This is a genomic window from Methylosinus sp. KRF6, from assembly GCF_018887255.1.
Classification (GTDB): domain Bacteria; phylum Pseudomonadota; class Alphaproteobacteria; order Rhizobiales; family Beijerinckiaceae; genus Methylosinus; species Methylosinus sporium.
In genome coordinates this window covers 2,888,502-2,944,855 of sequence record NZ_JAHLJF010000001.1, presented here as the reverse complement: position 1 = coordinate 2,944,855, position 56,354 = coordinate 2,888,502, and the positions used below count along the sequence as shown (strand labels likewise).

General features: G+C 65.8%; 50 protein-coding genes and 1 pseudogene (2 of these 51 cut by a window edge). 28 read left to right on the top strand and 23 right to left on the bottom strand.

The features are described from left to right. Nucleotides 1-865, bottom strand: the 5' portion of a protein-coding gene (locus KP010_RS14070) for a PrkA family serine protein kinase (protein WP_108915256.1). It extends 1,079 nt beyond the left edge of the window; 865 of the gene's 1,944 nt are visible here — the first part of the coding sequence; its start codon is at nucleotides 863-865; the stop codon falls past the left edge of the window. Nucleotides 866-1,183: 318 nt separating this feature from the next. After that, nucleotides 1,184-1,627: a Fur family transcriptional regulator gene (locus KP010_RS14065; protein ID WP_142862171.1), complete on the bottom strand. Its 444-nt coding sequence runs from the start codon at nucleotides 1,625-1,627 to the stop codon at nucleotides 1,184-1,186. 165 nt (nucleotides 1,628-1,792) lie between these two features. Between KP010_RS14065 and KP010_RS14060 the strand changes: the two genes are divergently transcribed. Together KP010_RS14060 and KP010_RS14055 are read left to right on the top strand one after the other, a co-directional pair. Then, complete coding sequence (locus KP010_RS14060; protein ID WP_142862170.1) at nucleotides 1,793-3,040, top strand: argininosuccinate synthase; 1,248 nt, start codon at nucleotides 1,793-1,795, stop codon at nucleotides 3,038-3,040. A gap of 131 nt (nucleotides 3,041-3,171) precedes the next feature. Further along, nucleotides 3,172-4,533: a TAXI family TRAP transporter solute-binding subunit gene (locus tag KP010_RS14055; protein WP_246659771.1), complete on the top strand. Its 1,362-nt coding sequence runs from the start codon at nucleotides 3,172-3,174 to the stop codon at nucleotides 4,531-4,533. A 5-nt stretch (nucleotides 4,534-4,538) separates the two neighbouring features. Here the strand turns inward: KP010_RS14055 and KP010_RS14050 are convergent, their stop codons facing one another. Then, on the bottom strand, nucleotides 4,539-5,312 hold the full coding sequence (locus KP010_RS14050; protein ID WP_142862168.1) for a Fic family protein: 774 nt from the start codon (nucleotides 5,310-5,312) through the stop codon (nucleotides 4,539-4,541). 207 nt (nucleotides 5,313-5,519) lie between these two features. Between KP010_RS14050 and typA the strand changes: the two genes are divergently transcribed. Then, nucleotides 5,520-7,340 (top strand): translational GTPase TypA, encoded by a 1,821-nt coding sequence (gene typA, locus KP010_RS14045; RefSeq protein WP_108915261.1) that lies wholly within the window; start codon nucleotides 5,520-5,522, stop codon nucleotides 7,338-7,340. Between the two features lie 44 nt (nucleotides 7,341-7,384). On the opposite strand, the gene otsA is transcribed toward typA, so the two are convergent. From otsA to otsB, 3 genes are read right to left on the bottom strand one after another with little or no spacing between them, the layout of a single operon-like run. Beyond that, nucleotides 7,385-8,773 carry an alpha,alpha-trehalose-phosphate synthase (UDP-forming) gene (otsA, locus tag KP010_RS14040; protein ID WP_142862167.1) on the bottom strand — a complete coding sequence of 463 codons (1,389 nt, stop codon included), beginning with the start codon at nucleotides 8,771-8,773 and terminating at the stop codon, nucleotides 7,385-7,387. Next, a complete protein-coding gene (locus tag KP010_RS14035; RefSeq protein WP_142862166.1) occupies nucleotides 8,770-10,587 on the bottom strand; it encodes a glycoside hydrolase family 15 protein in 1,818 nt (605 codons plus the stop codon). The genes otsA and KP010_RS14035 overlap by 4 nt, the downstream gene beginning before the upstream one ends. After that, nucleotides 10,584-11,333, bottom strand: a complete 750-nt coding sequence (gene otsB / locus KP010_RS14030) for a trehalose-phosphatase (protein WP_142862165.1) — start codon at nucleotides 11,331-11,333, stop codon at nucleotides 10,584-10,586. Before otsB ends, KP010_RS14035 begins: the two co-directional genes overlap by 4 nt. Before the next feature lie 240 nt (nucleotides 11,334-11,573). On the opposite strand from otsB, the gene putA reads away from it, so the two are divergent. From putA to KP010_RS13990, 8 genes are all read left to right on the top strand, one after another. Beyond that, entirely contained in the window at nucleotides 11,574-14,642 is a 3,069-nt protein-coding gene (putA, locus tag KP010_RS14025; protein WP_216280975.1) for a bifunctional proline dehydrogenase/L-glutamate gamma-semialdehyde dehydrogenase PutA, read from the top strand. A 90-nt stretch (nucleotides 14,643-14,732) separates the two neighbouring features. After that, nucleotides 14,733-15,902, top strand: a complete 1,170-nt coding sequence (locus KP010_RS14020; RefSeq protein ID WP_142862163.1) for an isovaleryl-CoA dehydrogenase — start codon at nucleotides 14,733-14,735, stop codon at nucleotides 15,900-15,902. Between the two features lie 39 nt (nucleotides 15,903-15,941). Continuing rightward, entirely contained in the window at nucleotides 15,942-17,549 is a 1,608-nt protein-coding gene (locus KP010_RS14015; RefSeq protein ID WP_142862162.1) for a carboxyl transferase domain-containing protein, read from the top strand. Between the two features lie 8 nt (nucleotides 17,550-17,557). Continuing rightward, nucleotides 17,558-18,364, top strand: coding sequence for an enoyl-CoA hydratase-related protein (locus KP010_RS14010; RefSeq protein ID WP_142862161.1), 807 nt, complete (start codon nucleotides 17,558-17,560; stop codon nucleotides 18,362-18,364). Then, nucleotides 18,354-20,339 carry a biotin carboxylase N-terminal domain-containing protein gene (locus KP010_RS14005; RefSeq protein ID WP_216280974.1) on the top strand — a complete coding sequence of 662 codons (1,986 nt, stop codon included), beginning with the start codon at nucleotides 18,354-18,356 and terminating at the stop codon, nucleotides 20,337-20,339. The genes KP010_RS14010 and KP010_RS14005 overlap by 11 nt, the downstream gene beginning before the upstream one ends. Beyond that, entirely contained in the window at nucleotides 20,336-21,256 is a 921-nt protein-coding gene (locus KP010_RS14000) for a hydroxymethylglutaryl-CoA lyase (protein ID WP_142862159.1), read from the top strand. Before KP010_RS14005 ends, KP010_RS14000 begins: the two co-directional genes overlap by 4 nt. Beyond that, on the top strand, nucleotides 21,253-22,302 hold the full coding sequence (locus KP010_RS13995) for an enoyl-CoA hydratase/isomerase family protein (RefSeq protein ID WP_142862158.1): 1,050 nt from the start codon (nucleotides 21,253-21,255) through the stop codon (nucleotides 22,300-22,302). The genes KP010_RS14000 and KP010_RS13995 overlap by 4 nt, the downstream gene beginning before the upstream one ends. Continuing rightward, nucleotides 22,299-23,495 carry an acetyl-CoA C-acyltransferase gene (locus tag KP010_RS13990; RefSeq protein ID WP_142862157.1) on the top strand — a complete coding sequence of 399 codons (1,197 nt, stop codon included), beginning with the start codon at nucleotides 22,299-22,301 and terminating at the stop codon, nucleotides 23,493-23,495. Before KP010_RS13995 ends, KP010_RS13990 begins: the two co-directional genes overlap by 4 nt. Before the next feature lie 3 nt (nucleotides 23,496-23,498). Here the strand turns inward: KP010_RS13990 and KP010_RS13985 are convergent, their stop codons facing one another. Continuing rightward, nucleotides 23,499-24,620, bottom strand: coding sequence for a Glu/Leu/Phe/Val dehydrogenase (locus KP010_RS13985; RefSeq protein WP_142862156.1), 1,122 nt, complete (start codon nucleotides 24,618-24,620; stop codon nucleotides 23,499-23,501). Nucleotides 24,621-24,751: 131 nt separating this feature from the next. Here KP010_RS13985 and pdhA point away from each other — a divergent pair, with 131 nt between their 5' ends. The 7 genes from pdhA to KP010_RS13950 all read left to right on the top strand — a co-directional run bounded on the left by pdhA (nucleotide 24,752) and on the right by KP010_RS13950 (nucleotide 31,793). Further along, entirely contained in the window at nucleotides 24,752-25,837 is a 1,086-nt protein-coding gene (gene pdhA / locus KP010_RS13980) for a pyruvate dehydrogenase (acetyl-transferring) E1 component subunit alpha (protein ID WP_142862155.1), read from the top strand. Next, nucleotides 25,830-26,810 carry an alpha-ketoacid dehydrogenase subunit beta gene (locus tag KP010_RS13975; protein ID WP_142862154.1) on the top strand — a complete coding sequence of 327 codons (981 nt, stop codon included), beginning with the start codon at nucleotides 25,830-25,832 and terminating at the stop codon, nucleotides 26,808-26,810. Before pdhA ends, KP010_RS13975 begins: the two co-directional genes overlap by 8 nt. After that, nucleotides 26,807-27,931: a dihydrolipoamide acetyltransferase family protein gene (locus KP010_RS13970; protein ID WP_108915274.1), complete on the top strand. Its 1,125-nt coding sequence runs from the start codon at nucleotides 26,807-26,809 to the stop codon at nucleotides 27,929-27,931. The genes KP010_RS13975 and KP010_RS13970 overlap by 4 nt, the downstream gene beginning before the upstream one ends. Nucleotides 27,932-28,009: 78 nt before the next feature. Next, complete coding sequence (locus KP010_RS13965) at nucleotides 28,010-28,354, top strand: SPW repeat protein (RefSeq protein ID WP_142862153.1); 345 nt, start codon at nucleotides 28,010-28,012, stop codon at nucleotides 28,352-28,354. A 510-nt stretch (nucleotides 28,355-28,864) separates the two neighbouring features. Next, a complete protein-coding gene (locus KP010_RS13960; protein WP_216280973.1) occupies nucleotides 28,865-29,374 on the top strand; it encodes a hypothetical protein in 510 nt (169 codons plus the stop codon). 232 nt (nucleotides 29,375-29,606) lie between these two features. Further along, on the top strand, nucleotides 29,607-30,230 hold the full coding sequence (gene fixJ, locus KP010_RS13955) for a response regulator FixJ (protein WP_142862152.1): 624 nt from the start codon (nucleotides 29,607-29,609) through the stop codon (nucleotides 30,228-30,230). A gap of 6 nt (nucleotides 30,231-30,236) precedes the next feature. Beyond that, the gene (locus KP010_RS13950; RefSeq protein WP_142862151.1) at nucleotides 30,237-31,793 is read left to right on the top strand and encodes an ATP-dependent DNA helicase RecQ; all 1,557 of its coding nucleotides are present in this window, start codon (nucleotides 30,237-30,239) and stop codon (nucleotides 31,791-31,793) included. A 21-nt stretch (nucleotides 31,794-31,814) separates the two neighbouring features. Here the strand turns inward: KP010_RS13950 and KP010_RS13945 are convergent, their stop codons facing one another. Then, nucleotides 31,815-33,665 (bottom strand): cation:proton antiporter, encoded by a 1,851-nt coding sequence (locus KP010_RS13945; protein ID WP_216280972.1) that lies wholly within the window; start codon nucleotides 33,663-33,665, stop codon nucleotides 31,815-31,817. Nucleotides 33,666-33,870: 205 nt separating this feature from the next. On the opposite strand from KP010_RS13945, the gene KP010_RS13940 reads away from it, so the two are divergent. Next, a complete protein-coding gene (locus KP010_RS13940; protein WP_142863421.1) occupies nucleotides 33,871-34,569 on the top strand; it encodes a spore coat biosynthesis protein F in 699 nt (232 codons plus the stop codon). A 27-nt stretch (nucleotides 34,570-34,596) separates the two neighbouring features. On the opposite strand, the gene KP010_RS13935 is transcribed toward KP010_RS13940, so the two are convergent. Further along, nucleotides 34,597-34,905, bottom strand: coding sequence for a carboxymuconolactone decarboxylase family protein (locus KP010_RS13935; RefSeq protein WP_142863422.1), 309 nt, complete (start codon nucleotides 34,903-34,905; stop codon nucleotides 34,597-34,599). Between the two features lie 111 nt (nucleotides 34,906-35,016). On the opposite strand from KP010_RS13935, the gene KP010_RS13930 reads away from it, so the two are divergent. After that, the gene (locus tag KP010_RS13930; protein WP_142863423.1) at nucleotides 35,017-35,568 is read left to right on the top strand and encodes a TetR/AcrR family transcriptional regulator; all 552 of its coding nucleotides are present in this window, start codon (nucleotides 35,017-35,019) and stop codon (nucleotides 35,566-35,568) included. Here the strand turns inward: KP010_RS13930 and cobU are convergent. The 3 genes from cobU to KP010_RS13915 form a co-directional block, all read right to left on the bottom strand. After that, nucleotides 35,547-36,062 (bottom strand): bifunctional adenosylcobinamide kinase/adenosylcobinamide-phosphate guanylyltransferase, encoded by a 516-nt coding sequence (gene cobU, locus KP010_RS13925; RefSeq protein WP_142863424.1) that lies wholly within the window; start codon nucleotides 36,060-36,062, stop codon nucleotides 35,547-35,549. The genes KP010_RS13930 and cobU overlap by 22 nt on opposite strands. 50 nt (nucleotides 36,063-36,112) lie before the next feature. After that, on the bottom strand, nucleotides 36,113-36,535 hold the full coding sequence (locus KP010_RS13920; RefSeq protein ID WP_142863425.1) for a SufE family protein: 423 nt from the start codon (nucleotides 36,533-36,535) through the stop codon (nucleotides 36,113-36,115). A gap of 102 nt (nucleotides 36,536-36,637) precedes the next feature. After that, nucleotides 36,638-36,988 (bottom strand): hypothetical protein, encoded by a 351-nt coding sequence (locus KP010_RS13915; RefSeq protein ID WP_142863426.1) that lies wholly within the window; start codon nucleotides 36,986-36,988, stop codon nucleotides 36,638-36,640. 249 nt (nucleotides 36,989-37,237) lie between these two features. On the opposite strand from KP010_RS13915, the gene KP010_RS13910 reads away from it, so the two are divergent. From KP010_RS13910 to KP010_RS13895, 4 genes and pseudogenes are all read left to right on the top strand, one after another. Next, entirely contained in the window at nucleotides 37,238-39,064 is a 1,827-nt protein-coding gene (locus KP010_RS13910) for a PAS domain-containing sensor histidine kinase (protein WP_253203629.1), read from the top strand. Beyond that, on the top strand, nucleotides 39,057-39,725 hold the full coding sequence (locus KP010_RS13905; protein WP_142863427.1) for a peptidoglycan-binding protein: 669 nt from the start codon (nucleotides 39,057-39,059) through the stop codon (nucleotides 39,723-39,725). The genes KP010_RS13910 and KP010_RS13905 overlap by 8 nt, the downstream gene beginning before the upstream one ends. 74 nt (nucleotides 39,726-39,799) lie before the next feature. After that, complete coding sequence (locus KP010_RS13900; protein ID WP_142863428.1) at nucleotides 39,800-40,150, top strand: DUF1491 family protein; 351 nt, start codon at nucleotides 39,800-39,802, stop codon at nucleotides 40,148-40,150. A gap of 165 nt (nucleotides 40,151-40,315) precedes the next feature. Then, nucleotides 40,316-40,525, top strand: a pseudogene (locus KP010_RS13895) (transposase); the annotation flags it as partial. Between the two features lie 609 nt (nucleotides 40,526-41,134). Here the strand turns inward: KP010_RS13895 and queC are convergent. From queC to KP010_RS13875, 4 genes are all read right to left on the bottom strand, one after another. After that, on the bottom strand, nucleotides 41,135-41,860 hold the full coding sequence (queC, locus tag KP010_RS13890) for a 7-cyano-7-deazaguanine synthase QueC (protein ID WP_142863429.1): 726 nt from the start codon (nucleotides 41,858-41,860) through the stop codon (nucleotides 41,135-41,137). 21 nt (nucleotides 41,861-41,881) lie between these two features. Further along, nucleotides 41,882-42,550 carry a DUF4276 family protein gene (locus KP010_RS13885; RefSeq protein ID WP_142863430.1) on the bottom strand — a complete coding sequence of 223 codons (669 nt, stop codon included), beginning with the start codon at nucleotides 42,548-42,550 and terminating at the stop codon, nucleotides 41,882-41,884. Next, nucleotides 42,547-43,875, bottom strand: a complete 1,329-nt coding sequence (locus KP010_RS13880) for an AAA family ATPase (RefSeq protein WP_142863431.1) — start codon at nucleotides 43,873-43,875, stop codon at nucleotides 42,547-42,549. Before KP010_RS13880 ends, KP010_RS13885 begins: the two co-directional genes overlap by 4 nt. A 126-nt stretch (nucleotides 43,876-44,001) precedes the next feature. Continuing rightward, a complete protein-coding gene (locus KP010_RS13875) occupies nucleotides 44,002-45,558 on the bottom strand; it encodes a HAMP domain-containing sensor histidine kinase (protein ID WP_142863432.1) in 1,557 nt (518 codons plus the stop codon). A gap of 212 nt (nucleotides 45,559-45,770) precedes the next feature. On the opposite strand from KP010_RS13875, the gene KP010_RS13870 reads away from it, so the two are divergent. Beyond that, nucleotides 45,771-46,415 (top strand): uracil-DNA glycosylase family protein, encoded by a 645-nt coding sequence (locus tag KP010_RS13870; RefSeq protein WP_142863433.1) that lies wholly within the window; start codon nucleotides 45,771-45,773, stop codon nucleotides 46,413-46,415. On the opposite strand, the gene KP010_RS13865 is transcribed toward KP010_RS13870, so the two are convergent. Continuing rightward, nucleotides 46,410-46,952 carry an adenylate kinase gene (locus tag KP010_RS13865; RefSeq protein ID WP_142863434.1) on the bottom strand — a complete coding sequence of 181 codons (543 nt, stop codon included), beginning with the start codon at nucleotides 46,950-46,952 and terminating at the stop codon, nucleotides 46,410-46,412. The genes KP010_RS13870 and KP010_RS13865 overlap by 6 nt on opposite strands. Before the next feature lie 130 nt (nucleotides 46,953-47,082). Between KP010_RS13865 and KP010_RS13860 the strand changes: the two genes are divergently transcribed. Further along, nucleotides 47,083-47,739, top strand: coding sequence for a DsbA family protein (locus KP010_RS13860; RefSeq protein WP_108915308.1), 657 nt, complete (start codon nucleotides 47,083-47,085; stop codon nucleotides 47,737-47,739). Between the two features lie 25 nt (nucleotides 47,740-47,764). Here the strand turns inward: KP010_RS13860 and KP010_RS13855 are convergent, their stop codons facing one another. Both KP010_RS13855 and KP010_RS13850 read right to left on the bottom strand, forming a co-directional pair. Next, nucleotides 47,765-48,418 carry a response regulator transcription factor gene (locus KP010_RS13855; protein ID WP_108915309.1) on the bottom strand — a complete coding sequence of 218 codons (654 nt, stop codon included), beginning with the start codon at nucleotides 48,416-48,418 and terminating at the stop codon, nucleotides 47,765-47,767. After that, complete coding sequence (locus tag KP010_RS13850; protein WP_142863435.1) at nucleotides 48,415-49,818, bottom strand: sensor histidine kinase; 1,404 nt, start codon at nucleotides 49,816-49,818, stop codon at nucleotides 48,415-48,417. Before KP010_RS13850 ends, KP010_RS13855 begins: the two co-directional genes overlap by 4 nt. A 205-nt stretch (nucleotides 49,819-50,023) precedes the next feature. Between KP010_RS13850 and KP010_RS13845 the strand changes: the two genes are divergently transcribed. Next, a complete protein-coding gene (locus KP010_RS13845) occupies nucleotides 50,024-50,539 on the top strand; it encodes a hypothetical protein (protein WP_142863436.1) in 516 nt (171 codons plus the stop codon). A gap of 34 nt (nucleotides 50,540-50,573) precedes the next feature. On the opposite strand, the gene KP010_RS13840 is transcribed toward KP010_RS13845, so the two are convergent. The 3 genes from KP010_RS13840 to KP010_RS13830 form a co-directional block, all read right to left on the bottom strand. Beyond that, the gene (locus tag KP010_RS13840) at nucleotides 50,574-52,202 is read right to left on the bottom strand and encodes a CTP synthase (RefSeq protein ID WP_142863437.1); all 1,629 of its coding nucleotides are present in this window, start codon (nucleotides 52,200-52,202) and stop codon (nucleotides 50,574-50,576) included. Nucleotides 52,203-52,324: 122 nt separating this feature from the next. Beyond that, entirely contained in the window at nucleotides 52,325-52,861 is a 537-nt protein-coding gene (gene secG / locus KP010_RS13835; RefSeq protein WP_108915312.1) for a preprotein translocase subunit SecG, read from the bottom strand. A 115-nt stretch (nucleotides 52,862-52,976) separates the two neighbouring features. Continuing rightward, nucleotides 52,977-53,444, bottom strand: coding sequence for a hypothetical protein (locus KP010_RS13830; protein ID WP_142863438.1), 468 nt, complete (start codon nucleotides 53,442-53,444; stop codon nucleotides 52,977-52,979). A gap of 233 nt (nucleotides 53,445-53,677) precedes the next feature. Between KP010_RS13830 and leuB the strand changes: the two genes are divergently transcribed. Then, nucleotides 53,678-54,790, top strand: coding sequence for a 3-isopropylmalate dehydrogenase (gene leuB, locus KP010_RS13825; RefSeq protein ID WP_142863439.1), 1,113 nt, complete (start codon nucleotides 53,678-53,680; stop codon nucleotides 54,788-54,790). A 372-nt stretch (nucleotides 54,791-55,162) separates the two neighbouring features. On the opposite strand, the gene KP010_RS13820 is transcribed toward leuB, so the two are convergent. Further along, nucleotides 55,163-56,354, bottom strand: partial view of a multicopper oxidase family protein gene (locus KP010_RS13820; RefSeq protein WP_142863441.1) — the 3' portion only. Its footprint extends 185 nt past the window's final position; the window shows 1,192 of its 1,377 coding nt (coding positions 186-1,377); the start codon falls outside the window, past its right edge; its stop codon occupies nucleotides 55,163-55,165.

Sequence of the window (56,354 nt, the reverse complement as noted above, 5' to 3'; positions counted from 1 at the left end):
CGATGTAATTTCCCTCCTGCGTCGCCGTCAGCAGAGGATGCAGCATCTTGATCGGGGCCTTGAACATCTCGACGAATTCGAGCAGGCCCTGATTGGCGCGATTGAGGCCGCCGGAATAGCTGTAGGCGTCCGGGTCCGCCTGCGCGAGATTCTCGAGCTTGCGAATGTCCACCTTGCCGACGAGCGAGGAGATGTCCTGATTATTCTCGTCGCCCGGCTCGGTCTTGGCGATGGCGATCTGGCGCAGGCGCGAGGGCGTGATCTTCACCACGGTGAATTTGGTGATGTCGCCGCCGAATTCGTCGAGACGCTTGAGGCACCAGGGGCTCATCAGCCCGGTGAGCCGCCGGCGCGGAATGCCGTAGCGCTCCTCGAGCATGTCGCCCGCGATCGCCGGGTCGAAGAGGCCGAGCGGGCTCTCGAAGACGGGCGAGAGCTCGTCGCCGGCCTTGAGCACATAGATCGGATCGATCTCCATCAACGCCTTGAGGCGCTCGGCGAGCGAGGATTTGCCGCCGCCGACCGGGCCGAGCAGATAGAGGATCTGCTTGCGCTCCTCGAGCCCCTGCGCCGCATGGCGGAAGAAGCTGACGATCCGCTCGATCGTCTCCTCCATGCCGAAGAATTCGGCGAAGGCGGGATAGACGCGAATGGTGCGGTTCATGAAGATGCGGCCGAGCCTAGGGTCGCGCGAGGTGTCGATCAGCTCCGGCTCGCCGATCGCGTCGAGAATGCGCTCCGCCGCGCTCGCATAGGTCTTCGGATTTTCGCGGCATAGGTCGAGATAGTCGGAGAGCGTCATCTCGACCGCCCGTCTGCCTCTGTAGCTCCGCGCAAAATCCGCAAAAACGTCCGAGTTCGTCATGGGGCACCTGTCGCTGGAGCGCTATGGCTCACGATCATCGAGACGGCGCGAACACATCGGCCGCCCTCTCGTCTTCGCCGTCGACCGCCCCACCCCTGTCGACTGGTCCAGGACCGAGTTCGGGAGTTTCGTGGCAAGGTTCATGCCGGTCGCGGCGGGAAGCCTTATCCTCATATGAGCATCGATCGTCGCTCAGGGTAGACGTAACGGTGGATTCCCTCATCAATTGGGGCGCGACCAACGATATTGACGAAGATCGGCGCACGCGTCGACACTAATCCTTCGTCCGATGGTAAAGTTCTCGAGCAGAAGCGGCCTTCAGCCCTCCTTTCGCTCCGCGGCGGCGCAGCAGCGCCCGCACAGGCCCGCGATCTCGACGACGCGCGTGCGCGGCTGGAAGCCGGCCGCCGCCGTGAGCCCGGCGAGGCCGCTGGTCAGCTCGGGGGAGGTCGCCTCGCTCACCTCGCCGCATTCGTCGCAGATGAGGAAGATCACCGGCTCGCCGGCCTCATGCGCATGGCCGCAGACCACGAAAGCGTTGCGGGAGGCCAGCCGATGGGCGAGGCCCTGGTCCAGCAGATAGCCGAGCGCGCGATAGACGGAGATCGGCGCCGGGCGCTTGCCCTTCTCATCGGCGAGAAGATCGATCATCTCATAGGCGCCGACCGGGCGGTTCGCCTTGATGAGAATGTCCAGCGCGGCGCGGCGCGCCGGCGTGAGGCCCCGCGCCGTCGTTCCGGGCGCCGCTCGCTTGGTGGTCATGCGCCATTGTAGCGCGTCGCGGCCGCGCTGACGAGAGTGCGCCGGTGGTCACGCGCCGACTGTCGATAAGCTGTCGATAGCTCCGGCTTGCGCGCGCGCGGCGCGCCTCTATAGTCGCGGCGCGATGCGCGCCCGCGCGAGGCGGCGCCGAAAGAAGAATCTCGAATGACCCGCTCCAAGAAAGACATCAAACGCGTCGTTCTCGCCTATTCCGGCGGCCTCGACACCTCGATCATCCTCAAATGGCTGCAGACGACCTATGGCTGCGAGGTGGTGACATTCACCGCCGACCTCGGCCAGGGCGAGGAATTGGAGCCCGCCCGCGCCAAGGCCGAGCTGCTGGGTGTCAAGCCCGAGCATATTTTCATCGAGGATCTGCGCGAGGAGTTCGTCCGCGACTTCGTCTTCCCCATGTTCCGCGCCAACGCCCAATATGAGGGGCTCTATCTGCTCGGAACCTCGATCGCCCGCCCGCTCATCGCCAAGAAGCAGATCGAGATCGCCCGCAGGCTCGGCGCCGACGCCGTCTGCCACGGCGCCACCGGCAAGGGCAACGACCAGGTCCGCTTCGAGCTCGGCTATTATGCGCTGGAGCCGGACATCACCGTCATCGCCCCCTGGCGCGAATGGGATTTGACCTCCCGCACCGCGCTCATCGATTTCGCCGAGAAGAACCAGATTCCGATCGCCAAGGACAAGCGCGGCGACGCGCCCTTCTCGGTCGACGCCAATCTTCTGCACACCTCCTCGGAGGGCAAGGTGCTCGAGGATCCGGCGGAGGAAGTGCCGGATTATGTCTATTCCCGCACCATCGATCCCGAAAAGGCGCCGGACGTCCCGCAATATGTCACCATCGATTTCGAGAAGGGCGACGCCGTCGCCGTCGATGGCGCAGCGCTCTCGCCGGCCGCCCTGCTGACCAAGCTCAACGAGCTCGGCCGCGCCCATGGCATAGGCCGGCTCGATCTCGTCGAGAACCGCTTCGTCGGCATCAAATCGCGCGGCATGTACGAGACTCCCGGCGGCGCCATCCTGCTCATCGCCCATCGCGGCATAGAGAGCGTGACGCTGGACCGCGGCGCGGCGCATCTGAAAGACGAGATCATGCCGAAATACGCCGAGCTGATCTACAATGGCTTCTGGTTCGCCCCGGAGCGCGAGATGCTGCAGGCCTTGATCGACAAGAGCCAGGAGTTCGTCACTGGCCGCGTGCGGCTGAAGCTCTACAAGGGCTCTGTCCATGTCGTCGGCCGCGAGAGCCCCTATTCGCTGTACGATAAGGAGCTCGTCACCTTCGAGGAGGGCGCGGTGGCCTATGACCATCGCGACGCCGAGGGCTTCATCAAGCTCAACGCGCTGCGCCTGCGCACGCTGGCCAAGCGCGGCGCCCGCGGCGCGAAGGAAAAGCCCTGAGCGGTCGCCTGCGACGAAAGCTGGAGCATTTTGGCGCGGAAATGCTCTAGCCTCCACGACTTCGCCTTCGAGAACTCGAGAAACGGTCGCACTATATGAGGAAATTCGGCTTCGCAACCGAGGCTGATCCCATGCTGCGAACCATTCTCGCGGCGCTGATCGTCTGCCTCGCCCTCGTCGGCGGGGTGGCGACTGCGCTCCATCTCTACAACCGTCCGGCGGAGCTGCGCGTCGCCGTCGTTCAAGGGACGCAGGATTTCCGCCTGCTGACCGCGGCGGCGCAGACTTTCTCCCATCAGCACGAGCCGGTGCGGCTGAAGGTCATGCCGGTCGCCGATTCCGCCGCTGCGGCGACAGCGCTGGAGCAAGGCGCGGCCGAGCTGGCGGTGGCGCGCAGCGATGCGCTGCCGCCCTCGGCGCAGGCGATCGTCGTGCTCCATCGCAACGCCGCCGTGCTGGTCGCGCCGGGCGGCTCCAAGATCAAGCGCGTCGCCGATCTGCGCGGCAAGACGATCGGCGTCGTCCAGGAGATCGCCGGCGCGCGCGGCAATGTCCGGCTGCTCGAGACAATCCTGGCTCAATATGACATTTCCGAGCAGGGATTTGCGACAGTCACGCTACAGCCGGCGGAGGTCGAGGCGGCGCTCCGGGCGCAAAAGATCGACGCCGTCTTTCTGGTCGCTATTCCGCAGATCGGTCCGGCCAGCGACATCATCCGCAAGATCGCCGCGAGCGGAGCCAAGGGCAAGCCGCCGGTCTTTCTCGCGGTGGCGGAGGCGAAGGCGATCGCCAAGCGCTATCCGACGCTCGAGCCGACCGAGATCGTCCATGGCGCCTTCGGCGGCGATCCGCCCCGGCCGGACCAGGCGCTGGAGACCACCAGCGTCGCCGTGCTGCTGGTGGCGCGGCCGTCGCTCCAGGGAAGCGTCGCCGGCGAGGCGACGCGCGCCTTTCTCACCAGCCGCTCGGCCATCGCCGCTCTCGCGCCGCTCGCCAATAATATGGAGGCGCCCGCCACCGACAAGGATTCGGTCGTGCCGGCGCATCAGGGCGTGATCGATTTCATCGACGGCGAGGAACGCGGTTTCTTCGACAAATACAGCGACTTCTTCTATCTCGGCGCGATGCTGGCCTCGCTCGTCGGCTCGGCCGCGGCGGCGCTCGCCAGCCGCGTGCGGACAAAGACGCACGAGCATTCCGAACGGCTGATCGAGCGCCTGCTGGAAATTCTGCCCGCAGCCCGCGCGGCGCAGGATTTCGCCGAGCTCGACGATTATGAGCGCGAGCTGGACCAGGCGCTGGTCTGCTCCGTCGCCGATCTCCGCCTGCGCCATATGGACGGAACCTCGCTGCATGTGGTGTCGCTGGCGCTGGATCAGGCCCGTCTCGCCATACAGGATCGTCGCCGCGCACTGTGCGAGGCGAAGGGGGAGACCGCGAAGGGGGAGGTCGCCGCCTTTCCGGCGCTGCGGAAGATTCCGGCGGCGGAATAGGCGCGTCAGCCCTCGGGAGGATCGCCTTCCGGCGGAAGCGCCTCCTCCAGCACGCCGATATATTCGGCCAAAGTCGCGTCGAGCCGCTCGCACATGAACGTCCGATAGGGAATGGCGTCGTCGGCGAGCGAGGCGCGCTCGAGGCTGTCCAGATAGGTTTTGCGATCCTCCGGCCGCACCGAGACCGGAGGAAAGCCGCTGCGAATGAGCAGCAGATTCATCAGCAGTCGCGCCGTTCGGCCATTGCCGTCCGCGAAGGGATGAATCGCGGTCAGCCGGAAATGCGCCTCGAAGGCCGTGAGCGGCTCGGCGGCGGCCGCCGACAACAGCCATGCGCCGAACTGCTCCATCAATTGCGGAATCTTCGCCGGATTGGGAAAAGTCACGGCCGAGCCGGCGATACGGCGAGGATTGCGGCTGTAGATTCCGGCGATGCCCGGCTGGCTTCGCGCCACGATCCGCCGATGCAGCTCGCACACCGTATCCTCGCCGACGAGACCGCTCTCGGCCGCCAGCTCGCGCATCCAGAGCAGGGCGTCGTAATGGTCGACCGCCTCGAGATGCTCGCGAAGCGACTTGCCGCCGACGGTGACGCCATGCTCGACGACCTCGGCGGTCTCTCGCAGCGTCAGCGTGTTTCCCTCTATGGCGTTGGACGAGTAGGTGAGCTCGACGTCATAGTGCTTTTGGAGCTGAGCGACCGCATCGGCCCGCAACGGACGCAGCCGATCGAGCCGGGCCTTTTTTCTCGCAATGCTGTCAAAGAGATCGCCAGCCATGCGAATCTCATATCAGATAATTGAAATCACGTCATGTTTCACGAAAGCCCGAACCGGTCTGGCGCGGTTCCGTCCCCCTGCCGCCACGCTTCCCATTCGCGTCGCGCTCCTGTATGAGATGCCGCACTGCAAAAAGCCGCGGTCCGCCTCGCGCCCGAAAGGAGCGCCGGGCCGCGCTTCGCCCGCGAACCGATCGGCCATAATCCCATGAAGCTGCGCAACATCGCCATCATCGCCCACGTCGACCACGGCAAGACGACGCTCGTCGACCAGCTGCTCCGGCAATCGGGCGCCTTCCGCGAGAACCAGCGCGTCGCCGAGCGGGTGATGGACAGCAACGACCTCGAGAAAGAGCGCGGCATCACCATCATGGCCAAGGCGACCTCGATCGCCTGGAAGGACACGCGCATCAATATCGTCGACACCCCCGGCCACGCCGATTTCGGCGGCGAGGTGGAGCGCATCCTCTCCATGGTGGACGGCGCCATCGTGCTGGTGGACGCGGCCGAAGGGCCGATGCCGCAGACCAAATTCGTCGTCGGCAAGGCGCTGAAAATCGGCCTCAAACCGATCGTGGCCATCAACAAGGTCGACAAGCCCGACGCCCGCATCAGCGAGGTGGTGAATGAGGTGTTCGACCTCTTCGCCGCGCTGGACGCCACCGACGAGCAGCTCGATTTCCCGATCATCTACGGCTCCGCCAAGCAGGGCTGGATGGCTGAGGAGCCGACCGGCCCGCAGGACGGCATGGCTCCGCTGTTCGATCTCGTCATCGAGCATGTGCCCGAGCCCAAGATCGAAGAGGGCGGCTTCCGAATGCTCGGCACGCTGCTCGAGGCGAACCCCTATCTCGGGCGCATCATCACCGGCCGCGTCTTCGCCGGCAGCGTGAAGCCCAATCAGGCGGTGAAGGTGCTGGACCGCTCCGGCAAGGTCGTCGAGCAGGGCCGCGTCTCCAAGATTCTCGCCTTCCGCGGCATCGAGCGCCAGCCGATCGACGAGGCGGAGGCGGGCGATATCGTCGCCATCGCCGGCCTCGAGAAATATAACGTCGCCGACACGCTCTGCGCGCTCGAGGTCAATGAGCCGCTGCAGGCCCAGCCGATCGACCCGCCGACCCTCTCCATGACCTTCCTCGTCAATGATTCGCCGCTCGCCGGCACCGAGGGCGACAAGGTCACGAGCCGCATGATCCGCGCCCGCCTGTTCAAGGAGGCCGAGGGCAATGTGGCGCTCCGCGTCGAGGATTCGCCCGGCGGCGAGAGCTTCATCGTCTCCGGCCGCGGCGAATTGCAGCTCGCCATTCTGATCGAGACCATGCGCCGCGAGGGCTTCGAGCTCGGCGTCTCCCGCCCCAAGGTCGTGTTCCAGAAGGATGAGGCCGGCGAGATATTGGAGCCGATCGAGGAGGTCGTGATCGACGTCGACGAGGAGCATTCCGGCGTCGTCGTGCAGAAAATGTCCGAGCGCAAGGCCGAGATGATCGAGATGCGCCCCTCCGGCGGCAATCGCCTGCGTCTCGTCTTCCACGCGCCGACGCGCGGCCTCATCGGCTATCAGGGCGAGCTGCTCACCGACACGCGCGGCACGGCGATCATGAACCGCCTGTTCCACGAATATGCGGCCTATAAGGGCGAGATCGCCGGACGCCGCAATGGCGTGCTGATCTCCAATGAGCAGGGCGAGGCCGTGGCCTACGCCATGTGGAAGCTCGAGGATCGCGGCCCGATGATGATCGAGCCGGGATGGAAGGTCTATCGCGGCATGATCGTCGGCGAGCATACGCGCGACAACGACCTCGAGATCAACGTCCTCAAGGGCAAGCAGCTGACCAACATCCGCGCCGCCGGCAAGGACGAGGCCGTGCGCCTCACCCCGCCGATCAAGATGACGCTGGAGAAGGCGCTGGCCTATATCGAGGACGACGAGCTGGTGGAGATCACGCCCAAGTCGATCCGCCTGCGCAAGACCTATCTCGATCCCAATGAGCGCAAGCGCGCGCGCGGCAAGACCGCCGCTATAGCGTAAATCTCGACGCGCGCTTCCTTCTCCCGCCTGCGGGAGAAGGAAGCTCACGCCGCCAGCGGCAGCCGGCAGGCGCTGAGCGCGCGCAAAAATCCATCCATCCAATTATAGGAATCATGCTTGCGCACGCGCGCGAGCAGCGCCGCATGGCGCTCCTTGCGTTCGCCGAGCGGCATCACGATCGCCTTTTGCATCGCATTGGCGACCTCGTCCGCGTCGTAAGGATTGACGATCAGCGCCTCTTGCAGCTCCTCCGCCGCGCCGGCGAAGCGCGACAGCACCAGCACGCCCGGATTCTCCGCATCCTGCGCGACGACATATTCCTTGGCGACGAGATTCATGCCGTCGCGCAGAGGCGTCACCAGCCCCACTTGTGAGCCGCGATAGAGCGCCGCCAGCGTGTCGCGATCGACGCGACGATGCAGATAGCGCACCGGCGTCCAGTCGAAATCGCCGAACTGCCCGTTGATCTCGCCCGACAAGGCCTCCAGCTCGTGACGTATGTCGGCATAGGCCTGCACATCCTCGCGCGTCGGCGGCGCGATCTGCATCAGCGTCACCGCCTTGCAATTCTGCGGATAGATTTCGAGCAGGCGCTTGAAGGAACGCAGCCGATCCGGAAGGCCCTTGGTGTAGTCGAGCCGATCGACGCCGATGACATTTATGCGCGGCTCGCCGGCGCGATGCAGGCGCTCGATGCGCTTCGCCGCGCTCGGGCTCTCGGCCATAGCGGCAAAAGAATCGACATCTATGCCGACAGGAAAGACAGACGCCGTCACCGTCTTGCCGCCGACGCGCACGAGATCGGGCGTCAGCATCTCGCCCTGCATGAAGTCGCACATGAAGCGCAAGAAATTGGCTTGGTCCGTCTTGGTCTGAAAGCCCACGAGATCATATTCGACGAGCGCGCTCATCAGCCATTCGTGCTCCGGCATGGCGCAGAGCACATCCGGCGGCGGAAATGGAATATGCAGAAAGAAACCGATGCGATTGGCGACGCCGCGCTCGCGCAGAGCGGCGCCGAGCGGAATGAAATGATAATCGTGCACCCAGACGAGATCATTGCTCATCAGCATGGGCGCGAGCTTTTCCGCGAAGCGATCGTTGACCCGGCGATAGCCGTCGATCGCCTCTTGCGTGAAGCGCGCGAGATCGAGCCGGTAATGATGCACGGGCCATAGCGCCGCATTGGCGAAGCCGAGATAATAATCGCGATAGTCGCGCTCGGTGAGCGGCATTGTGGCGAGCGTCAGCTCGTCGAATTTGACGCGCGATACGTCGATCTCGGCGTCGTCCGGCACGATTTCGCCATTCCAGCCGAACCATACGCCGCCGCGCTTGCGCAGCGCGTCGAGAATGCATACGGCGAGCCCGCCGGCGGCATGGCTGCAGCCGGGCTCGGCGACGCGATTGGAGACGACGACGAGGCGTTTCATATGGCTTTCTCCCAAGAACGCGACAGCCTCATGGCGCAGTTGATGACGCCGACCATGGAATAGGTCTGCGGATAGTTTCCCCAGGCTTCGCCGGTTTTGACGTCTATGTCCTCGGACATCATGCCGAGCCGGTTGCGTTGCGCGAGCAGCGCCTCGAAATAGTCGCGCGCCTCCTCGCGGCGCCCCATGCGCGCGAGCGCGTCGATGCGCCAGAAGGAGCAGGTGGTGAAGGCGGTCGTCGGCTCGCCGAAATCATCGGCCGCCTCATAGCGCATCATATGCGCGCCGCGACCGAGCGCCGATTCGATCTGCTCGAGCGTCGAAACCATGCGCGGATCATTGGGATCGATGAAGCCGACCTCGGTCATCAGCAAAACGCCGGCGTCGAGATACTCGCCGTCGAGCGATTCGACGAAGGCCTGACGCTTTTGCGACCAGGCCCGCTCGAGAATCACCTGCTTGATGCGTTCGGCCTCCTGCCGCCAATCGCGGGCGCGCTCCGGCTCGCCGATGTAATCGGCGATGCGCGCGAGGCGATCGGCCGCCGCCCAGCACATGAGACTCGACGTCGTGTGAATGCGCGCGCGCGAACGCAGCTCCCACATGCCGGCGTCGGGCTTGTCGTAGCAGGCGAGCGCCTGCCGGCCCATATCCTCGAGCCGCAGGAAATCCATGCGCGTCGGCGGCGACATCAGGCGCCGATCGAGAAAGGCCTGCGCGACGCCGAGGATCACATTGCCATAAGAATCGTGCTGAAAATGCTGATACGCCTGATTGCCGACGCGCACTGGCCCCATGCCGCGATAGCCGGGCAGATTGGGAATGATGCGCTCGGTGAGCTCCGATTCGAGGCCGAGCCCATAGACCGGCTGAATATGCGAGCCGGCCGCCGAAGCGACGATATTCATCAGCCAATCGAAATAATTCTCCATCTTGCGCATCGCCGCCATGCGATTGAGCGCGCGCACGACGAAGTAGGCGTCGCGCACCCAGCAATAGCGATAATCCCAATTGCGCTGCGTGCCCGGCGCCTCGGGAATGCTCGTCGTCAGCGCGGCGACGATGGCGCCGGTTCCTTCATAGGTGCAGAGCTTCAGCGTGATCGCGGCGCGCAGCACCGCGCTCTGCCATTCGAACGGAATCGCCAGCCGATGCACCCAGCGGCGCCAATAGTCGCGCGTGCGCTCCTCGAAATTGCGCGCCGTATGCGCGATGCCCTCGTGCAATGTCTCGTCCGGGCCGAGCAGGAGATCGACAGGGCTGCTCAGATTGAACAGCGTCTCCTCGCGCACATAATCGAGCGGCGCATTGGTGGTGAGCCGCAGAACCGAATGCGGGCCGACATAACGAATGTGATGCGAACCGAAGGTGAGGCTGGGAAGAGCCGCGCCATAATCGTAGCGCGGCCGCAGCCGAATACGAATGCGGGGCGTGCCGGAGACCGGCGTGAGCCGGCGGATCAGCATGTTGGGATGATAGAGACGATCGCGCCAGAAGAAGCGCGGCGCAAAATCGGTGACGCGCACCGAGCCCTGCTTGCCATGCAGCACCGTCTCGAGCACCGCCGTGTTGCCGCAATAATCCTGCTCGCTGTGAACCCGATCCTCGAGATCTATCGCGAAGAAGCCGCCATCCTCCATGTCGGGTGGCGAGCCGAGCAGGCTGTGGAACACGGGATCGCCGTCGAAGCGCGGCAGGCAGCACCACACGACGCTCGCGTCGCGATCGATCAGCGCGGCGAAGGAGCAATTGCCGACGACGCCGAGCTCTAGATCGCTGACCTTGCGCTCCTGCTGCTGCTGCGCATCGCTCATCGCGCCCGCTCCGCTTCCGCCACGCGCGCGAGCTCGGCGAGCCAGCGATGCAATTCGTGCAGATCCGCCGCTCTATAATGCGCCAGAGTGGCGCTTCTCCCCACTTTGATGGAGACGCCGCCGCGCGCATTGACGACGCCGAAGCCGACCTCGTCCGTCACGTCGTCGCCGGCGAAGATCGGCACGCGTCCGCGAAACGGCTCTTCCTTCAGAAATGCCTCGATCACGTCGCCTTTGTCGCCGCCCTGCGCGCGAATCTCGAAAACTTTCTTTCCGGGCAGGACCTCGAGCTCGGGATGATCGCGCACGGCGCGCTCCGCAATGGCGCGGCATCTCGCCTCCAGTTCCGGGCGAAGGCGATAGTGGAGAGCGACCGCGCCGGTCTTGCGCTCGACGATGACGCCGGCGTCGCCGACGACATCCGCTTCTATCGCGCGAATGACGCGCTCGAGATCGACGCATACGTCGCCGCTCCGATGCAGGCGCCCCGCTGCGTCTCGGCGTTGCAATCCATGCACGCCGGCCACCGGGAGCCGAAGCGGGCTGAGCAGAGCGTCGATGACGGCGATGTCGCGGCCTGAGACCACAGCGAGAGCGTCGCCGGCGGCGCGCCGCAATGCGCCGAGAAGCGCGATGGTCGACGCTTCGACTCGCACGGCCTCCGGTCGCTCGGCGATTTCGGCGACCGTGCCGTCGAGATCGAGAAACAGCGCGAAACGGCCGATATCATCGACTTTGGGCAACATCGATCGAGCGTCTCCCTCCGGCCGCATCTTGCCGCGGCGACCCGTCATGCACATTTCGGATGTGAGGGAACAGCGACGTTCGCGCCGATTCGCGCTCTCGCGTTCGTTCCCGCCCTCGCTTGTGAAACAACTATGGACGACTTCGACGTTTTCAATGACGCTGCCACAGCGATGTAACGGCGACGCTCGCGCCTCCTTTTCGCGAGCCGGGCCGCTGGACATGTGTCGGGACGGAGCCAGATGCCGCGACTGAAGCCGTTTTGTGCGCCTTGGTTTCCCGCCGATGAGGAGATCGCGGCGGCGCTCCTGTCCGCGCCTTTCGATGTCGAGCGCAGCGCGCGCGCCGAGCCGCTGGCGCAGCGCCTGCTCGCGGCCGTGCGCGCGCCCGAGGGAATCGGCCATATCGAGCGGCTGATGCAAGAATATTCGCTGTCGACCCGCGAGGGCGTGGCGCTGATGGCGCTCGCCGAATCGCTGCTGCGCGTGCCCGACGATTCGACTCTCGATCGTCTCATCGCCGACAAGCTCGCCGCCGGCGCATTCGATCGTCACGCGCCCGTCTCCGACGCGCTGCTCGTGCAGGCGACCGCCTTCGCGCTCGGCGTCTCGACGAAGATTTTCGCTGCGGATGAGACGCCGCGCAGCCTCGTCGCGCAAGCGGCCCGGCGGCTCGGCGCGCCGGCGCTGCGCAGCGCCGCCCGACAGGCCATGCGACTGATGGGCGATCATTTCGTTCTCGGCGAGACGATCGAGGAGGCGCTCGCCAACGCATCCGCCGACTCGCGCTGGCGCTACTCGTTCGACATGCTCGGGGAAGGCGCGCGCAGCGCCGCGGACGCCGAGCGCTATTTCCAGTCCTATGCTTCGGCGATCACAGCCATAGGCGCGAAGGCCGGCGCGCGCCCTCTTCCCGACCGGCCCGGCGTCTCGGTCAAGCTCTCTGCTCTGCATCCGCGCTTCGAGCCATTGTCGCAGGAGCGCGTGCTGCGCGAGCTCACGCCCCGTCTGCTCGAGCTCGCGCGCCTCGCCAAGATTCACGATCTCGCCTTCACGATCGACGCAGAGGAGGCCGAACGTCTCGAGCTGTCGCTCGACGTGATAGACGCCGTCGTCGCCGACCCCTCGCTCGCCGGCTGGGATGGCTTCGGCCTCGCCATCCAGGCCTATCAAAAGCGCGCCGCCGCCGTGATCGATCATATCGAAGCGCTGGCGGAGGCGCATGACAGGCGCTTCATGATCCGCCTCGTCAAAGGCGCCTATTGGGACACGGAGATCAAACGCGCGCAAGAACGCGGGCTCGCAGACTATCCGGTGTTCACGCGCAAGGCGATGACCGATCTGAACTACGCCGCCTGCGCCGACCGCCTGCTCGCAGCGCCGCGCATTTTTCCACAATTCGCGACGCATAATGCGCTGACCATCGCGACGATCGTCGAGAGCGCCCGCGATCCGTCGACCTATGAATTCCAGCGCCTGCATGGAATGGGCGCGGAGCTCTACGCGGCGCTGCTCGACGAAGAGAAGCGCGCACGCTGCCGCGTTTACGCGCCGGTCGGCCCGCATCGCGATCTGCTCGCCTATCTCGTGCGACGCCTCATCGAGAACGGCGCCAATTCCTCCTTTGTCGCGCGGGCCGCCGACGCCGCGACGCCGCAGAGCGAATTGCTCGCGCCGCCGCGCATGATCATCGGCGACGCTATGCGCGCTCGTCATTCTCGTCTGCCGCTCCCCGCCGATCTCTATCGGCCGCTGCGCGCCAATTCCAAAGGCGTCGAATTCGGCGATCGTCGAGCGTGCGCCGCTCTGCTGGCGGAGCGCGACGCCGAGCGAAACCGTCTGCGCGCAGCGACGCCGTCATATGGAAAAAGCGGCGTCGCTCCGCGTGATCTGCGATCGCCGATCGACGCCGCGCTCATCGGCTCCGTCGTCGAAGCAGATGCGCAGACCGCGCGCGACGCCATGGTTGCCGCCGCTCGCGCCTTTCCCGCATGGGAAGCGACGCCCGTAGAAACGCGCGCCGACATTATCGAGCGCACCGCCGATTTCATCGAGGCGCGACGCGGGCTCTTCATCGCCCTGCTGCAGGACGAAGGCGGCAAGACGCTCGACGACGCATTGGCGGAAGTGCGCGAGGCCGCCGATCTCTGCCGCTACTATGCGGGACAGGCCCGCCGCCTCTGTGAAGACGAGAGCCTCCCCGGCCCCACCGGCGAAGACAATCGCCTGCGCCGACGTGGGCGCGGCGTTTTCGTCTGCATCTCGCCGTGGAATTTTCCGCTGGCGATTTTTGTCGGCCAGATCGCGGCGGCGCTCGTCGCCGGCAACGCCGCGGTCGCCAAGCCCGCCGAGCAAACGCCGCTCGTCGCGCGGGAAGCCATCGCGCTTCTGCATCAGGTCGGCGTTCCGCGAGAGGCGCTTCATTGTCTCCCCGGCGACGGCGCGCTCGGCGCCGCGCTCGTCGATGACGCCAATGTCGCCGGCGTCGTCTTCACCGGTTCGACCGCAGCCGCGCATTCCATTCATCGCGCGCTCGCAGCGTCGGTCGGGCCGATCGTTCCATTCATCGCCGAAACCGGCGGCGTCAACGCCATGATCGTCGATTCGACGGCTCTGCTCGAGCAAGTCGTCGACGACGTCATCGCTTCCGCCTTCCGCTCCGCCGGTCAACGCTGCTCGGCGCTGCGGCTTCTCTGCCTCCAGAAGGATATAGCGGAGGATGCGCTCGCAATGCTGATCGGCGCGACGAGAGAGCTTCACATCGGCGATCCGCGCGATCCATCGACCCACATCGGGCCGGTCATCGACGACACAGCGAAAGCGCAGCTCTGCGCCTATCTCGCGCAGCGCCATGCGGAGGGGCGCGTGCTCTATGCCGGCGCGGCGCCGGAGAGCGGCAGCTTCGTCGCGCCGCATATTGTGAGGCTCGATCGCGCCAGCGATCTCCGCGAGGAGATTTTCGGCCCCATTCTCCATGTCGCGACATGGCGCGCGCAAAAAGACGAGGATTTTCTAACGCTGGTCGAAGACATTGCGGCCAATGGATTCGGCCTCACAATGGGCCTGCATACGCGCATAGAGACGCGCATTCGCGCGCTCGCCGAGGCGACGCCCGCCGGCAATCTCTACGTCAATCGCAATATGATCGGCGCCGTCGTGGGCAGTCAGCCTTTCGGCGGATCCCGCATGAGCGGCACCGGGCCCAAAGCCGGAGGCTCCGACTATCTGCGCCGCTTCCTGCGCGAAGAGACTGTGACCATCAACACCGCCTCCTTCGGCGGCGACGCGCGGCTGCTGGCGATGAAGGAATGACGCAAATCGACTCCCGCCCGCGTTCTCGGTCTTGAAACCACGCGCCGGCGCCAAATATACGCCCCTATCGCGTCCGGAGGCTCGGGACCGATGCGTCACTGGATTCCTTCGCTCGATTTCGCGCTCGGCGAAACCGCCGATATGTTGCGCGACCAGGTCGAATCTTTCGCAGCGCGAGAAATCGCGCCGCGCGCCGCGACAATCGATCGCGAGAATGATTTCCCTTCCGATCTCTGGCGCAAAATGGGCGCCCTCGGCCTGCTCGGCGTAACCGTCGAGGAGGACTATGGCGGCGCCGGCCTCGGCTATCTCGAGCATGTCGTCATAATGGAGGAGCTGAGCCGCGCTTCCGCTTCCGTCGGCCTCTCCTATGGCGCCCATTCCAATCTTTGCGTCAATCAGCTGCGCCGCAATGGAACGCGCGAGCAGAAGCGCCGCTATTTACCGAAGCTCGTCTCCGGCGAGCACATCGGCGCCCTCGCAATGTCCGAGCCCGGCGCCGGCTCGGATGTCGTGAATATGTCGATGCGCGCCGAAAAGCGCGGCGATCGCTATGTGCTGAACGGCGACAAGATGTGGGTGACGAATGGTCCCAACGCCGATGTCGTGATCGTCTATGGCAAGACCGACCCCGGCGCCGGCGCGCATGGCATAACGGCTTTCATCATCGAAAAAGGCTTCAAGGGATTCGAACGCGCACAAAAGCTCGACAAGCTCGGAATGCGCGGCTCCAACACATGCGAATTGCTGTTCTCCGATTGCGAGGCGCCGGAAGAAAATGTCCTCGGCCTGCCCGAGCGCGGCGTGAATGTGCTGATGAGCGGGCTCGATTACGAGCGCGCCGTGCTCGCCGGCGGCCCCATCGGCATCATGCGCGCCTGCCTCGACATCGTTGTCCCCTATGTGCATGACCGCAAGCAGTTCGGCCAGCCGATCGGCGAATTCCAGATCATGCAGGCCAAGCTCGCCGATATGTATACGACGCTCAACGCCGCGCGCGCCTATGTCTACGCCGTTGCGCGCGCCTGCGACCGTGGACGCACCACCCGCAAGGACGCCGCCGGCGCCATTCTCTTCGCCGCAGAGAGCGCGACGCGCATGGCGCTGGAAGCCATTCAATGCCTCGGCGGCAATGGCTATATCAACGATTATCCCACCGGCCGGCTGCTACGCGACGCCAAGCTCTATGAGATCGGCGCCGGCACCAGCGAAATTCGTCGCATGTTGATCGGTCGTGAGCTCTTCAGCGAGACTGCGTGAAGCTTCGCGGCGGCGTTCGTCGCGACGAGAGAATTGCCAATGCCCGTTTTAGAAACACGATTGGACACGAGCTCCGCGGAATTCGCGGCCAATGCGCAGGCGATGCGCGACCTCGTCGCAGATTTGCGCGCCGAGGCCGCGCGCATCGCCGAGGGCGGCGGCGCGACGGCGCGCGAAAAGCATGTCGCCCGTGGCAAGATGACGGCGCGCGAGCGCATAGACGCGCTCGTCGATCCGATGTCGCCCTTTCTGGAGATCGGCCAATTCGCCGCCTATGATCTCTATGATGGAGAGGCGCCATGCGCGGGCGTCGTCGCGGGCGTCGGACGCATTCGCGCGCGCGCCTGCATGATCGTCGCCAATGACGCGACGGTGAAGGGCGGCGCCTATTTTCCGCTGACCGTGAAAAAGCACCTGCGCGCGCAGGAGATCGCCGCGCAGAACCGGCTTCCCTGCCTCTATCTCGTCGACTCGGGCGGCGCCAATCTCCCACGCCAGGACGAAGTATTTCCCGATCGCGAGCACTTCGGCCGCATCTTCTACAATCAAGCGCAAATGTCGGCGTCCGGCATCGCGCAAATCGCCATCGTCATGGGCTCCTGCACCGCCGGCGGCGCCTATATGCCCGCCATGTCCGACGAGTCGATCATCGTGCGCGACACCGGAGCCATCTTCCTCGCCGGGCCGCATCTGGTGCGCGCGGCGACCGGCGAAATCGTCAGCGCCGAAGATCTCGGCGGCGCCCGTGTCCATACGCGCCAATCCGGCGTCGCCGATCATTATGCGGAAAACGACGCCCATGCCCTCGGCCTCGCGCGAATGATCGTCGCCGATCTCGGCGCGCCGCCGCAGTCTTCGCTCCAGCGCGACGCGCCGCGCGAACCGCTCTATGACGCAACGGAAATCTACGGACTCGTTCCCGCCGATCGCCGCCGGCAATATGATGCGCGCGAGCTCATCGCACGGCTCGTCGACGCCAGCGAATTCGACGAATTCAAGAAGCTCTATGGCGAAACGCTCGTCGCCGGCTTCGCGCATATTTGCGGCTATCGCATCGGCGTGCTCGCCAACAATGGCGTATTATTCGCCGAGAGCGCGCTCAAAGGCGCACATTTCATCGAGCTCTGCGCGCAACGCGGCATCCCGCTCCTATTCTTGCAAAACATCACCGGCTTCATGGTCGGCCGCGATTACGAAGCGCGCGGCATCGCCAAGGACGGCGCAAAGCTGGTCACGGCGGTGGCGACCGCAGCCGTGCCGAAATTCACCGTTATCGTCGGCGGCAGCTACGGCGCCGGAAATTACGCAATGTGCGGCCGCGCCTATAGTCCTCGCTTTCTGTGGAGCTGGCCCAATGCGCGCATCTCCGTCATGGGCGGAGAACAAGCCGCGGAAGTCCTCACACGCGTGCGCAGCGACAGCTACGCCGCCAAGGGGCTCGACTGGCCACAGTCGGAGCATGACGCTTACCGAGCGCATATCCGCGAACAATATGAGCGACAAGGCCATCCCTATTATGCGAGCGCGCGTCTTTGGGACGATGGCGTCATCGACCCGCTCGACACGCGCCGCGTGCTCGCGCTCTGTCTCGCAGCGGCGTCCAATGCGCCTCTCGAAGCGACGCGTTTCGGCCTGTTTCGCATGTGAGGCCCGGCATGTCCTTTATCGCTTCATCACTCGATTCCCGCGGCGTGGCGACGCTGACGCTCACGCGGCCGGAACGTCGCAACGCCTTGAACTACACAATGACGACGCAGCTCGTCGCAGCTCTGGAGCACGCCGCGCATGACGCCGAGACGCGCTTGCTCGTGCTCGCTGGCGCAGGCGCGGCCTTTTGCGCGGGCGGCGACATAGAATGGATGAAGCACGTCGCCGAAGACACGTCACAGGCCAATGAAGACGACGCGCTTCTGCTGGCGCGCGCGATGCACACGCTCGACTCTCTGCCCAAGCCGACGATCGCCCGCGTCCATGGCGCCGCCTATGGCGGCGGCGTTGGGCTCGTCGCCTGCTGCGATATCGCTTTGGCCGCCGATACCGCGAGCTTTTGCCTGAGCGAGGTGCGGATCGGCCTCACGCCCTCGGTCATTGGCCCTTATGTTCAGCGCGCGATCGGCGCGCGCCAGGCGCGGCGCTATTTCCTCACCGCAGAGACGATCCCTGCCGCTCATGCGCGCGCGCTCGGTCTCGTTCACGAGATCGCGCCGATCGAGGAGATCGATGCGCGCGTCGCACGAATAACGGAAGCACTATTGCTGGGCGCGCCGGGCGCCCAAGCGGAGGCGAAGGCTTCGACCGCATTGTTCGGCGATGTCGCGATCGATGACGCGCTGATGCGCGCCACCGCGAAACGAATCGCCGCCCGGCGCGCGTCTCCCGAAGGACAGGAAGGCCTCGCGGCCTTTCTGGAGAAGCGCCCGCCCTCTTGGCGAAGAGATCGGAACGTCGACGATGTTTCGTAAAATCCTCATCGCCAATCGCGGCGAAATCGCCTGCCGGATCATCGCCACCGCCGAACGCTTGGGCGTTTCGACGACGGCCGTCTATTCGGACGTCGACCGGCATATGCTTCATGTGGCGCGCGCGGATGAAGCCTATCCGCTGGGGGCAGCGCCTGCGCGCGAGAGCTATCTCTCGATCGAGAAAATCCTCGCTGTCGCGCAATCTGCGGGCGTCGAGGCCGTGCACCCCGGCTATGGCTTTCTGTCGGAAAATGCGCAATTCGCCGAGCGCTGCATCGAGGCCGGCCTCGTCTTCATCGGGCCGACGCCTCTAGCCATACGCCTCATGGGCTCCAAGGCGCAGGCGCGCTTGACGATGGAGCGCGCCGGCGTGCCGATCGTCCCCGGCTTTCATGACTCGCAGGACACGGCCAGTCTCGTCGAGGCGGCGGCGCGCATCGGCTATCCTGTTCTCGTCAAAGCCTCGGCCGGCGGCGGCGGCAAAGCGATGCGGCTCGTCGCCACGGCGAGCGAACTGCGCGGGGCGATAGAGAGCGCGCGACGCGAGGCGGCTTCCGCATTCGGCGACGACTCCTTGCTGATCGAAAAGGCGCTCGAGGCGCGTCATGTCGAAGTGCAAATCTTCGGCGATGCGCATGGCGGCCTCGTGGCGTTCCCGGAGCGCGACTGCTCGATCCAGCGCCGTCACCAGAAGATCATAGAGGAGACGCCCGCACCGGGGCTCTCGACCGAGCTGCGGTCTGCGCTGCGCGAGGCCGCCCTCGCCGCCGGCCGCGCCGTCGCTTACATCGGCGCAGGGACGATCGAGTTCCTCGTCATGGGCGAGAGCTTCTATTTTCTCGAGATGAATACGCGGCTGCAAGTCGAGCATCCGATAACCGAAATGATTTCGGGAGTCGATCTCGTCGAATGGCAATTGCGGGTGGCAGCCGGCGAGCCTCTGCCGGCGACGCAGGAGAAGATCGCGCTTCAGGGACATGCGATCGAAGCGCGACTCTATGCGGAAACGCCGGCGCAGGATTTTCTTCCCTCCGTCGGCCGGCTCGATCACTGGCGTACGGCGCGCGAAACCATTTCGATTCGTGTGGAGACGGGCGTGCGCGAGGGCGACGTCGTCACGCCCTTCTACGATCCGCTGCTCGCCAAAATCGTCGCGCAGGGAACGGATCGCGACGCAGCGCGCAGGAGTCTGCTCGCGGCCTTGCGCGCCTGCGAGATCGTCGGCGTGAGCACCAATAAGCTCCTGCTGCGCGCGATTCTCGACAGCGAAGCCTATGAAGCGGCGCGCATCGATACGCAATTTCTGCCGCGCCACCTCGATCTGATCCTCGCGGGAGAAGAGGCCTTGGATGAAGAAGCCGAGACCATCGTCGTTTCCGCAGGGGCCGCGGCCTGGCTCGCCGCTCTTCGCGCAGAATCTGGCGATACGACGCCATGGGATGCGACCGACGGCTGGCGCCTCAATGGCGCGGCGCGGCAGAAGCTCTGCTTTCGGCTCGGCGATCGCGACATTGCAGTCGCGCTCGCGCCGCTGGCGCTGGGCGCCTTTCGGCTCGAGACGCCGAAATCGCATGTCCTCGTCGAATATGAGACGAACCAGCGCCGCATGAGCCTGCGCGTCGACGGTGTCGAGCGAAAGCTCTCTATCATCGAAGGCAGGCAAGGCTTCGTCGTCATATCGGATGGACGAAATTTCGAGCTGTCGGTCGTCGATCCGCTCGCGCCGCCGCGCGCGCAGAGCGAAGCCGACGCGGAGCTCACGGCTCCGCTGCCGGGGCGCGTCACCGGTCTCTATGTGGGCGTCGGCGAAAGCGTGAAGAAGGGCGCCCAGCTGCTGACACTCGAGGCGATGAAGATGGAGATATCATTGTCCGCGCCGCGCGACGGGCGCATATCCTCAATTCGTCCGGCGGTCGGCGACATGGTGAAGCAGGGCGAAGCGCTGGTCGTCTTCGCCGAAGGGAAAGCGACATGACCATTCCAAAGCGCGTGCGCATCGTCGAGGTCGGCCCGCGCGATGGGCTGCAAAACGAAAGCGCGATCGTTTCCGTGGAGGCCAAGGTCGCTTTGATCGAGAAGCTCGCCGCCGCGGGGCTTCGCAATATAGAGGCTGGGAGCTTCGTCTCGGCGCAGCGCGTTCCGCAAATGGCGGATACCAAAACCGTGCTCGCGCGGCTGCGGCCGCCGCCGCATGTGCATTTGTCCGTTCTCGTTCCCAATATGCGCGGGCTAGAGGAGGCCATCGCCTGCGGCGTGCGCGGCGTCGCCGTTTTCGCCGCCGCGAGCGAGAGCTTCTCGAAGCAGAATATCGGCTGCTCCATCGCCGAGAGCCTTTCGCGCTATGCGCCGGTGGTCGAAGCAGCGAATGGCGCCGGGCTCGAGGTGCGCGGCTATATATCCTGCGCGCTCGGCTGTCCTTACGAAGGCGATGTCGCCCCGCGCGCCGTCGCCACGCTGGCGCGCGATCTCTGTGCGCTCGGCTGCCATGAGATTTCGCTCGGCGACACGATCGGCGTCGGCGCGCCGCTACAGGCGCGCCGATTGTTGGAAGAGGTCGGCCGCGATATTCGAATGTCGCAGATCGCCGTGCATTTCCATGACAGCTACGGCCAGGCGCTCGCCAATATTTTCGCATCGCTGGAGATGGGCGTCGCGGCCATCGACTCTTCTGTCGCAGGCCTCGGCGGCTGTCCATTCGCGCCCGGCGCGAGCGGCAATGTCGCAACCGAGGATGTCGTCTATATGCTGGAGCGCTCCGGCATAGAGACCGGCGTCGATCTCGCCGCGCTCATCGACGCCGGCGTCTTCATTTGCGAAAGGCTCGGCCGGACGACCCGCAGCCGCGCCGCGCTCGCGCTGCTGGAAAAGCGGCGCAAGGACGGCGTCGGATGAATGATATTCTCGTCGTGCGCGCGCGCAATGTCGGCTCGATCGCGCTGAATCGGCCCAAGGCTCTCAACAGCCTGACGCTCGACATGGTCCGAGAGTTCAGACGCGCGCTCGATTCATTCGGCGCGGATCGCGAGATCGTCGCAGTGGTGGCGACGGGCGAAGGCCAACGCGGCTTTTGCGCGGGCGGCGACATACGCGCGCTCTATGAGCTGCGCAGCGACGCGCGCGACCTCTATCAGACATTCTGGCGGGAAGAATATGAGCTGAACGCGCGCATCGCCGCCTTTCCCAAGCCTTATGTCGCGGTGATGGACGGAATCGTCATGGGCGGCGGCGTCGGTCTTTCCGCGCATGGAAATTTGCGTATCGTGACCGAGCGCACACGGCTCGCCATGCCGGAAACAGGCATAGGCTTCATTCCCGATGTCGGCGGCTCCTGGCTGCTCACGCGCAATGGCGGCGTCGGTCGCTTCATGGCGCTGTCGGGTGAGACGGTCGGTCCGCATGATGCGATTTTCGCCGGCCTCGCCGACGTGCTCGTCGATTCGGCGTCGCTGCCCGAGCTGCTCGCGCTCCTGCGCGAGATAGGCGACGCCGAGGAGGCGCGGCCGCTGCTGGCGCGCTTTGCGAAATCGAGCGGCTTCGGCGCTCTGTCGCGGCGCGAAGCGCTGCTGCGCCGCGTGATGGCGCATTCGAGCGTCGAGCGCATCATCGCCGCGCTGAAGATGGAGGGTTCCGATTTCGCGCGCGAAGCGGCGGCGACGATCTCTAAGCGCTCGCCGACGGCGCTGAAAGCGACGCTGCAGCTGCTGCGCCGCGCCGCCGAAGCTCCCTCTCTCGAGACATGTCTGCGCCAGGAGTTTCGGACCGCTTGCAATATGCTGTCGACGCATGATCTCTTCGAGGGAATACGCGCCGCCGTCATCGACAAGGACCGCGATCCGCATTGGTCGCCAGCGACGCTCGCGGAAGTGGACGAGGCTTCGGTGAAGGCTCTGCTCGACGGCGGCGCGGCGCCGGAGCTCGCGTTTAGGAGCTGGACATGACGACGAGCGAGAGCACGGATCCCGTCGTCGTCATCGGCGCGGCGCGCACGCCGATCGGCGCGATGCTCGGCGAATTGAAGAGCCTCGAGGCGCCGCAACTCGGCGCTGCCGCTATTCGCGCGGCCGTTGCGCGCGCCGATGCGCCGACAGATCAGATCGACGATGTGCTGATGGGCTGCGTGCTCTCGGCGGGTCTCGGCCAGGCGCCGGCGCGTCAGGCGTCGCTCGCCGCCGGTCTGCCGGAGGCGGCGGGCTGCGTGACGATCAACAAAATGTGCGGCTCCGGCATGAAGGCGGTCGCGCTCGCGCATGATCAATTGCTGGCCGGCAGCGCGCACGCGATCGTCGCCGGCGGCATGGAGAGCATGAGCAATGCGCCTTATCTTCTCGCGCGCGTGCGCGAGGGCTATCGCATGGGTCATAAGAAGCTCGTCGATCATATGTTTCTCGACGGGCTCGAGGACGCCTATGACAAAGGTCGGCCGATGGGCGATTTCGCCGAGGATTGCGCGACGACACATCAATTCACGCGTCTGATGCAGGACGATTATGCGATGCTCTCGCTGACGCGCGCGCAGCAGGCGGCGCGCGAGGGCGCTTTCGATTGGGAGATGGCGCCGATCGAAACGCAGGGTCGCGCGACGGCGACGATCGCGCGCGATGAATTGCCGGCAAAGGCGAAGATCGAGTCGATCGCCGATTTGAAGCCGGCGTTTCGCGATGGCGGCACGGTGACGGCCGCCAATTCCAGCGCCATTTCCGACGGCGCCGCCGCTCTGGTGCTGATGCGGCGCAGCCGCGCCGAGCGCGCCGGCCTCACGCCGCTCGCGATCATCCGCGCCCATGCGACTCATGCCGGGCCGCCCAATCTTTTTCCGACAGCGCCGATCCTCGCCATGCGCAAGCTCGCCGAGCGGGCCGGCTGGCCGCTCGCGAGCGTCGATCTCTTCGAGATCAACGAAGCTTTCGCTGTTGTCGTGATGGCCGCCATGCGCGAGCTCGGCCTGCCGCGCGAGAAAGTGAATGTGCATGGCGGCGCCTGCGCGCTCGGCCATCCGATCGGCGCCTCGGGCGCGCGCATCGTGGTCACGCTGCTGGCGGCGCTGCGCAAATATGGGCTGCGGCGCGGCGTCGCCGCACTCTGCATCGGCGGCGGCGAGGCGATCGCGCTGGCGATAGAAGCGGTGAATTGACGTTCAGCGCCAGCGCTGCGTCGCCATCATCTCGCGCAGACGCTCCTGCACCAATGCGGTGGCGGCGTCGCGCAGCGAGACGCGCCCGAGGGAGGCGCGCGCGATGATCTCCTGCATGTTGCGGGAGATTTTTTCGTCTATGGCGGCGAAGGCGGCTTTCTCGTCGCCGCCGGCATATTCGACCGATGCGCAGATGACGCCGCCGGCGTTGGCGATGAAATCCGGCGCGCTGACAATGCCGCGCTCGAACATCTCACGCTCCGCCTCCGCGGTCGCCGGAATATTGGCGCCCTGCACCACGAGCCTGCATTGCAGCCGGCCGACATTGTCGGCGCGCAGCACATCCGGCCGCGCGGCGGGGATGAATATGTCGCAGGGCGCGGCGAGCAGCGCATCGGGCGCCAGCGCTTCGCCGCGCGCATGGCCGGCGACGCTGGCGCCTTCTCTGCGCAGTTGCGCCAATGCGTCTATGTCGAGACCGGCGGCGTCATAGATCGCGCCGCGGCTATCGGAGGCGCCGACCAATATCGCGCCTTTGCGCGAAAGGAATCGCGCCGCATGTCGCCCGACGGCGCCGAAGCCTTCGACGACGACGCGGGCGCCGGCGAGCTTCAGCCCGGCGAAGGGCGCGGCGGCTTCGGCGGCTATGGCGACGCCATAGCCGGTCGCGCCGATTTCATCGAGCGGAATGCCGCCGAGCGCGGCGGGCAGTCCGACAGCGCGGCCGATCTCGTCATGCACATAGGCCATGCAGGTTTCATTCGTGCCCATGTCGGGCCCCGGAATGTAATCCGTCAAGGGCTCGATCGCCTTGGCGAAGGCGCGAATGAGCTGCTCCTTCTCCTGCGGCGGCATTGCGGGATCGCCGAAAATGACGGATTTTCCGCCGCCATGGCGCAGGCCGCAGGCGGCGTTCTTCAGCGTCATCGCGCGCGCGAGGCGGAAGCATTCCTCGACGCCGACATCCGGCGCCATGCGCACGCCGCCGATCGCGGGGCCGGCGGCGACATTGTCGATCACGACGATCGCCTCGAGACCGACGCCGGGCGTGCTGGCATAGACGATTTTCGCCGGACCGAATTCGTCGACGAAGGGGAAGGCGTCAGATTTGAACGACGCGGACATGCACCAAAAACTGGGCGCGAGGCGAGGCGCATTCAAGCGCACGGCGCGTCTCGAAGCAAAAAATTCCCTAGAGCAGATGAAAAGCGCGATGCGGCGCCTTACCTCACTTCGACGAAGCTCGAGGCAGGCCGATGACCATTGGCGTCTCCTTCCAGATCGACTTTCTCCGTTTCCTCTCCGCGTCGGGCGAGCTCGACCCTGCGACCCCGCGCGAAGCGATAGAGGCGGAGCTTCTGCTCGGACTCTATCGGGCGATGACGCGCACGCGCGCTTACGATGGCAAAGCCATAGCTCTGCAGCGCACCGGCAAGCTCGGCACTTTCGCTTCCGCTCTGGGGCAGGAGGCGATCGGCGTCGGCATAGGCTCGGCCATGCGCGGCGAGGATGTGCTCGCGCCATCCTATCGCGACCATGGCGCGCAATTGCTGCGCGGCATGACCATGGTGGAAAATCTCGTCTATTGGGGCGGCGACGAGCGCGGCAGCGATTACGCCGTTCCGCGCAGCGATTTTCCGATCTGCGTTCCCGTCGGCACGCAGATCGCCCATGCGGCGGGCGCGGCCTACGCCTTCGCGCTGCGCAAGGAGAAACGCGTCGCGGTGACGATCATCGGCGACGGCGGCGCCTCGACCGGCGATTTCTATTCCGCCTTGAACATGGCCGGCGTCTGGCGCGTCCCGCTCGTCGTCGTCATCAATAATAATCAATGGGCGATCTCGACGCCGCGCGAGCGCGAATCGGCGACGGCGACGCTCGCGCAAAAGGCGGTCGCCGCCGGCGTCGAGGGATGTCAGGTCGACGGCAATGATGTGATCGCCATGCGTCATGTCGCGCGCAGCGCAATAGAGAAGGCGCGCGACGGCGGCGGGCCGACGCTGATCGAGGCGCTCAGCTACAGGCTCGGCGATCATACGACGGCCGATGACGCGTCGCGCTATCGCGACGGCGAAATCGTGCGGCGCGAGGCGGAGAAGGAGCCGATCGCGCGGCTGCGCAAATATCTCACGACGCGCGGATTGTGGAATGAGGAGCGGGAGGCGCGCCTCGCGAAGGATTGCGCCGAGGAAGTGGAGCGCGCCGTCGCCGCCTATCTGGCGACGCCGCCGCAAGAATTCTCGGCGATGTTCGATCATCTCTTCGCGCATCTGCCGGAGTCGATGCGCGATCAATATGAGGAGGCGCGGCGTTTCGCTCCGAAGGGAGGCGGCAATGGCTGAGCTCACTCTCGTCGAAGCGGTCAATCGCGCGCTGGCGCATGAGCTCGAGCATGACCCCGCCGTGCTGCTGCTCGGCGAGGACATAGGCGTCAATGGCGGCGTGTTTCGCGCCACGCTCGGCTTGCAGCAGCGTTTCGGCTCGGCGCGCGTCATCGATACGCCGCTCGCCGAGGCGGCCATCGCGGGCGTCGCCGTCGGCATGGCGGCGATGGGACTGAAGCCGGTGATGGAGATTCAATTCAGCGGCTTCATCTATCCGGCGATGGATCAGCTCATCAATCACGCCTCGCGCCTGCGCAATCGCACGCGCGGGCGGCTCACCTGCCCCATGGTCTTGCGCGCGCCGAATGGCGCCGGCATTCATGCGCCCGAGCATCACTCGGAAAGCCCCGAGGCCATGCTCGCGCATACGCCGGGCTTGCGCGTCGTCATTCCGTCTTCGCCCGCACGCGCCTATGGATTGCTGCTCGCCGCGATACGCGATCCCGATCCGGTCGTCTTCCTCGAGCCGACGCGGCTCTATCGCCTCTTCAAGCAGGAGGTGATCGACGATGGCGAGAGCCTGCCGCTCGACACATGCTTCGTCTCGCGCGAGGGACGCGACGTCACGCTGATCGCCTGGGGCGGCATGTTGCACGAGGCGCTCGCCGCCGCCGAGAGTCTCGCGAGCGAGGGCGTCGATTGCGAGGTCGTCGACGTCGCGACGCTGAAGCCGCTCGACGCCGAGACGATTCTTCGTTCGGTCGAGAAGACCGGCCGCTGCGTCATCGTGCAGGAGGCCGCGCGCACCGCCGGCTTCGGCGCCGAGATCGCGGCGATAATCGCCGAGCGCGGATTGTATTTTCTGCAAGCGCCGGTGCGGCGCGTCACCGGCTATGACGTCGTCATGCCGCTGGCGCGGCTCGAGGGACAATATTTGCCGAGCGTCGCGCGCATCGCCGACGCCGTGCGCAAGACGATGGAGGCGGAATGAGCGTCTTCAAGCTTCCCGATCTCGGCGAAGGCCTGCAAGAGGCCGAGCTGGTGCAATGGCATGTCGCGCCGGGCGAGGATGTCGCCGTCGATCAGCCGCTCGTCTCCGTCGAGACGGCCAAGGCGGTGGTCGAGATCCCTTCGCCGCAAGCCGGACGCATAGAAAAGCTGTTCGCGCAGGCGGGCGAGATCATCCGCATCGGCGGGCCGCTCATCGCTTTCGTCGGCGACGGCGAAGCGCCGCAGCAGGCGCGAGAGGACAAGGGAACCGTCGTCGGCGCGATGGAGACGAGCGGCCGCGTGCTGCAAGAGGGCGCGGCGCCGCTCGGCCGCAACGGCGCCGGCCTGCGCGCGACGCCGGCGGTGCGCGCTCTGGCGCGACGGCTCGATGTCGATCTTGCGATGGTGACGCCCTCCGGCGCCGATGGGGTCATCACCGCGGCCGATGTGCAGCGCGTCGCGCGCATATTGTCGGAGGCGGCGCCGGCCGAGCCTCTGCGCGGATTTCGTCGCGCCATGGCGCAGAATATGGCGCAGGCGCAGGCCGAGGTGGCGGCGGCGACAGTGGTGGACGACGCCGACATAGAGGCTTGGGGCCAGGGCGAGGATACGACATTGCGGCTCATTCGCGCGCTCGTCGCCGGCTGCCGCGTCGAGCCGGGGCTCAACGCCTGGTTCGAATCTCATGCGCTGGCGCGGCGCGTGCTCGCCAAGGTCGATCTCGGCATCGCCGTCGATTCCGCCGAGGGCGGGCTGTTCGTGCCCGTGCTGCGCAATGTCGCCGAGCGCGATCCTTCCGATCTGCGCGCCGGGCTGAACAAAATGCGCGCCGACATCGACTCGCGCCGCATTCCGCCGGACGAATTGCGCGGCGCCACCATCACCCTCTCCAATTTCGGCATGATAGCGGGGCGCTACGCCGCGCCCATCGTGCTGCCGCCGACCGTCGCCATTCTGGGCGCGGGGCGCATTCGCCGTGCGATCGTCGCCGATGACGAGGGCCGTCCCGTCGCGCGGCGCATGTTGCCGCTGAGCCTCACTTTCGACCATCGCGTCGTCACCGGGGGCGAGGCGGCGCGTTTCCTCGGCGCCGTCATCGCCGATCTCGGGAGCCCCGTCTGAGCGACCGCTTGAAGGCGGGGCCGCCCGACGCCATATGCGCCGCTCATCGTCCAAAGGCTGGGCGGGCGGGAAGGCATCATGCCGACGCAGCGCATCTCTCACACTCCCGATTGGAGCAGCCTCGCCGTCGCGGCGATATTGCTGCTCGCGCCCTGGATCCTCCACTACACGAGCTGGATGGCGACGCTGGCGACGAGCTTCTCGGCCGTCATCCTGCTGGCGCTTTCGGCCGTCGCTTTCGCGGAGCTCGACGACAGCGAAACGCCCGAATATCTCATCGTCGGCGTGTGGCTCGTGATCTCGCCCTGGATGCTGGGCTTTTGGCCCGACACGCGGGCGCTGCTCGTGCATCTCCTATTCGGCGGCGGACTCGTCGCCTATGTCGCTTGGGAAATCTGGGGCGTCTCCGCCTTTCGCGATTAGACTCGGGCCATTCCCGGCGAGCGTCGCCTTCAGCGCGCGGCTCGGGCCCGAATAGATCGAATTTGAATAGATTTGTAGTATATTGGACCGATAAATGAATAGAGTTTTCTGTTCTTTCGTCCAACATCGCAGAAAAGCGCTCCGGACGCGCCTTGCGGCCTCCCATTCAACATATTGAAAAATAATACGTTTGCTCGTAGCCCGCGGCGCGTGCGCGGCGTATAAGTACATGTCCTAATTTTGGTTTTGCCGAGCAACAAGTATTGACGATCTACAAGGCCTGCCGCGATCCGGCCGACCAGGGAGATTTGGCGCAGATGACATCCATCCATCAATTTTATCTCCGTACGCAACCGATCAATTTGAAGCAATTCTTCCGGCGTCTCGTCTATTGCGATCCGCTCGTCCGGTCCCTTTGCCCATTCGCCGACAGCCGCGCATCGTTTGTCGCCGGCTGACCGCATCTCCATCGAACTGTAACGAGTTTGCGTAACGCGTAAGGAGCGTCCCATGATTACCGTGTCGCAATGCGCGGCCCAGGCGGGCCTGGCTTCACACGAGCTGGTTCTCGGCGCCGTCCCCTCTCCCGAGCATGACGCGCTGCTCGAGAGCTATCTGCTCAACGGCCATCGCGGACTTTCCGCCGTGCGCGAGATGATCGTCGCGGATCTGCGCGGCTTTCTCGATCTCGGCGTGACCGCGCGCGCCGCCGATCTCATGATCGTGCTGCGGCTGCTGCTCACCGCCCATCCGGAGGTCGGCATCGTCGCCCGTCCGCGTGCCGCCGAGGCGACCTTCGAGGCCGCTCTGCTCGGCCATTACCTCGACGTCCGGCGCGGTTGCGCCTCCGGCGGCGGGGCTTTGCGCGAGCCGGGAGTGGTGCTCTCCTTCGCGCGGGAGGCCGCGCGCGAAGGACGCCGGCGCTCTTCGCGGGGCGAGTCGGCGGAGCCGCTGCGAGGCGGCGAGCCGATCATCGCCCGCTTCGGCTCGCGCCTATTCTATCAGCGGGGCGAGCGCTGACCGCGCCGCCGCCCTATTCGTCGATTTTCGTCGGCGCTCCGGACCGGAGATGTGACCAGAGGCCCGGGGCTATTGCCAATCGGCCCGCCGCATAGGATCATCCCGGCCAGACAGCGCCTGTCGGGGCGCAGAACCGCCCGGGTGGTCGGACCCTATTCTCGATGCGACCGAACGGTTTTTTCGATCTCGGCTTTTCAGGCGACGGCCGGTCTCGGCGCGGCGGAGGCCGGCCATGACGAGCGCGCCGGCCATCGTTCATATCGTCGACGATGACGCCGCCGTCCGCGATTCCCTGAAGCTTCTCTTGAAGACGGAAGATTTCGACGTGCGCGCCCACGCCTCCGCGCGCGATTTTCTGGCGAGCGTCGGCCGGGGCGAAGGCGGCTGCGTCGTCACCGACGTGCGTATGCCGGAGATCAGCGGATTGGAGCTGCTCGCGGAGATCGAGGCCCGCGGCCTCGATCTGCCGGTCATCGTCATCACCGCCCATGCCGATGTGGCGCTCGCTGTCCAGGCGATGAAGGCCGGCGCCGTCGATCTGCTCGAGAAGCCTTTCGACGACGAGTCTCTGCTCGACTCCGTGCGCCACGCTCTGGGCGGACGCGGCGGAGCCGGGGGCCTCGGCTCCGAGGCCGCGGCCGCGCGCGATCGTCTGGCGAGCCTCACCTCGCGCGAGCGCGAGGTGCTGGTCGGCGTGCTCGACGGCCGGCCCAACAAGATCATCGCCCATGAGCTCGGCATCAGCGTGCGCACGGTGGAGGTCCATCGCGCCCGGCTGATGGTGAAAATGCGCGCCAAGAGCCTCTCGGAGCTGGCGCGCATTTCGGTGCTCGTCCCGCGCGCCGCGTCGATCTGAGCCGCCTTGCGCCGCGCTCCCGCCGACCTGCACGAGGCGCGGCGCATTCTGCGCGCACGCTTCGGCCATGACGATTTTCTTCCCGGCCAGGAGGCGGCGGTCGCCGCTCTGCTCGAGGGGCGCGACGTCCTCGCGGTGATGCCGACAGGCGCGGGCAAATCGCTGCTCTATCAATTGCCGGCGGCGATGGGGATCGCCCCGGCGGTCGTCGTCTCGCCGCTCATCTCGCTGATGCGCGATCAATTGCGCGGCCTCGAGCGCTCGGGCGTCGCCGCGGTCGCACTCCATTCGGGAGAGAGCGAGGAGGACTATGGCGAAGCCGTCGCCGCCATAGCGGACCGCCGGGCGCGGCTCGTCTATCTCGCGCCGGAGCGCCTCGCCAAAGACGGAACCATCGAGCTGCTGCGCGGCGCCGGAGTCGCGCTGCTCGCGGTCGACGAGGCGCATTGCGTCTCGCATTGGGGTCACGAATTTCGCCCCGATTACGCCCGTCTCGGCAAGATCGCGGCGCGGCTCGGCTCGCCGGTGCTGGCGGTGACGGCGACCGCCGGCCCGCGCACGCGCGCCGACATCATCGCCAGCCTGTTCGCGCGCACGCCCGAGGTTTTCGTCTCCTCCTTCGCCCGGCCCAATCTGGGCCTCTCCTTCGCTCCGCGCGGCGATGCGCTGGGGCGGCTGACGCGCTTCCTGCGCCGGCGGGAGGACGAGAGCGGCGTCGTCTATGTGAATTCGCGCCGCAAGGCCGACGCAATGGCGGCCACGCTGCGCCGGCTCGGCTTCGACGCGCTCGCCTATCACGCCGGCCTCGATGCGACGACGCGCGCGGCGCATCAGGACGCTTTCTTCGAGCGCGCCGGCGTCACCATGGTGGCGACCATCGCCTTCGGCATGGGCGTCGACAAAAAAGACCTGCGCTTCGTTTTCCACGCCGATACGCCCAATTCGATCGAGGCCTATTATCAGGAGATCGGCCGCGCCGGCCGCGACGGGCTGCCCGCCGATGCGCTCGCCCTCTTCGATCCGCGCGAGCTCGCCGGCCGCTTCGGCTTCGCGCCGCCCGCCGACGATCCCATCGCTTTGGGAGAGACGGAGCGCCGTCGCGCCATGGCCCGGCTCTGCCTCACCCCCTCCTGCCGCTTCCAGACGCTGCTCGCGGCCTTCGGCGAGGAGAGCGGCCGCTGCGGCCGTTGCGACAATTGCCGCGGCGGCCTGCTGGCGCTGCCGCGCCGCGCCGGGCTGGTGACGCTCGGCTGGCGCGTGGCGGCGCTCGCGCGCTTTGCCGGCGCGAACGCCGAGCGTCTGGACGAGCCGGAGGAGACGCCTATCCCCGCCGCGGCGCCGGGCCTCTCCGTCGAGCCGACAGAGGAGCGGCTCAGCGTGGCCGAGGAGCGGCTCTATCGCGAGCTGATCCGGCTGCGTCTCGATATCGCCAAGCGCCGCCGTCTCGCTCCGCGCGCGGTGGCGAGCGACGCCGTGTTGCGGCGTCTGGTCCTCACCCGGACGCTCGATGGCGAGAGCGTCATCGCAGCGGAGGAGTTCTTGCGCGCGATCGCGGAAGATTGAGCCCGGGATTTGGACGCGTCGCTACGCTTCGTCTTCCAGCCCTTGCGCCGGCCGCGCGCGCCGCTTCTTCAGTTCCAGAAGCCGGGTCGAGGCGCGATCGGCGCGCTGGCGCGCCGCCTCGCCGGTCGGCTGCAAAAGCTTGCGATATTCGTCGCGCTTCTCGTGAATGGAGGCGATGACATAGCCCATGGGCACGCCGACATCGACGAGCACCGTCTCGGCGAGTTGCAGGCTCGCCTCGATCGTCTCCGGTATCGCGTCGCTGGCGCCGAGCTCATAGAGATCCGTGGCGTGCCAGGCGTCGCGAGCGCGCGCGACGATCGTCAGATCGGCGCGCTCCTGATGGGCGAGGCGCACGATCTCCTGCGCCGCCTGCGGATTTTCCACCGTCACCACCAGAGCGCGCGCCTGCGCCACGCCGAGCAGCACGAGAAACTCGCGCCTCATGCAATTGCCCCAGCAGATATCGACGCCCTTGTCGCGCGTCTGCGCGACGAGATTGACGTCATTGTCCACGGCGACGAAAGGAATCTCGTGGCGGCCGAGCATATCGCCGATGAGCGCGCCGACGCGCCCATAGCCGACGATGACCACTTTGCCGGCGGCGACATCGCCTTCCGGCGCGAGATGCGCGAATTCGGCCTCGTCGTCTTGCAGACGGCGGCCGGGATTGAGCCATTCGCCGAGCCGCGCCAGCGCCGGCAGCGCGAACAGGCCGAGCGTCACGGCGAGCATGGCGTCGGCGCCGAGATTCCTCGGCAGCACGCCGGAGGCGATGGCCGCGCCGCCGAGAATAAAGGCGAATTCGCCGCCGGGCGCGAGCAGCAGCGCCACTTCCGCCGCTATGCGCGGACGCATCCGAAACGCGCGGCCGAGCAGAAAGACGATGAGCGTCTTGATCGCGATCACGCCTATGGCGATGACGAGCACCTGCGGCAAATCTTCGATCACGCGATCGAAATCGAGCCCGGCGCCGACGGAGACGAAGAAGAGGCCGAGCAGCAGTCCTTTGAACGGCTCGATCGTCACCTCGATCTCGCGGCGATATTCCGTCTCGGCGAGCAGCAGGCCGGCGATGAAGGCGCCCATGCCCATCGAAAAGCCCGCCGCGGCGCTGGCGACGCCGGCGCCGATAATGACCAGCAGACTCGTCGCGGTGAAGAGCTCGATCGATTGCGCCGCCGCGACGAGATGGAACAAAGGCCGCAGCAAAAGGCGGCCGCCGGCGATGAGCGCGGCCATGGCCACGAGCGCCGGCAGAAAGGCGAGCAGCGCCTTCAGCCCTTCGGTCTCGGCATGGGGCTCGGAGAGGAAGGAGATGAGGAACAAGAGCGGCGCGACCATCAGATCCTGCAGCAGCAGCACCGAAAAGGCGGCGCGGCCGGCGGCGCGATTGAGGCGCCGGCGCTCGGCGAGCAGAGGAATGACGATCGCCGTGGACGACATTGCGAGAGCCGCGCCGAGCAGCGCCGCGGGAGCCGGGCCGAGCCCGGCCCAGAACACGCCCGCCGCCGCCATCGCGCCGCCGCAGAGAACGACTTGCGACAGGCCGAGCCCGAAGACGAGCAGCCGCATCCGCGCGAGGCGCTCCCAGGAGAGCTCGAGGCCGATCATAAACAGCAGAAAGACGAGGCCGAATTCGGCGATTTTGGCGACGCCCTCGAGATCGCTCAGCGCGATGGCGGAGAGAAATTCGTGACGCTCCGCGAGCTTGCCGAGGCCGAAGGGCCCGAGCGCCGCGCCGGCCAGCAGAAAGCCGATGATGGGGCTGACGCGCAATCGATGAAACAGCGGCGCGACGACGCCCGCTGTGCCCAAAAACAGCAGAGCCTCGCGATATTCGCCCCACTGGAACGCAGCAGTCCCCGACATCGCCATCCTTTCCGCATCGCGGCGCGCGCTCCGCGCCGATTCGCTGCGCAGCATAAGGGCTCTGGCGCCCGCTTACGAAGCCGATTTACGCGGCGAGAGCTTCGCGTCGCGACGAACCTGTCGGCGACATGGCGCATCGCTTGCTTTTGCTGCGTGCGGAAAGGCCGCCGTGGGCGGCCGCGCTCTGCGATGAAAGGCGGCGTTCATGAACGTCCTCGCCATTATTTCCGCTACGACGATGCAGGACGGCCGCGAGACCGGCGCGCTGGCGCCGCTCGCCGGCGCGCCTCTGCTCGGGCGGCTGCTCGATCGACTGACCCATGCGGAAAAGCTCGTCGGTATCGTCGTGACCACCAGCGACGAGCCGGAAGACGCGCCGATTCGCGATTTTTGCGCCGCGCGTGGAACGCCTTGCCAGACCGGCGAGCGCGACGATCTCATCGGCCGCCAGCTCGCGGCGATGGCGGCGGCGGGCGCCAAGGGCGGGATTTCGCTCGACGCCCGCAATCCTCTGATCGATCCGGCGCTCGTCACGCAAGTCGCCGATCTGTTGCAAATGACCGATGGAATGCTGGATTGGATCGGCAATACGCTGGCGCCGGCCTATCCGCGCGGCATGGAGATCGACGGCTTCACCGCCGCGGCGCTGACCGAGGCGGAAAAGCGCTGCGGCGAGCCGGAGCAGCGTCGCCGCGGCCCCGCCTTTCTGCGCGAGAACAGCCGCATCTATCGCCCGCTGAGCCTGAAAGCCCCGGCGGAGGTCGCGCGGCCCGATCTGCGGCTCGGGCTCGAGAGCCTCGCCGATCTGCCGCGGCTGGAGGCGATCTTTCAGAGCTTTGCGGGCCGCACCGATTTCACTTTGGCGGAAATCATCGCCGCGGCCGATCGGCTCGCGGCGCAATGAGCTCGGGCGAAATCTGTCGGGAAAGACTCACTCCATGCCGGCGATATGCGTCCCATGGGTGACGGCGGCGCCGGCGCGCAGCGCGGCGGCGATGAAGACGGTCTCGGCGAGCTCGGCCTCGGTCGCGCCGGCGGCGATCGCCTGCTTGCGATGGATTTCGAGGCAATAGGGGCATTGCGTCGTCATGGCCACGGCGAGGGCGATCAGCTCCTTGTATTTCTTGGGGATGGCGCCCTCGGCCATGGCCGCCGCGTCGAATTGCTTGAACGCCTCCAAGGCCGTGGGCGCCGATTCGCCGACCGCTTTCAGCCGCTTCACATTCTGCATGTCGTACATGGCCTTCCCTCCTTGCGATGAGCGCTTACCTATCAGATGATAGGTGAACCATGCGCCATTGACGAAGGGCCTGTCAATGGCGCTTCCTCTCCGAGGAAAGGGGGAGACGGGATGGCGACGGCGCGACGCGGCGAAGGGACTGCCGCGAGAATTCTCGACAGCGCGGAGGAGCGGCTCTGCCGCTACGGCTATAATGGCGTGAGCTTTCGCGACATCGCCGCCGATGTCGGAGTGAAGAGCGCCAGCGTCCATTATTTTTTCCCCACCAAGCCGGCGCTGGTCGCCGCGGTGGCGCGGCGCTACGCCGATCTCTGCGTCGAGGAACTCGGCGATCCGCTGACCCGCACGCCAGCGGAGGCGGTGGGGATGCTCGCGGAAATGTTCCGCCGCACCGTGGCCGAGAAGAAGCGCATGTGCCTTTTCGGCATGTTGGCGGCGGAGGTCGGCGGCCTGCCCTCCGAGGTCGGCGCCGAGGCGCGGCGCTTCTTCGCCGAGACGCTGGCCTGGCTGCGCGTCGCGCTGCGCGGCGACGCCGCCGAGGCGGAGGCGATTCTCGCGGCTTTCGAGGGCGGCGTGCTGCTCGCTCGCGCCATGGACGATCCGGCCATGTTGGAGAAAGCGACCGCGCGCATGGCGGCGCGTCACTTCACCGCGAGCGGATAACCGGCGACGACGAGATAGAGCCGCCCCGCAGCGCCGGCGACCGCCTGATGCAATTCGCCGGCGGCGTCGCGAAACCGCCGCGCCAGCGCATTCTCCGGCACGATGGAGAGGCCGACCTCGGAGGAGACCACGACGGTCGGCGCGCGCCGCTCGGCGAGGGCTTCGAGCAGCGCCGCGCGATCGGCGCGCAAATCCGCCTCCGCCAGCAGGCGGTTGCTCAGCCAGAGCGTGAGGCAATCGACCAGCAGCGGATGCTCCGCCGGAGCCTCGCCAATGGCCTGCGCCAGCGCCTGCGGCGCTTCGATCGTGCGCCAATCGCCGGCGCGCCGCTCTCTATGCGCAGCGATGCGGCTGCGCATCTCCTCGTCGAAAGCCTGCGCGGTGGCGATATAGGTCCAGGGGCCGGGCCCGGCGGTCACGAGCCGCTCGGCGAAGCCGCTCTTGCCGGAGCGGGCGCCCCCGAGAACGAAGGTCAGATGCGGGTTTTCAGTCATGCTCCGTCACGCCCGGGCGGGATTTACCCCGTTCGCGCGCAACGGGCAAATCACGCCGCGAGAGCGGCGCGGGCTTCGTGCTTGATGCGCTCGACCATGGCGCGGACGCCATTGCTGCGCTGGGGCGTCAAATGCTGGGCGAGGCCGAGCTCGGTGAACAGCGGCATGGCGTCGAGACCGGCGATCTCATCGGCCGGCCGGCCGGAGTAGAGCGCCAGAATCAGCGCCACGAGCCCGCGCACGATATGGGCGTCGCTGTCGCCGCGCAGCGAGAGGATCGGCGCGCCGCGGCCTTCGCGGATCACCTTGCTCTCCAGCCACACCTGGCTCGCGCAGCCGCGAACCTTGTTCTCTTCCGTATGGGCTTCGTCCGGCAGCGGCTCCAGAGTGCGGCCGAGCTCGATGAGATATCGATACCGGTCCTCCCACTCGTCGAGCATTTCGAAATTGCCGATGATCTCGTCTATCACCATTGTTCGCTCGCCCGCTGGAGACGCCATGCCGACTTCTATATGGCCACTGTCCGTTTTGGCGCAATCGCCGGCGCATTGGCTCGATCGCCTGCGTCGATGCAATCACGGCGCCGCGCCGAGGCCAGCGGGGCGCCGCGGCGGCTCGACCGGCGCCGTCGCCCGGCCGATTCGTTCGGCCGCCCGCAGACATTCCATCGGATGCGCCATGCAATGATCGCGGGCGACAGCGGCGATTCGGCCCGCCGCCTCTTCCGCGAGCTCCGAAAGGGCGCCGCGCGCCGTCTCGACCGGCGAGACCTTGCGCTCGACGCTCGAAGCCGGCTCGGCCCGAGCCGCGGCGGGAAAACGCGCCGGCGCTGCGCGCTCGCGCGGGGCCGGATCGTGGTCCGCGTCACGCATGACGAGGAGACAGACCACCCCTAAAAAAAACAGAGTTTTGAACAAGAATCCCACGATCGCCGCCTCGCTTCGCCGACGCGGAGCCGCCGCGCGTCGGCGAAACGTTCGCCTGCGTCCCTTACCGCTTCGTAAATGTCGAGTGTCGCGAAACACGCCGGCGCGAGCGGGGCCGGAGGGCTAAGAAGTCGCAAACCATAAGCCGCTTTCCGTCCCCGACGAAAACGGATTTCTTCCATTTCTATGGTCGGTTTAGCAGTCACTTAACACCGATTTGTCACATTGGGCTCGATCGGGAGCGTGAATTTGCGTAAGCCAACTGCACCTTGGGCGGCCGTGTCGAGCGAGTGGATCGAGCGTCTGGCGCAATCCGGACGCCCGATCGATTCGATGGAGCGCGCGCGGCGCGAAGCCTTCCTCTTCTCGCATCTGGCCTTGGCCGCTGGCGTGCTCATCGCCGCCCCGCTGTGGATCGTCGTCCATGGCGCGCCGACGCTCGGCGAGAGCGCGATCTTCGCTCTGGCGCAATTGCCGCTCTTGTCGGTGGTCGCTCTGCTGCGCCTCGACGATCTGAAGGTCGCGCAGTCGATCGCCGCTTTCGGCTGGCTCGCGCTCGCGGCCGCCTGCCTCGCGGCCGGCGAGCACTCCGGCGCCGCGGCGCCGTTCGGAGCGCTCGCCCTCATCGAGGCGACGCTCGCGCTCGATCTCACTCTGGTCACGACCGTCGCCTTCGGGGCGCTCGCGGTTCTGGCCTCCGCCGCTCTGACCGCGGCCGACGGCGGCGGATTTCTCGAGACGCTGCTCGCGGCGCCTCTCGTTCTCTATGTCGTTCTGCTCGCCCGCTGTGCGGCGCGGGTCGAGACGATCCGCTCGCAGGCGGAGGCGCGCAGCGCCCGCGATCTGCGGCTCGTCTCGGAGGCCGCCGGCGATCTCGTCATCGGCTTCGACGAGGGCGGCGCGGTCTCCACCCTCATCGGCGACGCGGCCGAGGCTTACGGCCTCGACGCCCGCGAATTGATGGGACGCGGCTTTTTCCAGCGCGTCCATGTCGGCGACCGCCCGGCCTTTCTCAAGCTCGTCTCCGACGCCATAGCGACCGGCGAGACGATACGGGCGACGCTGCGGCTGCGCATCGGCCATTCGCGCAACGAGCAGGGCGAGTTCCTCGAGCCGGTGTTTCATTTTTTCGAGGCGCGCAGCAGCCAGATGGAGGCCGCCGAAGGGGAAAGCGCGGCCGGCGTCGTTTGCATTCTGCGCGATGTGACGGCGCAGCGTCACGCCGCCGAGACGATCGAAGCGGCGCGCCGCGAGAGCGAGATGGCCGCCGCCGGCAAGACGCGCTTCCTCGCCAATGTCAGCCATGAGCTGCGCACGCCGCTCAACGCCATCATCGGCTTCTCGGAAATGCTGGCGAGCGAGCAGCTCGCGCCCGCCGATCCGGCCAAGCGCCGCGAATATGCGGAGATCATCCGCAATTCGGGCCAGCATCTGCTCGCCGTCGTCAACACCATCCTCGACATGTCGAAGATCGAATCGGGTTCGATGCAGCTTTCGCCCGAGCCTTTCTCTCTGCCCGAGCTCGTCGAGCAATGCGTGAGCATGATGCAGCTGAAGGCCGAGCAGGGCCAGGTGACGCTCGCGCGCGATTATCCCGAGCGGCTCGAGGAGATCGTCGGCGACAAGCGCGCCTGCAAGCAGATCATCATCAATCTTCTCTCCAATGCGGTGAAATTCACGCCCGCCAACGGCCGCGTGCGCATCCGCCTCGCTCCGGACGGCAATTGCCTCGCGCTCTCCGTCACAGACAGCGGCATCGGCATTTCCGCCTCCGATCTCGGCCGGCTCGGCGATCCTTTCTTCCAGGCCAGCGCCAGCCATGACCGCGCCTATGAAGGCACCGGCCTCGGCCTCTCCGTGGTGCGCGGCCTCGTCGGCCTGCACGGCGGAACCATTGCGGTGGAAAGCGCGCCGCGCAGCGGCACCAGCGTCACCGTGCGCCTGCCGCTCGATTGCCGTCCCTTTCAGAACAAAGCCCCCGCTCTCGCCAGGATCGAAACGATCGCCCGCCGCGGCGTCATCCGTCCCGCCGAGGAGCTCGAGGCCGCCGAAGACAGGGTGAAGAAAATTGCGTGAAGCTCTCGCCGGCGCCAATCATGATTTCCTGCTCCGCGACGAGGATCGCGGCGAAACGCGGCGCGGCCGCGGCTCCAAGGCCAGCGCCAAGGCCGAAAAAGGCCCGCTGACGAGACTGTTCGGCGGCCGCAGGCGCGGGATCGTCTTCCTCTGCCTCGCCGGCGTGACGGCGATCGGCGTGCCGTTGAACGCGCTCTATTTCCAGGACGGACGCCATCCGGCGCCGCTGTTCCGCTCCTTCGCGCCCGAGCCGCGCGCCGCCGCCGAGGCGCAGGCGCCGCTCCCGCCCGCACGCCCGCAGGCCGTGGCGGCCCCGGCGCAGCCCCCGGCGATCCAGCCCGCGCCGACGGCTCATGCCGCGGCCAAGCCCACAGCCAAGCCGGAGTCGACACAGGCCGAGAAACGCGACGCGATCGGCGCGCTGCTCGCGCCCAAGAAGGACGCCCATAAGACGGATGAGGCCGACAAGAATATGCTGGCCGCCCAGCGCGCGCTCGCCAAGCTCGGCTATGCGCTGAACGCCGACGGCAGGATGGGCGGCGCGACCAAGCAGGCGATCGAGAAATTCGAGCGCGACAATCGCCTCCCCGTCACCGGCGCGGTGACGCCGAAACTGCTGCACAAGCTGGAGCAGACCCGAGCGCGCCTCGTCGCGCATTGACGGGGTCGTCAGTGACAGCCCAGTCGTCGGTGAAAGCCCTTGCGCGGACGGCCTCGATCGGCTGAAAAGAACTCATGCGTCTGCGCTCCGACTTCTATGTCTCCGCTCTCATCCGCCGCGCCGAGACGGCCGGCTCGATCGCCATGCTGCGCCGTCGCGGCTCCGAGGAGGCCGGCGCGATCTTCATCAAGATCGATCGGCTGGACGGACGCGCGGCGCTGCTCGGCCCGGCGCCGCAGAGCGTCGACCTTCCCGAAGGCGTCGACCGCCTCTTCGCCCGGCTGCATTCGGAAGAATGGGTGACGCCGCTCGAGGCCGAGGAGCGCGCGCGCAAGGAAATCGCTTTCGACTCCGATCTCTGGCTGGTCGAGATCGAGGATCGCGAGGGCCGCGGCTTCGTCGATATCGCCGCTCGAGAGCAATAGAGCGATTCCAGCCGAAGTAGACCGCTTCATCGGCGCGCCGCGCCAGCAACTCGCCACCTAGCGCCTGTCATCGATTGGTAAGGCGCCCCACGGGCAGGCTTGCCTATTCCCAAGATCGAGTTTGCGTGATTCATAGGTGGTTGGCCGAATCGGTGGGGCCGACCGATGGTACGACGTCACGCCTTGCGCAATGATCAATGGCTGCGCATCGAGAGTTTGCTTCCCGGGCGCGAGGGAACGGTCGGCGTGACCGCCAAGGACAACCGGCTTTTCGTCGAGGCGGTGCTGTATCGCTATCGCGCCGGCATACCCTGGCGCGATTTGCCGGAGCGCTTCGGTGATTTTCGCGTCGTGCACACGCGATTCAGCCGCTGGGTGTTTGATCTTTTCGCCGGGGTTCAGATTCGGCGACGTCGTGGCGGCGGATCGGATCAGCGCCTCACGATCTTCCTCCGACACGGGACCGAGATTCGTCCCTCTTCGCAACCCGTGAGCGCGAGGCAGACGAGAAGAATAGGCATTCTGCATTTTGTCGTCAGCGACGCCAAAGTCTGCCCCTCGGGTCGAATGTGCAAAAAGAAACGGCGCGCATCATGCGGCGCTGCGCTCGAACAATGATCACTCGAAACGATATTTGCTTCGGCGCCTGTTTCCACGCTACCGCACTTCGGGTGAGCAATCACTCTGCCCGCCCCCGATCAGGCCACACGCGCCTGATCCAAGTGTCGGCGAGCGTCGGCCGAGCTATCCGGTCATGTTCGTACGGCCAGCGGGGTTCCGTCACAAATCATTATTGCAGGCCGGTTTCTGCTATGATCGCGGATCATTGTCGCGTCGCAGATTTTTTTGCGAATCCCCGAGCCTGCGGGAATTGACGGAGGGCTCGCCTTCGCCGCGCAGCGCGCGCGACGACATAGAGGCGGCGGCCGGTCTGCGTTTTGAGCGCCGCCGATTCGCGGCGAATAGCGGAGGACGAGACGAGCTTCATTGCTCTCGATCGGCGCGATATTTCTCCCAGCCGGCGGCGCGCAGGCGACAGGCCGGACATTCGCCGCAGCCATGGCCCCAGTCGAAGCGCGCGCCGCGCTCACCGAGATAGCAGGTGTGGCTCTCCTCGACGATGAGCCGCACCAAGGGCTCGCCGCCCAATTCCTCGGCGAGCTTCCAGGTCGCGGCCTTGTCGATCCACATCAGCGGAGTGAGAATCTCGAGCGGGCGATCCATGCCGAGCGACAGCGCCGTCTGCGTCGCATGGATCGTCGCGTCGCGGCAATCGGGATAGCCGGAATAATCGGTCTCGCACATGCCGCCGACGAGCTGGCCGATCCCGCGCCGATAGGCGAGCGCCGCGGCGAAGGTGAGAAAGAGAATGTTGCGTCCGGGCACGAAAGTATTGGGCAGGCCCGAGGCGTCGAAGGCGATCTCCGCCTCGCGCGTCAACGCCGTGTCGGAGATGGCGCCGAGCGCTTCTATCGTGATGGTGTGATCCTCGCCGAGCCGCTCGGCCCAGAGCGGGGAGATGCGCTTCATCCCCTCCCGCAGCACGCCGCGTTGCTCCAGCTCGACGCGATGACGCTGGCCGTAATCGAAGCCGATGGTCTCGACGCGCGCGAAGCGCGACAGAGCGAAGGCGAGGCAGGTGGCGGAATCCTGGCCGCCGGAGAAAAGGACGAGGGCCGAGTCGGAAGAGGAGGCGTCAGTCACGGACATGCTCCTTTTTGGTGACGGGTATCAGTCGCTCGCGTTCGAGACGCATCGCATCTCGACCAGGGCGTCGATCAATTGGCTTTCGAAAGCAGCGAATGACGACAGGCGCCGCAACTGGTCGAGAGACTGTCGCTGCGCGATCGACGCATATAATTGCTGCACGTCGTCCGATCGACGTCGACTCCCTCTCACTTTGATCACCGCCTCGTGCAAATTTAACTTAGGGTCTTTCAACCGCTCGGCTGCTCTCGGCTCCGATGGCAGCCCGATCGACTCGGGGGAGCCGGTATAGCCGAGCGCCGATGTCACAGCGGCGCCGTCGGATAAAATCCAAGCTTCCGTCTCGTGTCGGGGAGCTATGACGACGCAACGGCGCGGCGGCCATTCGCACCGGCGCTCCATTGCCAGACACAGAGCGCAAGATCGCGCACCCATGTTCGCTTCGAGGCTTCGTCCACCCGTGTCGGAATGGACGAATATGATTTGGAAAGCGTCTTTTGCCTTACACGCTTGTTGTGCCACCTCGTCGATGACGCGTCCCGCGAGCCGAACGGCCTGCATTTCAGGAATCTCTATCTTTTGCAAAGGTGATCGCTTTTCGAACGCTCCTTGCAAAGCCCGCGGTATCAGCACCTCGAAATAGGCCCGATCCGAGGCGCCTTCGCAATGCGCCACCCAGCTCAAATAGATCATGCGGCATCGCTGACGTGCTGTAGAAGCTGCTCGATCTCGAACCGCGTCAATGTCGTTTCGTGATCGAAGAAATCTCCACTCGGCTTGATCCCAGAGCGCATACGCGTCCGCGTCGACCGGAAGCCCGTTGCGGGGTCGAGCGTCACGACACTGTCCGACGCGACGAGTTCCCCGTCTTTGAGCGCCGCCATCACCTTGGGCGAATGTGTATTGATGATGATTTGAAAGGAAGGCGTTTCAGAGCTCGACGAAAACGCCGCCGCGTCACGCAAGAACTCGACTAGCATCGGCACGCGGCCCTCATGCACCCCGTTCTCGGGTTCTTCGAAACAGAGCGTGCCGCGCCTCTCGGGATCATTCAGCACCGTCAGCACGGCAAGCAATCGTAGAGTGCCGTCAGAAATGACGCGCGAGCTGAACGTTTGACTACCGGCGAACTCCAGATTGAAGGAATATTGCCGGCGATCCGTATCCGTCGTCACGCTCAAACGATGGACCGACGGGATAAGCGAAGCGAGATCTGCCGCGATGTCCGAAAGAACGCCGTCCGGACGTTGCTTCGTAGAAGTATCTTCCTTCAGCGCCGCCAACGCAGCCGCGAGGTTCGATGCATCTGCTTTCAGCTTACGATCTTCGAAGCGGTCGTTGACGCTCCTCGCCGCTTGCGGATTTATTTCCAAAAATCGCACGTTCGCCAAAGCATCGCGAAGCGCATATAAATGCGGAAACTCCGCTGTCGAGATCGTTGAAAGCGCGGTTTTTGTCGCCTCTCGCAGAGAAAACCGAAGAGGCTTGCCATGCTTCTGCGGACCGTCTTGACGCACCTCGACAGCGTCCCCATTCAACCGGATAAAAGGATTTACCGTCGAATTATATTTAAGCTTTATCGATTTTAGAAATACTGCTCTATCATCCCTTCTTCTCATGGCCGAACAACGCTCTTCTTTTACAACAACCCCCCTCGGGCTCCCATCCGCATTACGAACGATGCCGAGCCTCAATTCGTAGCGGAGACGTTGCGCGGTTATGTTATATTTTGTTCCGAACGCGTCCATCCCCTCGCGCGGGAGAAGCACCTCGACCGCAAACGACATTTGCTCGAAATCTCGGGCCGGCGTTTTCCGAAACAACTCTTCCGGCTCCCCTCGGAGGTCTTTCATCGCCGTTCTGATGTCGTTGCTCGCAAGCAATGAGAGGAAGCGTAATGCATCGAAGAGGTTCGACTTTCCGCTCGCGTTCGCCCCGACGACCGCGGTGAAGGGCTGCAGGTCCAAGCCGAAATTTTCGAAGCTTTTGAAGCCGTCGATTTCGATCCGCGTCAGCATATATCAGTTACCCGATGAGGTCGCCCGAGCGTACACGCCTCGCGCCAGATCAAATCGCAAGGCGCGAAAGGTCGATCAGACCGCTAATCAAGGCAATAGCACATTATGCCTATTGTCGTTACCCTCTCACGCCGCCGCACTCCGCCTGCGCTCGGCGCTCGCGTAATGCTGCGCCTCTTCCTCTTCCTCGAATTTCGGCAGCGCGTTCATCACGCGCTCCGGCGGGAAGACGACGATCGCCTCCGTGCCCTCGCGCACTCTGGACTTCAGCTTGAACAGACCGCCATGCAGATCGACGAGGCCTTTGACGATCGGCAGGCCGAGGCCGGTGCCCTCCTCCGCATTCTTCTGGGCCAGCGTGCCGCGGCCGAAGGAGGACATGACGACAGCGATCTCTTCTTCTGGAATGCCCGGCCCGGTGTCGCGGATCGCCACATATTGGCCGCCGGCGCTGGTCCAGCCGATCTTGAGCGTCACCTGCCCGCCCTGCGGCGTGAATTTGATGGCGTTGGTCAGGAGATTGAGCACGATCTGCCGCACCGCGCGCTCGTCGGCCCAAATGCGCGGGAGGTCGGGCTCCTTGGCCTCGATCATCTCTATGCCGCGCTTTTGCGCGCGAATGGTCAGCAAATGGCGGCAATCCTCGACGACGCCGGCCAGCGAGACGCTCTCCTCCTTGAGCTCGTAGCGGCCGGCCTCGACGCGCGAGAGATCGAGAATCTCGTTGATGAGCATCAAGAGATGCTGGCCGCTCGAGTGAATGTCATTGGAGTAATCCTTATAGGCCGCCACCGCATGGACGCCGAACAATTCGTTCTTCAGCACCTCCGAGAAGCCCAGTATGGCGTTGAGCGGCGTGCGCAGCTCATGGCTCATGGTGGCGAGGAAGCGCGATTTGGCGAGATTGGCCTCCTCCGCGCGGCGACGCGCCTCGTCGGAATTGGCCTTGGCCTGCTCCAGCTCGCCGATGAGATCGTCCTTCTCGATGCGAAAGAACAGGCCCTCGCGCGTCACATGATGAACGCGCTTGGCCAGCACGACGAAAAACACCTGCGCCGCGCCGACCAGCGCCAGCAGCGAGAGACTGGTGTCCTCCATTCCGTCTATGCGCAGGCAGGCGACGATGGCGAGCGAAATGGGCGTGATCGTCGCATAGACGGCGAAAGGTATGGTCGCCGTGACCATAGTGTTGAACGCCGCCGCCAGCATCAGCATAGCCGTCACGAAAGCCTTGGCGTTGGGGTCTTTCGCCTGTAGCAGCAGCAGAGCCATCGCCGCCCAGACGAGGCCGTGCAAAAATTCCGCGGCGACGAACTTGCTGCGCCAGCCGACCACATTGATCTCGTCGTCCAAGAGACGCTCGAGCTTCTTGGCGAGGCCGTAGCACAGCAGCAGGCTCGAAAAGGCGAGCACGGTCCAAATGATGACGAGCTCACCCTCCATCCAATAGCGGGTCAGCGCCGCCACCATGGCGATCAGCGCCGTGGCCGGCACGGCGGAATGAATGCGCGCGGAGGCGTAGGCGCGCAGCAGGCCGACGTCGCAGCCTCTATGACCCGTGTCCGAAGAGGTGAGCCGCTCGCGCGCTTGACGCACTTTGGCGCTGCGGCGGCGACGCTCTGCGAGCGCGCGGGGGTCCTTGCCCCGGCCGCGCTCGATCATCTCGGCGGTTATGTCATTCATGATACGCTGGGACCCGAAAGCAACGGCGACTCGAGGCATTCCATCGACGGCCCCAGACGGGAAACGTCGTCACGACCCTTTCCAGAAGCCGAAATAAATCTCTGCAATCTAGGCGTCAGGTCGAGCGTCGCCGATAATGGGGCGGAAACGTTAACGGGGGACTCACGACATTTGTCGAATTCGATGGATTATCCGCCCGAGCGAGCGCTGAATTGAGCTTTTCCACCGCGAACAAATCCGCTCTCGCCGCGCTCGTCTCGGGCGTCGGCGCCTGCCGCATTTGCGTCGAGCGGCCGCAGGGCGCGCCTTTGCCGCATGAGCCGCGGCCGGTGCTGCGCGTCTCGCCACGAGCCAGGCTGCTGATCGCAGGCCAGGCGCCCGGAATGCGCGTGCATCGCTCCGGCCTTCCCTTCGATGATCCGTCCGGCGACCGGCTGCGCGATTGGATGGGCGTCGATCGCGAGACTTTCTACGACGTCTCCCGCGTCGGCGTCGCCGCCATGAGCTTCTGCTTTCCGGGCTATGACACCCATGGCGGCGATCTGCCGCCCCGCCGCGAATGCGCGCCGCTCTGGCATGACGCGCTGTTTGCGGCTCTGCCGCAGGTGGAGACGATACTGGCCGTCGGCAAATATGCGCAGGCCTATCATCTACGCCGGCTCGGCGCGGCGCTGCGGCCGGGCGCGAGCGTCGCCGAAACGGTCGGCCGCTGGCGGGAATTTTCGGCGCTTTCGCCGAAGATCGTTCCGCTGCCGCATCCCTCCTGGCGCAACACGGGCTGGCTGAAACGCCATCCCTGGTTCGCGGAGGAGCTTTTGCCGGCGGTGCGGGCGGAGGTAGCGCGCCTCGTCCTATAGAGCTTCGACCGCCGACAGGACCGCGCGCGCCAGAGCCTCGACCGGTTGCGAGGAATCGAGGCTCAGAATCGGAGCCGTCCGGGAGCCTAGCCACCTCTCGTGCGCGACGCGACTGCGTCGATCCACGCCGGCCGTATCATAGGCGGCGGCCCAGGCGAAGAATGCCGCGCTCGCCTTCGCCATGTCGCCGCCGGGCTCGATGCGCGCGCCGTAGCGTTCAAGCTCGCGCCGGCGCAGCCGATCCATCCGAATCGCGGGGTCGAGCCGAAGAAAGACGATCAGCTCGTAAAAAGGCTCGATTGGCGCCGCCCAGCCGATCGCCGAGCCGGAAAACACCCAATTTCCCGTCGCCGGCGTGAGCTCCTGCAGCAGAGCGAGCCGTTCCGACAGAGGCCGCGGCGCGACGAAGGGTGGGTCGGTCGGCGCCCAATAGAGCCGGTCCGAGTCTATGTGCGGAACGCACAACAGATCGGCGATCCTGGCGCCGAGCGTCGAGACGCCGGATCCGGACGCGCCGAATATGTGAATTCGCGGCATTGTCCGTTCTCCCCTCTGTGCGCGGCGATCCTTGTCCTGTCGACGGCGCCGGAAACCTCGCGCTCGGCCGATTCCCCGCGAGGCGAAAATGCTCTATGGTCCGCCCGTTTCGCGACCCTATGGAGCGGCCATGCAAAGCTTCGACCTTCGTTTCACCCGTCGCGCCGCGCTCGCCGCGGCGGCTTCCGCCGTCCTCGGCCTCTCTGCGCCCGCCTTCGCCGACAAGGCGCCGAGCGGCAAGGTCCCGGTCGAGGAGCTGATGGCGCCCAATGCTCTGCCGGATATCGTCGAGGGCAAGGCCGACGCGCCCGTCACCATCGTCGAATACGCCTCCATGACCTGCAGCCATTGCGCGGCCTTCCACAAGGACGTCTATCCGACGCTGAAGAAGAATTTCATCGACACCGGCAAGGCGAAGTTCATTCTGCGCGAGTTCCCGCTCGATCCGCTGGCGACGGCGGCCTTCATGCTGGCCCGCAACGCCGGCGAAAAGCGCGATGCGGTCGTCGATCTGCTCTTCGCCCAGCAGAAGAACTGGGCCTTTGTCGACAAGCCGCTCGACGGCCTCGCCAATGTGCTGAAGCAGACCGGCCTCGGCCAGGAGAAATTCGAGGCGACGCTCAAGGATCAGCAGCTCTACGAGAATGTGAGCAAGGTGCGCGACCGCGCGGCGGAGAAATTCGGCATCAATTCGACGCCGACCTTCTTCATCAACGGCGAACGCTACAGCGGCGAGATTCCCGCGGCCGACTTCGACAAGATTCTGTCCGAGAAGGCGAAGTCGTAAAGCCCCGCGCGAGGCTCGCGACTTCTCACACCGACCTCTCGGCGCCGACCAGGCCGGCGCCGATGGCGAGCCAGACGAGATGCGCGTCGGTGCGGGCGCCCATCTTGGATTTGATCTGATAGTGATAATTCTGCACCGTCTTGGCGCTGAGATTGAGCGCGCGCGCGATCTCGTCGGTCGTGCGGCCGGAGGCGACGAGACGGAGAATCTCCGTCTCGCGCGGGCCGAGATCGTCGAGCGGGGAACGGCCCTCGGCGAGGCGCTCCGCCGCTATCTCCCGCGCAATGTCGTCGCCGAGCGCGCGGCCCCCGCGGGCGACCGTCTCCACCGCGCGCACCAGCTCCACCGCCTCGCCGCCCTTGGTGACGAAGCCGCTGGCGCCGGCCTCGAAAGCCTTGAGCGCATAGGCCGCGGCGTCATGCATGGTGACGACGAGAATCCGCGCTTTCTTGTCCCATTGGCGGATATGGCGCACCGCCTCCAGCCCGCCGGCGCCCCCGGCGAGCTGCAAATCCATCACCACGACATCGGGCGAAAATTTGCGATAGGCCTCATAGGCCGTCGCGGCGCTGTCGGCCTCGCCGACGACGCGAAAGCCCGGCTGACGCTCCAGCAATCGGCGATACCCCTCGCGCACGATCGGATGATCGTCGACGAGCAGGACCGAGACGCCGCTCACGCCGCGCGCCCGAATGCGCTGGCCGCCGCGTTGGAATTGGCCGGCGCCAGCGGAATGCGCGCCGCGACGCAGACGCCGTGCGCGGCGCGATCGATGGAGAGGCTGCCGCCGAAGGCGGAGACGCGCTCGCGCATTCCGAGCAGGCCATGGCCGGCGGAAAAATCGATGCGCGTCGGATCGCCCTCGCCGTCGTCCTCCACAGTGAGCGCGACGAAACCGTCATTGGAGGCGAGCCGCTCCACGCGCAAGAAAACCTCGCTCGGCCGGCCGTGGCGCATGGCGTTGGTGAGGCATTCCTGCGCGATGCGGAAGACGCTGGTGGAGACCGCTGGCGGCACGCCGGCGAGATCGCCCATCAGATCGAGATGCACGACCGCGCGGGGCGCCGTCTGCGCGTTCCAACCGGCGACGAGCTGAACGAGGCAGGCCTCGAGGCCCAGCTCATCGAGATCCTGCGAGCGCAGCCGCGCCAGCGCCTCGCGCAGAGTCATCGTCATGCGCCGCGCCACCTTGCCGATGGAGCGGGCGTCGGCGGCGAGATCGGGCCGGTCGGACGCCCCCGCCTCTATCGCCGCGGCGAAGGCGCTGGTCGCCGTCAGGCATTGGCCGAATTCGTCATGGAGATCGCGCGCGAGAGCGCGGCGCTCCTCCTCCTGCACCTCGAACAGCCGCTTGGTCAGCGCGACGCGCTCCGCCGTCGTCTGCGCCAATCGCTCGGCGAGATCATTGGCGGCGCGGGCGATGAGGCCGAACTCTCCGCTGGTGAAGGATTTGATGCGATGGCGATAATTGCCGTTCTCAAGCCGTCGGAGCCCGTCGACGATCGTCTGCGTCGGCGCCAGCGCGTGGAAGATAGCGAGCGCCGCCAGCAAGCAGACGCCGATCGCCATGGAGGCGGCGACTCCGGCGACGATGGAGATCTCCCGCCAGGCCTGCCGCACGGCCGCCGCCGAATCGGCGCGCGCGACCACGGCCCCGGTCTCCGGCTGGCGCACGGTGAGCGGCCGCGACACCGGCGCCGGCGCGCCGAACAGAAGCTCGAAAGCATGGGCGAACCATTGCGGCGCCTCGAGGCCGACCCCGTCCATCTGGCTGCACAAGACGCGAGGCTCCTCCGTCCCCGGCGCGAAAGTGATGCAGACGCCCGGCGAGACGAGCTTCACCGTCGAAAGCGACTCCCAATTGGGAATGGGCAGAATATTATCGCGGCGAAGACTGCCGCGCCAGAGAATCTCCCGCCAGAAGAGATGCTCGAGCTCATGAGCGACGCGCTCGGCCGAGGCCTGCGTCTCGGCGCGAATGGAGCGATTGGCGTCGTCCATCACCCAGCCGATGGCGAGCGCGAGGCAAAAGCCCACAATGGCGACGAGGCGCATGATGAGGCGAATGATCAATTGCATCGGGCTTGGCTCCGGCTTGTCTCCCCGCGGCCGGAGTAAAGCAGGAATCGCCTTCACCGCCAATGCGCCCCGCAGGAAGCGCCGCGCACGCCCGGAAAGATCGGGCAAAATGCCCGGCGCAGGACGGTCTGCGCGCTCTTCCTCGGCGCGTGCGCGGCGCGCGACGGTCGCGCCCTCCCCGACCAGGGGCTTTGGAGATTCGACGATGAAACCGCTTTCGATCCGGGCGCGCCTGCCGTCGCGCAATGCTTTTATACTCGCCTTCGCGACCTTGCTGCTGGGCATGGCGCTCGCCATCGCGTGGGTCTTGGGCGTCACTTTGTTCTACCCCGACGGCGAGCTGGCGCGGGCGATCCACCGACGCGACGATCTTATCCGCGCCCATATCGATTATCTGATGATGGCCCAGTTCGTGTTCGTCTTCGGGCTGCTGTTCCGCCAATACGCCATACGGCCGCCGATCTGGATGATCGTCTCGATCTGCTTCGGAACATTCAATAACCCGCTCTCCTTCGCGCTGCGGGCGTTGCGGCCGAAGATCGATCCGGCGACGCTGCCGCCGGTCGAGCCGCATTTTCCGCTGATCGCGGGCGTGAGCTTCACTCTGACGACGGTGGGGTTTCTGACAGCGGCCTTCCTCGCCGCTCGCGCGGCGTGGCGGGCCGGCGACGCGTCGGCGGCGCCGCCGACGGTCGCTCGGAGCCTCGAGCGAGCCGAGTAACTCCGAGCGCGAAGGCTCGCTCTTGCCTATGCCGTCACACCAGCCGGCTCTGCGCCTTGGCCGCCTCGATGAAGCTGGCGAAAAGCGGATGCGGCTCGAAGGGCCGTGACTTCAGCTCCGGGTGATATTGCACGCCGATGAACCAGGGATGGTCGGGAATCTCGACCGTCTCCGGCAGCACGCCATCCGGCGAGGAGCCGGCGAATGAGAGGCCATGCGCCTCCAGCCGCTCGCGATAGGCGTCGTTCACCTCATAGCGATGGCGATGGCGCTCGGAGATATCGCAGCGCCCGTAGATGGCGGCGATGCGCGAGCCGGGCTTCAAATGCGCGGGATAGGCGCCGAGCCGCATGGTGCCGCCGAGGTCGCCGCTCGCCGAGCGCTGCTCCAGCGCATTGCCGCGCAGCCATTCGGTCATCAGGCCGACGACGGGCTCCTCGCAGGGGCCGAATTCGGTGGAATTCGCCTTCTCTATCCCGGCGAGGGCGCGCGCCGCCTCGATGACCGCCATCTGCATTCCAAAGCAGATGCCGAAATAGGGAACCCCGCGCTCGCGGGCGAAGCGGGCCGCGAGAATCTTGCCCTCGGCGCCGCGCTGGCCGAAGCCGCCGGGCACGAGAATGCCGTTCACATGCTCGAGATGGGCGGCCGGATCGGAGCTCTCGAACACTTCCGATTCGATCCAGTCGAGATGGACCTTCACGCGATTGGCGATGCCGCCATGCGCCAGAGCCTCGATGAGGCTCTTATAGGCGTCCTTCATGCCCGTATATTTGCCGACGACGGCGATCGTCACCTCGCCTTCGGGATTGTTGACGCGCTGCGTCACCGCATTCCAGCGGCTCATATCGGGCTTGGGCGCCGGGTCTATGCCGAAGGCGGCGAGCACCTGCGCGTCGAGCCCGGCCGCGTGATAGGCGCGCGGCACGTCATAAATATGGGCGGCGTCGCGCGCCTCGATCACGGCGCTCTCGCGGACATTGCAGAAGAGGCCGAGCTTGCGGCGCTCCTCGCGCGGAATCTCGCGATCGGTCCGGCAGAGCAGAATATCCGGCTGAATGCCGATGGAGCGCAGTTCCTTCACCGAATGCTGCGTCGGCTTGGTCTTCAGCTCGCCGGCGCTGGGGATGAAGGGCAGCAGCGTCAGATGGATATAGACGCAATGCTTCTCCGGCAACTCATTGCCGAGCTGGCGGATCGCCTCGAAGAAGGGCTGGCCCTCTATGTCGCCGACCGTGCCGCCGATCTCGATCAGCACGAAATCGACATGGTCATTGCCCTCGAGGGCGAAGTCCTTGATCGCGTTTGTGACGTGAGGAATCACCTGGATCGTCGCGCCGAGATAGTCGCCGCGCCGCTCCTTGGCGATGATGTCCTGATAGATGCGCCCGGTCGTCACATTGTCTTGGCGACAAGCGGGACGGCCGGTGAAGCGCTCGTAATGGCCGAGATCGAGATCGGTCTCGGCGCCGTCGTCGGTCACGAAGACCTCGCCGTGCTGGTACGGGCTCATCGTGCCAGGGTCGACGTTGAGATAGGGATCGAGCTTGCGCAGTCGCACGGTGTAGCCGCGCGCCTGTAGCAGCGCTCCGAGCACCGCAGACGCCAAGCCCTTGCCGAGTGAGGAGACCACACCGCCGGTGATGAAGATGTACCGCGCCATGGGGTCTTACGCTTATCGCCTCGGGATCGATTCGGAAAAGGTTTTTTCGTCGGCCGGCGGGAATTCCACCGGCGCGTTCTCGCGTCGAAGCTGCGAAGGGCGGCCCTGCGGCCGCCCGCGCCTCACTTCTCCTCGGCCGGAGCCTTGTCGGAACCCTCGGGAGCCTTGATCTCGGGAGCCGCGGCCTCGGGCGATTTGGAGCCTTCCGCGGCCGGCGGAGTCGCCGGAGCGGTCTCGACCGGAGCGGCAGGCGGCTCGGCGGCGGGCGGCGTCACGCCCTGGCGCTGCTGCTGGGCGCGCTGCAGCTGATCGAAAATGCTTTCCTTCTTCTCCGCCGGAGCGGGAGCAGAAGCGCCGGGAGCCGAAGAGCCCGGAGCCGGCGCGCCGGCCGGCGGCAGTTCCTTGAATTCCAGCTTGGCGGGATCGAAACCCTCGGGACCGCGCTCCCAGGCCGGAAGGACAGTGAGGGCGATGCTGGTCAAAAAGAAGACGGCGCCGAGAATGCCGGTCGCGCGCGTGATCGCATTGGCTTGGCCGCGGCCCGTGAACAGGCCGCCGCCGCCGATGCCGAGCGCGCCGCCCTCCGACTTCTGATAGAGAATCAGAACGACGAGAGCGACCACCACCATCAGGTGGATGACGATGATAACCTGCTGCATGAACCGCTGTCTCCCGGCGCTTCGGTTCCGCCCGCCCCGCGGCCCGCGCATATTCTGTCGCGGGCCTTCTACACCAATTTCACGGGCCTAGGGAAGGGCCGCCGCCGGGGCGGGGTCAATAGACGTTGCCGTCCTGACCCTTCCAACCCTTCGGGCTCTCGTCGAAGCGGGTCTCGTCGTTGAAGTCGATCTTGGCGCCGGGCTCAATATATTGCCGGTCCTTGATCTCCTGATTGGAGACCGTGGTCGAATAATATTTGCTCGCCGAGCAGCCGGCCTTGACCGCGCCGGCCTCGTCCGGCTTGCAGTCGAGATTGGCGCCCTTGGGGAATTCCGCCGAGCCGGTGAAGTAGAATTCGACGGCATGGTGGCCGGCGCCCTCGACGTCCAGCCGCCAGAAGCGCGACACGTCGAACTTCACCACTTTCGCGTCCGGATCGAATTTCTTCTTCAGCCGGTTCTCGAACACCGAGCGGGCGTTGTCGGCGGTCGGCTCGCAGGAGAAGAGGCAAAAGGCCTCGGCGCGGCCGGCGGTGAGCGCGGCCGCGAGCAGAGCGGCCGCCACGATCTTCGATGTCGACATGAAACGCGTCTCCTCTTTTCGTTTTTTCCTTCGCTCCCGCCGATTGGGGATCGGCGCGAAGCGGGGCTCCTTATGGGGCTCGGACCGCAGGCTGCACGGCCGTCGCGATCCCGGCAAGCCGGCCGCCTCGGACAGATTGTCGCATCACCATGGAGTTCTCCGCAATGTTGCCTTGCGCCGGCGCGCGCCTTATGGACAGCGCAACCCCGAGAACCAGAGATAGAGAGGATTTCATGGCCGCCTACAAGCTCCTTCTCCTGCCGGGCGACGGCATCGGCCCGGAAATCATGGCCGAGGCCGAAAAGCTCATCGCCTTTCTGAGCGCCTCCGGCGTCGCCTCTTTCGAGACGGAGAAGGGCCTCGTCGGCGGCTCCGCCTATGACGCCCATGGTCAGGCGATCAGCGAATCCGACATGGCCCTGGCCCAGAGCGCCGACGCCGTGCTGCTGGCCGCCGTCGGCGGGCCGAAATGGGACGGCGTGCCTTACGAGGTGCGCCCCGAGGCCGGCCTCTTGCGCCTGCGCAAGGATCTCGCCCTCTTCGCCAATCTGCGCCCCGCCATCTGCTATCCGGCGCTGGTCGACGCCTCCTCGCTGAAGCCCGATCTCGTCGACGGCCTCGACATAATGATCGTGCGTGAGCTGACCGGCGGCGTCTATTTCGGCGAGCCCAAGGAGATCACCGATCTCGGCAATGGCCAGAAGCGCGGCGTCGACACGCAGGTCTATGAGACCTATGAGATCGAGCGCATCGCCCGCATCGCCTTCGAGCTCGCCCGCAAGCGCTCCAACAAGGTCACATCGTCCGAGAAGGCCAATGTGATGAAGTCCGGCCTGTTGTGGCGCGAGATGGTGACCGCCCTGCACGCGCGCGAATATTCCGACGTGCAGCTCGAGCATATGCTCGCCGACGCGCTCGGAATGCAGCTGGTGCGCCGGCCCAAGCAGTTCGACGTGATCGTCACCGACAATCTCTTCGGCGATCTCTTGTCGGACGTCGCCTCCATGCTGACCGGCTCGCTCGGAATGCTGCCCTCCGCCTCGCTCGGCGGGGAAGACGCCGCCACGGGCAAGCGCAAGGCGCTCTACGAGCCCTGCCACGGCTCCGCGCCGGACATAGCCGGCAAGGCGCTCGCCAATCCGATCGCCATGATCGGCTCTTTGGTGATGGCGCTGCGCTATTCCTTCGGCCTGATCCCGGTCGCCGACGCGATCGACAAGACGATCGCCGATGTGCTGGCCGCCGGCCTGCGCACCGCCGATATCGCCGGGCCGAACGACAAGCCCGTCTCGACGAGCCAGATGGGTGACGCGATTCTGGCCGAGCTGAAGAAGACGCTGGGGTGACGACGATCGCGAGAAGGAACGCGCCTCGGCGCGTTCCATTGCGGTCGACTTTTTGCGCCCTGTCGCGTGCGGTAATTAACGACAATTGCTCGCGCAAAGTAATTTGACTTGCGAAATCGAAAGAGGGCGCCGAATGCGAGGGCGTAGCGTATATCTCGACATCGCCTGCTCCACCGTTACCGTTGCGGCGATTCTATCGATTGCGTTCGGCGCGGCCTCTCACGCCGAAACCGCAGCCAATTCTACGCCGCCGCGCGCCGGTTCGTGCTGGGACGGGGCCATATCACAGCGCGATATGACCGACTGCGCGATGAACGACTTTCGCGCCGCCGACGAGAAGCTGAACAAATCAGTCTAACAATTTTCCTCTGTTCAATGATGCTCATGGTAGCCGTGGCCGGAGGGCCTCGGCGCAGGGCTTTTCGTGCTCTTCATTCCCTCATGCCGCGACGCCTCTGCCGGTCGACCCTCGACGTCGTGAGCCACGGTTCCTTCCGGAAACTTGTACGGACCCGGGTCTTTGTAGTCATTACGCGCCAGCCCCTCTCGGATTTTCATGAGCGTGAACATGCCGCCCATTTCGATGGGCCCGAATTGGCCCGTTCCGGTCATCATGGGAAGCGCATTATCCGGCCCCGGCATGTGCATCGACGCCATGTCGCCCATACCGGACGAGCCCATGGGCATGTAATCCGGAACCAGCTTGGTAATCGCTTTGACAACTCTCTGGCTCTGTTTCGCTCCGATGAACGTTCTCAAGTCATGGCCCATGGCGTTCATCGTGTGATGCGACTTGTGGCAATGCAAGGCCCAGTCGCCCGGATTGTCTGCGACGAGCTCGAAGGCGCGAATCGTTCCGACGGGGACGTCGACGGTCGCTTCGGGCAATTGCGCCGATCGAGGAATCCAGCCCCCATCCGTGCCGGTGACGTAAAAATGGTGGCCATGCAGATGAATCGGATGATTTGTCATGCTGAGATTGCCCATCCGCACGCGCACGCGATCGTTCAAGCGCACGACGAGCGGATCGATGCCGGGAAAGACGCGATTGTTGAATGTCCACATATTGAAGTTCGTCATCTCCACGACCTTCGGCACATAGGTCCCAGGATCGACGTCATAGGTGGCCAGCATGAAGACGAAATCTCGATCGACCCTATGCTGCTCGGGATCGCGCGGATGGACGACGATCATTCCCATCAAGCCCATCGCCATCTGCACCATTTCGTCCGAATGCGTGTGGTACATGAAGGTCCCGCTCGTCTTCAGCTCGAATTCATAGACGAAGGTCTTGCCCGACGGAATATGAGGCTGCGTGACGCCGGCCACGCCGTCCATGCCGTTCGGCAACAAAATTCCATGCCAATGGACCGAGGTCGGCTCCGGCAGCTTGTTCGTCACGAAAATGCGGACCTTGTCGCCTTCGACCGCCTCTATGGTCGGACCCGGCGATTGGCCGTTATAGCCCCAAAGATGCACTTTCATTCCGGGCGCGAACTCGCGCACGACCGCTTCCGCGACAAGATGGAACTCTTTGACGTCCTCCTTCATGCGCCATGGCAAG

What these genes read in the sequence shown, in the direction of transcription:
- KP010_RS14065 (WP_142862171.1), bottom strand. Translation starts at nt 1,627, where the DNA reads ATGACCACCAAGCGAGCGGCGCCCGGAACGACGGCGCGGGGCCTCACG.
- KP010_RS14060 (WP_142862170.1), top strand. Translation starts at nt 1,793, where the DNA reads ATGACCCGCTCCAAGAAAGACATCAAACGCGTCGTTCTCGCCTATTCC.
- KP010_RS14055 (WP_246659771.1), top strand. Translation starts at nt 3,172, where the DNA reads ATGCTGCGAACCATTCTCGCGGCGCTGATCGTCTGCCTCGCCCTCGTC.
- KP010_RS14050 (WP_142862168.1), bottom strand. Translation starts at nt 5,312, where the DNA reads ATGGCTGGCGATCTCTTTGACAGCATTGCGAGAAAAAAGGCCCGGCTC.
- typA (WP_108915261.1), top strand. Translation starts at nt 5,520, where the DNA reads ATGAAGCTGCGCAACATCGCCATCATCGCCCACGTCGACCACGGCAAG.
- otsA (WP_142862167.1), bottom strand. Translation starts at nt 8,773, where the DNA reads ATGAAACGCCTCGTCGTCGTCTCCAATCGCGTCGCCGAGCCCGGCTGC.
- KP010_RS14035 (WP_142862166.1), bottom strand. Translation starts at nt 10,587, where the DNA reads ATGAGCGATGCGCAGCAGCAGCAGGAGCGCAAGGTCAGCGATCTAGAG.
- otsB (WP_142862165.1), bottom strand. Translation starts at nt 11,333, where the DNA reads ATGTTGCCCAAAGTCGATGATATCGGCCGTTTCGCGCTGTTTCTCGAT.
- putA (WP_216280975.1), top strand. Translation starts at nt 11,574, where the DNA reads ATGCCGCGACTGAAGCCGTTTTGTGCGCCTTGGTTTCCCGCCGATGAG.
- KP010_RS14020 (WP_142862163.1), top strand. Translation starts at nt 14,733, where the DNA reads ATGCGTCACTGGATTCCTTCGCTCGATTTCGCGCTCGGCGAAACCGCC.
- KP010_RS14015 (WP_142862162.1), top strand. Translation starts at nt 15,942, where the DNA reads ATGCCCGTTTTAGAAACACGATTGGACACGAGCTCCGCGGAATTCGCG.
- KP010_RS14010 (WP_142862161.1), top strand. Translation starts at nt 17,558, where the DNA reads ATGTCCTTTATCGCTTCATCACTCGATTCCCGCGGCGTGGCGACGCTG.
- KP010_RS14005 (WP_216280974.1), top strand. Translation starts at nt 18,354, where the DNA reads ATGTTTCGTAAAATCCTCATCGCCAATCGCGGCGAAATCGCCTGCCGG.
- KP010_RS14000 (WP_142862159.1), top strand. Translation starts at nt 20,336, where the DNA reads ATGACCATTCCAAAGCGCGTGCGCATCGTCGAGGTCGGCCCGCGCGAT.
- KP010_RS13995 (WP_142862158.1), top strand. Translation starts at nt 21,253, where the DNA reads ATGAATGATATTCTCGTCGTGCGCGCGCGCAATGTCGGCTCGATCGCG.
- KP010_RS13990 (WP_142862157.1), top strand. Translation starts at nt 22,299, where the DNA reads ATGACGACGAGCGAGAGCACGGATCCCGTCGTCGTCATCGGCGCGGCG.
- KP010_RS13985 (WP_142862156.1), bottom strand. Translation starts at nt 24,620, where the DNA reads ATGTCCGCGTCGTTCAAATCTGACGCCTTCCCCTTCGTCGACGAATTC.
- pdhA (WP_142862155.1), top strand. Translation starts at nt 24,752, where the DNA reads ATGACCATTGGCGTCTCCTTCCAGATCGACTTTCTCCGTTTCCTCTCC.
- KP010_RS13975 (WP_142862154.1), top strand. Translation starts at nt 25,830, where the DNA reads ATGGCTGAGCTCACTCTCGTCGAAGCGGTCAATCGCGCGCTGGCGCAT.
- KP010_RS13970 (WP_108915274.1), top strand. Translation starts at nt 26,807, where the DNA reads ATGAGCGTCTTCAAGCTTCCCGATCTCGGCGAAGGCCTGCAAGAGGCC.
- KP010_RS13965 (WP_142862153.1), top strand. Translation starts at nt 28,010, where the DNA reads ATGCCGACGCAGCGCATCTCTCACACTCCCGATTGGAGCAGCCTCGCC.
- KP010_RS13960 (WP_216280973.1), top strand. Translation starts at nt 28,865, where the DNA reads ATGATTACCGTGTCGCAATGCGCGGCCCAGGCGGGCCTGGCTTCACAC.
- fixJ (WP_142862152.1), top strand. Translation starts at nt 29,607, where the DNA reads ATGACGAGCGCGCCGGCCATCGTTCATATCGTCGACGATGACGCCGCC.
- KP010_RS13945 (WP_216280972.1), bottom strand. Translation starts at nt 33,665, where the DNA reads ATGTCGGGGACTGCTGCGTTCCAGTGGGGCGAATATCGCGAGGCTCTG.
- KP010_RS13940 (WP_142863421.1), top strand. Translation starts at nt 33,871, where the DNA reads ATGAACGTCCTCGCCATTATTTCCGCTACGACGATGCAGGACGGCCGC.
- KP010_RS13935 (WP_142863422.1), bottom strand. Translation starts at nt 34,905, where the DNA reads ATGTACGACATGCAGAATGTGAAGCGGCTGAAAGCGGTCGGCGAATCG.
- KP010_RS13930 (WP_142863423.1), top strand. Translation starts at nt 35,017, where the DNA reads ATGGCGACGGCGCGACGCGGCGAAGGGACTGCCGCGAGAATTCTCGAC.
- cobU (WP_142863424.1), bottom strand. Translation starts at nt 36,062, where the DNA reads ATGACTGAAAACCCGCATCTGACCTTCGTTCTCGGGGGCGCCCGCTCC.
- KP010_RS13920 (WP_142863425.1), bottom strand. Translation starts at nt 36,535, where the DNA reads ATGGTGATAGACGAGATCATCGGCAATTTCGAAATGCTCGACGAGTGG.
- KP010_RS13900 (WP_142863428.1), top strand. Translation starts at nt 39,800, where the DNA reads ATGCGTCTGCGCTCCGACTTCTATGTCTCCGCTCTCATCCGCCGCGCC.
- queC (WP_142863429.1), bottom strand. Translation starts at nt 41,860, where the DNA reads ATGTCCGTGACTGACGCCTCCTCTTCCGACTCGGCCCTCGTCCTTTTC.
- KP010_RS13885 (WP_142863430.1), bottom strand. Translation starts at nt 42,550, where the DNA reads ATGATCTATTTGAGCTGGGTGGCGCATTGCGAAGGCGCCTCGGATCGG.
- KP010_RS13880 (WP_142863431.1), bottom strand. Translation starts at nt 43,875, where the DNA reads ATGCTGACGCGGATCGAAATCGACGGCTTCAAAAGCTTCGAAAATTTC.
- KP010_RS13875 (WP_142863432.1), bottom strand. Translation starts at nt 45,558, where the DNA reads ATGAATGACATAACCGCCGAGATGATCGAGCGCGGCCGGGGCAAGGAC.
- KP010_RS13865 (WP_142863434.1), bottom strand. Translation starts at nt 46,952, where the DNA reads ATGCCGCGAATTCACATATTCGGCGCGTCCGGATCCGGCGTCTCGACG.
- KP010_RS13860 (WP_108915308.1), top strand. Translation starts at nt 47,083, where the DNA reads ATGCAAAGCTTCGACCTTCGTTTCACCCGTCGCGCCGCGCTCGCCGCG.
- KP010_RS13850 (WP_142863435.1), bottom strand. Translation starts at nt 49,818, where the DNA reads ATGCAATTGATCATTCGCCTCATCATGCGCCTCGTCGCCATTGTGGGC.
- KP010_RS13845 (WP_142863436.1), top strand. Translation starts at nt 50,024, where the DNA reads ATGAAACCGCTTTCGATCCGGGCGCGCCTGCCGTCGCGCAATGCTTTT.
- KP010_RS13840 (WP_142863437.1), bottom strand. Translation starts at nt 52,202, where the DNA reads ATGGCGCGGTACATCTTCATCACCGGCGGTGTGGTCTCCTCACTCGGC.
- secG (WP_108915312.1), bottom strand. Translation starts at nt 52,861, where the DNA reads ATGCAGCAGGTTATCATCGTCATCCACCTGATGGTGGTGGTCGCTCTC.
- KP010_RS13830 (WP_142863438.1), bottom strand. Translation starts at nt 53,444, where the DNA reads ATGTCGACATCGAAGATCGTGGCGGCCGCTCTGCTCGCGGCCGCGCTC.
- leuB (WP_142863439.1), top strand. Translation starts at nt 53,678, where the DNA reads ATGGCCGCCTACAAGCTCCTTCTCCTGCCGGGCGACGGCATCGGCCCG.